Source organism: Mesorhizobium sp. M3A.F.Ca.ET.080.04.2.1, assembly GCF_003952525.1.
Taxonomy (GTDB): domain Bacteria; phylum Pseudomonadota; class Alphaproteobacteria; order Rhizobiales; family Rhizobiaceae; genus Mesorhizobium.
The window spans coordinates 3667223-3724893 of the sequence record NZ_CP034451.1 but is presented as its reverse complement, the minus strand read 5'-3'; the positions used below and the strand labels follow the sequence as shown (position 1 = coordinate 3724893).

Genomic DNA, 57671 nt, shown 5'->3' with positions numbered 1-57671 from the left:
AGCATCGGGTTGCCAACAGCCTGCAGATCATTGCCTCGATCCTGTTGCTGAAGGCACGCTCGGTGACGTCGGAAGAGACGCGCCAGCATCTCAAGGACGCCCATCAGCGCGTTCTGTCCGTGGCCGAGGTGCAACGCCATCTCCACACCTCCGCCGGCGTCGACGAGATCGATGTCGGCTCTTACCTACCGAAATTGTGCAGCAGCCTCGCCTCGTCGATGGTCGGCGAAGCCCAGCCGATCACGGTCACCGTAATGGCCGAAGGCGGCAGGATAGATTCGCAAAGGGCAGTCAGTCTGGGACTAATTGTCACCGAACTCGTGCTCAACGCCATCAAATATGCTTTCCCCAAGAAGAGAACCGGCGCTCGCATCCAGGTGAGCTACGAGACCGCGGGCAGTGACTGGAAACTGACGGTTTCGGACAATGGCGTCGGCAAGATCGCCAACGACGTACCGGCTACCGGACTTGGAACAGCCATCGTCGAAGCACTGGTGAAACAACTGGAGGCCAGGGTGGAGATTATCAGCGATATTGACGGCACCAGCGTGTCGGTCACCCGGGCGACGTTCACCTCGCGCGTGCCGCGAGCGGCGTAAAAACCGTTACTACGATGCTGCCTTCCGGACATCGCCTGATGTCCAGGGGATCTTCTGCCGCCACGGCCTTGTCCCCGGAGCGCAGGACTGCCAGTCGCATCGCATAAGCCGAAACCTCTCAGTCGGTTGAGGGCGCTTCCGATGGCCAAGATCCGCTTTTTTGGCGTTCAGCCGGTGGGACCAAGCTCTGAAGCTGACGCTGCGCAGGTCTTTGCGTGGATGACTCGGTGCGGTCGGTAAACTCGAAGTGGCGGTTGTGTGCGTCAAGTTCTGCAAAATGGGGCGGCCACGATGCTGGTCATGCGGCTTGGCGTAGAGCGAGCTTCTTGTGCTCGCGCAGGTCGTCAATGTTGATGTAGGGCCTCCATCCAGTTTTCGTTGGTTTCGACAGCCGGCGCCCTGACGAGGCGCAGGCAGCTTTCGGCGTTGGGGAAGATGCGCACGACATAGGTGCGCCGGCGGATTTCCTCATTGAGCCGTTCAAGCATGTTGGTGCTCTTGAGATGCTTGTGATGCTGGCGCGGCAGGCAAAAGAAGGTCAGCGTGCGCTCGATGGTCTCCTCCACCGTCGTCCATCTCGGCCTCGAGCACCTCCTGCATCACCGCACGGATCATTTCGTGAAGTCCGTCCGGGTCTGAAAGCAGAATGTCTTTGACGGCAGCGCTGGCGGTCTTACTTTCAATCTTGGTCATGGTGGCGTTCCTTCGCGGGAATCGGCGACATGAACAATCACCAGATCCCATGGCGACGGATGGATAGCGGCGCGTGCTCTGGCAGAGTGACGCTGCTAACAAACACCCCGCGGAGGAACACCATGCATGTAGTGGCCGACCGATCCGAAACTCTGACTGCTATCCGGACTGGTCTGGGCGCAATCTTCGTATCGCTGGAGCTCAGCCGTTCAACCTGGCTGATCTCGTCGTTGTCGCCAGGTGGCGGCGAGAAGTTGTCGAAACACAGTGTCCCCAGTGGTGATTTATCCGCCTTGTTCCGTCGCTTCGATAGCGTGCGAGAGAAGGCAAGAGCACGCATGGGGCCAGACTTCCCCGTCGTCGCTATCCAGGAAGCCGGGCTCGATGGCTCCTGGATCCATCGGGTTCTGAGCAAGGCGGGGATCGAGAGCTACGTCGTTGATCCCGCTTCTATCGCAGTGTCTCGTCGCAGTCGCCGAGCCAAAACCGATAAGATCGATGGTGAAACGCTCGTCTCTCCTTGCCTTCAAGCGAGGCGAACCGCGCATATGTGCAATGGTCAAAGAGCCAACACCGGAGCAGGAGGATCGCCGGCGTATCTGTCGTGAACGCAAGGTACTGACGACCGAACGGGTATATAAAACGCCGCTCACTCAGAATGGTCTCGTCGCCCGAGCCCAGCGGCCGTAGGCGGGATGTTGGTGCAGCCGTGAAGAGCAGCGACCGAATGTGAGGTTGATCTGCTCGGTTACGAGCAGAGTCCTGCAAGTCGGGTTCAACCTGGATCCCATAATCGATATGACAAGCTAATCCCACTTTGACCGGCGCTCAGCACACCTAATTTCGAGCCGCGCCGACCTACACACCCGCTATCGACATGATCCGAGTGGCGGCCTGAACTAGGCCGGCAAACTCATGTTCGTTGGCACTGTTTTTCGCTTGCATCCCGGTTAGGCGGGGACAGACGCCCTACTGCGACGCCTGCCCGGCTTGTCCGTGTCTCGCTCGCCTGACGTTTCGGGTTCGGTCTCAATGATCTCGCCCGCCACCACGGCGCGGGTCCGCTCCAGCATCGCGGGGATGTCCCGCGCGGGCAGCGGGCGGCTGAGCAGGAAGCCCTGCGCCTCGGTGCAGCCTTCTCTTCGGACCCGTTCCAGCTGCTCCACGGTCTCGACGCCCTCGGCGGTGGTCTGCATCCCGAGGCTGTTGCCGAGGCTCGTGACCGCTCGAATGATGGCGACGGAACTGTCGATATCTCCGGCGTCCGTGATGAAGGATTGATCGATCTTGATCTTGTCGAATGGGAACGAGCGCAGATAGCTCAAGCTCGAATATCCGGTTCCGAAGTCGTCCATCGCGATATGAACGCCGAGCATGTGGATATGTTGCAGCATCGAGAGAGTCGCCTGGCTGTTGGCCAGCAGCACTGTCTCGGTGATCTCAAGCTCAAGCCGGCTGGGGGGCAGTCCCGAGATATCCAATGCCTCGACGATGGTGGAGAGCAAGCGCGCGTTGCGAAATTGCGCCGGGCACAGATTGACGGCGACCTTGATGCTACCGGGCCAGCTTGCCGCGTCGAGACAGGCTTGCTTGATAACCCATTCACCGATCGGGACGATGAGGCCGATGTCCTCGGCCAGCGGGATGAATTCTCCCGGGGATACGATGCCGCGCGTCGGGTGATGCCAGCGCAGCAGCGCCTCGAAGCAGCTGACCTCGCCGCGGTCGAGATTGAGGAGCGGTTGGTAGTAGATTTCGAACTGCTGCCGCACCACCGCTTCGCGCAGGTCGAGTTCGAGAAACCGCCGCGCCTGCATGCGCGCATCCATTTCCGGTTCGAAGAACCTGTAGGTTCCGCGGCCTTCCGCCTTCGCCCGGTAGAGCGCCATGTCGCCGGTCTTGAGAAGTTGGTCGGCGTCAATGCCATCGTCCGGCGCGATCGAGATGCCGATGCTGGCGCTGATCATAACCCCGTGGCCATCGACGACATAAGGTGCGCTCAGCCCATCAATGACCCGTTGGGCAAGAGCTGTCGCCTCGACCGGCTGATCAACCGCGGTTTGAATGATCACGAACTCATCGCCGCCGAGCCTTGCCACGGTGTCGCCTTCACGGGCCACCTGTTTCAGTCTGGCGGCGACCTCCTTCAGCAAGGCGTCGCCAACCGGGTGCCCCAGCGTGTCGTTGACCATCTTGAAATGATCGAGATCGAGGCAGTGGAAAGCAATCTTGCTACCATCACGCCGCATCTCGACCAAAGCCTCCTCGGCGCGTTCGCGGAACAATATGCGATTTGGAAGCTCGGTAAGTCCGTCGTGGCGCGCCATGTATGAAATCTTGGCTTCGCTCCGCCGCAAGTCGGTCACGTCATGGTGAGTGGCAAGCCACCCGCCGCCCGGCAGTGGCTGATGGATGAGGTCGATGGTGCGTCCGTCCCTGAGTTCCACCAGGCTCACCGTCCGCTCTGCGCGATCGATGGTCTCCGTCAGCTGCTGCACATACTTTTCCGGGTCATGGCCGGCATAGAGGCCCGCCGCGATCCGGAACCGCATCAAATCGATCCACGGCGTGCCGGGACGAGTCAGGGGCTCCGGCACATGGTAGAGATCGGCGTAGCTTTGGTTGCACAGAACCAGCCGCCTCTCCGCATCGAACATGCAAAGCCCTACGGGCATATTGGCGGCGGCCGCGGCCAATTGCTGCCGCTCCAGCTCGGCTTCTCGGGCCAAGGCATCGCTGCGCTCCAGGCTGGCCCGGTAGCCGGCAAAGGCCGAGAACAGCACTCCAACCTCGTCCTGCCGATCCCTTTTCAGCGCAATGAGACTCGAACGGCGCTCGCCCTGCGCCAAGCAACGCATCGCCTCGGTCACGGCGAGGATCGGCTTGCTGACATTGTGGCGTATCCAGGCGACAAGCCCACCAAGACACCCGGCGGCAAAAAGAACTGCCAGCCAAGTCAATCTTTGCGCAACGGTGTAGGTCCTGTCCGCCATCACCGCCGCGGCCGTGCTGCGCTCGTTGGTGAGGGCCAGCAGGTCGTCCAATCGCTGCGTGGCGGCGGCAACGGTCGGGAGCGATACCGTCTCGAACTCCTTGACAGCCATTGTTCGCCCTCCTGTTTCGAGGAGCGGGAAAATCGATGTCAGGGAATCTTCGTAGGCCGTCCATAGGTTGACGAACTGGTCGAACAGCTGCTGCTCGGCCAGCGATCCGGCACTCCGGCGATAGGCGCGCCGACCTTGCAGTATTTCGTCGCTTTCCCTCGCCATCTCCTTCTCAATGCCGGCTATCTGCGCAGCCTCGGCAGTGCGCACGCGCAACGTCGCATAGAGCTGGTGTTCCGCGAGGTTGCGCTTCATCTCGCCGACGATCTGGACCTGGGGCAACCAAACGCTGGTGATCTCGCTCGTGACCTTGTTGAGTGATCGCAGTTGCGCGACCCCAAATACTCCCACGGCCACGACGCACAGCAGCGCCAGCCCAAAGCCCAACGAGAGCTTGGTCCCGACGCTAATGTCCTTTAGCCCTCTCATCTAGAAAACTGCAAACGCAAGACCAGTCCTCGTCAAATAGCATCGAGCTTTAGCGAATAGTAAAAGTATTCCTAGTGTCGCGTCTAAGGTATTAATGCTGGCTTAAGACTGCGTAATCCCCTAGAGGATCGACCAAACCACGTTGTAAAAGGCCGGCGGATGAAGCTCACCGATTTCCATATGATCCGATGACGGGCCTACAATGAGATCGAGGTGCTCGCACCTAGTCTTGGAAGCCGCTTGCAGCTTCTTTCACCGCACCGTGGGATCGGCCTTCGATCCCCTTCGAATGTAGCGAGGCCAGCCCATATTATGCACGACGATGGGGCTTTGAGGCTGGCAGTCGAATCTATGATCGGCAGTGTTCATCAGCCGAGGAAGGAGCGCCGCGGCGCGCGCCGAGGCGGTGCGCGAACTCGAGCGTGATCGCCGAGATCGAGGCGAAGGAGCCGCTCGAAGCGCTCGACACCTTCATGGCGCAGAACGCATCGATGATCCAGGCCCAGCATGCAGCCTCCAGCTTCGATGTCCATCGGGTCCTTCAGGCCATGGACCACGAGCCGAGACCGCCGCAAGGCGATGCCGGACTGATGCGGCTGCCGGTGGTCGACATGCAAGGCCGGCCGCTGGCCAGCGAAGCCGAGTTGCGCTATTCCATTTTCCACCGCTTGACCTCGGGCGCGGTGAAGGTGGTGGCGGTGCAGCTAAAGGGAACTCCGACTGGAGCCATGCTGACACGCACGTTCACCGTGGAGGGCGTGCCCTACCGCATGGACCTGTTCGGCGGCAGCAAACTGAAGCCGCCGCAAAAGAGCCTGAACCAGCTTGCCTCTCACCTGCCTTTCACGGCCGCAGAGGCCCCAAGCGGCAAGCTTTTGGCGATCCCCTATGCCGAGACGGCTCCGGGTACGGCCTTTGAGCAGCTGTCGCGGGCCTGGGCGCCGTTCAAGGAAGCCTATTACTATACCCAGCGCCGCGGATTTGCCGCGCCGCCGGGCATCCCCGACATTGGCCCCCATGATTATGCGCTGGAAGGGTGCTTCAAGCTGTCCCTTCTGCCCGACCATCCCGCAGGCGCAGTGCATCCCTTCCGGTTCGAGGGGCGAGACGGCGAGATCGCCTTGCGGCCGCATGACGGCTGCGGCTTCATTAGGGCCTCACTGGCCGAGCGCATGCCGTCCATTGCCCGGGCTCGCCACGACGCTCCCGAGCGGATGCCTGCCTATGCCGATAAAAGGCAATCGGCGGTACCGCCCTCGGCGCTGCAACATTATCCGCGTAGCGTCGAGGTAGCACAGGAGACCCGCGAGAAGGCTCAGGCTTGGCTCGAAACCCATCAAAGCCTCACCGCCGAGGAGCTGTTCCGGACGGTCACGGGCGGGCATATCGAGGGTTCGAGCGCTATCGCCGTGCCGTCCAGCGACGAATGCCTGCATGTGCCGACGGGCAAGAGCAAGACCTTGACCCGTGACGCTGGCGTGCTTGTCGGACGCTCCCCCTATGACAAGCCCAACCTGCGCCCGTTCGCCGCCGACCGGGTCAGGTCGGCGCGCGATGGCGACCGGACCGCGGCGTTCCTGGATCGGTGCGTGGCCTTCCAATATAGCTTCAACTTCGCGCACAGGTCGGGGGCTGGGCTTGCCGCCGACGATCCGACCTTCTTTGCCAAAGGCATCTTGATCGTTGTGCCCGACGAAATGTGGCCGGCGGACTTCGCCGAGCGCGGGGTCGTGATGTCTGCCGAGGACGTAAAGTGCCATTCGTACTGGCTGGAGGAAAAGGACCGGGTCAAGGCCGACACCGCGCTCGAGTGCGTCGGCATCCTGCAGGCGACGGAGGTGTTCGCGCCCGGCTCTTTGGTTGCGGTTCCAAGCGTCGAACAAAAAATGCTCGACGGCGATTTTGATGGCGACACCGTCGTCATCATTGGCGACCAGCCTCGCCTTTACGAGCATGTGCGCCAGTTCGACGCGCAGCTGCAGGCGCGCGGCATCGCCTCGATGAAGCCGCCGAAGTCGCACACGCCGGCCATTGAGAAAAGCGGCTACCAGTTCACCCGGTCCAAGCAGATCCTGTCGGCCACCGGGCTGGTGCTGGAGACCTACAGCTGCCTGCAGCGCAACGTGCTGGCGCAGCCGCTGGAGGCGCAACGCTGGTTTGCCGAGCGTGCCATCTTCGGCACCTACGAGGGCATTCATAATGAGCTCAAGGCCGACATCCGCGCACTGTTGCAGGAAGATCGGCCGGATGGCCAGGCCCTCCATGAGCTCATCGCCAGGGCGAGGGAAGACAGCAAGGCCGCCAGGCATCCGGTGGCCTGCGAACTGGCCGCGTTGTTAGTGGCCGAGCTCCAGGACTGGAACCTGCAGCTCAATAGCGAGCCGGCTCATGAGCAGTCGGAAGTCAAGCTGCATGAAAGCGCCATCAATCTGTTGAGCGTCGGCATCAAGGTCGGCACTGACGCCTACAAGTCCGATACCGGTGCGCGGGTGTTCATGCAAAAAACCACCGAATTGCAGCGGCTCTTGGAGCAGAGGCCGGGCTTCAAGTCGGCGCCATATGTCAAGGCGCAGGCGGCAAAGCTCCACCAGGGCCGGTTCGACGTCGATGGCAGCCTGGCGGATCTGAAGGACAACCCCACGCTGGCGGCATCGGTCATGGAGGCCTCGATCAGACTCGCCGTCGAAAAGCGCATTCTGCTCAGCGCCTTAGCAATCTCGGCCGAAGACGACCGCGCCAGCACGATAACGCTGAGCAGCGAACAGGCCCTTGAGCGGGCCAGGCTCGAAGCCGCCCCCGCCGAAGCGCAAGAAAGCGCGATTACCAAAAATTGTGCATGCGGTTGCCGAGCTTTTGCGGCAGGACGGCATCGAGGTGAAGGTGCCGCATCTTGACCAACGGTCGGGCGGGCAGGTCTGGATAGCCGACGAGTTGACCGGCCAGAGCGTGAGCACGGCGCCGGAGGCCCAACTGGTCACCAATGCCGTGCGCCATGTCTTCGAGATCCCGGACGAGGCTTTTACGCGCGCCTTCAGGAAGGCGGCACTGGCCTTCGAGGAGCGGGACTGCAGCGAGGTCGAGACCACCAACTGGGTCATCAGGATGGACAGGCCGCGGTTACGCGGCGTTCACACGGCGTTCAGAACCGCGCAGAACTATCGCTTCGAGGTCGAGTTCCCTACGCCGGCCAGTTATCGGGCCGAGCTCGCGCACCGCGCGCAGAGCTCACAGCTAGTCCCCATTCCCCGTGGTGCCTGGGAGATATTACACTGGGACTCGTCAGGAGAAAGCAGGTCGAGGGCGGCAGGGACCTCCAGGTCGCCCATCGTCGCAAGACAACAGATTGCGGTCGCTCGCTCGCCGCAAGCCGGCGAGATCCTCGCGGCCCTCGGTACGCGGCCGGTCGTGCTCGTCGGCATGCCGGCGAGCGGCAAGTCGACCATCGGCGCCCAGCTTGCCAAGGAGTTGGGGGTGGAGTTTGTCGACATCGATAAGCATATCGTCGCCGATCACGGCAATCTGATGGAGATGTTCGCCGACCCTGGCCGTGGCGAGGCGCACTTCAGGGACCTGGAGACCAAAGAGCTCGCCAAGCAGCTGGAGAGAGGCCCCATCGTCATCGCAACCGGCGGCGGCTGCTTTGGCAAGGAGTCCAATCAAGCCCTGATTCTTAATAAGGCGAGGTCGATCTGGCTCGACACCCGAGCTGAAAGAGCTCCGCAGGCGCCTCGAGAGGGACACCAGCCGGCCGCTGCTGCAAGGCGCCGACATCGAGCAGAAGGTTGACCAGCTGTACGAAGAGCGCAGTCCGTTCTACCAAAAGGCCGATATCAGGTTGCCCCTCGTCCCGCCCTTTCAAAAAGACAAGAAGGACGCCCGCATTTGCGTGAAGGAACTCTACGCTTTCCTGTGCAGCGACAGAGAAGCCGCTCTGCCCGCTGCCGAGATATCACATGTCTCCGGTGCTTCCGGCACCGCCATCAGCATGTCCCCAACAGCTCAGCGCATGCACGATGATCATCACAACGGCTACGATTGCGGGGGCGGCGTCGTGGAAACCATCCAGGCGCCGGCGGCACTATTGAGTGAAAGGGAACGGCCGCCGCTCCTCGACACCCTCACCGCCGACCCGCAGCCTTTGCTGGCCGGCAATAACGCACGAGCGAATTTAGCGTCTTCCACGAGAAGCAGGGAACGCTCAAGTCGAGGACGATAGCTTAGGCGTCGCAGGTTTGGTGCAGGGTGCGGGTTCGCACCGAATGCTAATAAAAGTGGGAAACGCATGCATAAGTCGTGAGAAGCCTGATGGCCGAGTTGATCCGGCCTGGATGACACAAACGTACAAAGACGAACCGCCGGTGCCGGGTCGCGCGCCAAATCCTGGTGATCGACCGGAAAGGATCAGCTCCGAGTCTAAACGGCATCGTCAACTTAATGAAGCGCGGATACTATGACAGAGTGACCCAATCCACCGCCGCGCCATTGCGTCGGTTTCGACAGATAAGATGGATTGGGCAGGCGAGCTCAAAAGAGCGATTGTAAATCGCAGTTGTAGCAGTGTAACAAACTGCGTAACAAAAAGCGCGAAAAGATTAGCATTTTCAGCAGGATAGGCGTGAAACCGAATCCCTCCCTCTCCGCCAAGTCGCAGCTCAGCGGGCTGCCGCAATCGGTCCCTTCCAGCAACTATCCAACGCGATCGCGATCAACTAGCCGAGCCGGCAGCTTCAGCATCAGGCGACGCGTGCCCCAGTTCGCCAGATGGAGATGAAGGTCGAACCAGCGTTCCATGAGTTCGCTTACCTTGGGCCACGTGCTTGATCCGCCTTTTCCTTGCTGATCTTATGTGCGTTCCGGCGAGCGATACCTTGCCGACTCATGACAAAGTCCAGCAAGCATGAAACCGGATCAGCGGGCAAGAAAGTGGATCGAAAAGAAGGCCAAGAAGGGGGAGGCGCCTACCCCACCGGCACTATCGCCTTCTGGCCCTGACAATGTCAGCGCCACGAAGCTGGCCGTCGGCATTGTCCGCGCTCCGCATTCCGAGCCGACCGAATTGCGCCGCTGGTTGATGGAAACCGGTGACATGCAAAAGAGCGGAACGATTTTCGCCGAGATCGCGGCGTTCCTGAAGGAGCGGGAGGTGCATTCCGTGGTCATGGCCGACAGAATCATTGGTTGCCCGCATGAGGAGGCGATCGACTACCTGGAAGGGGGCGTCTGCCCTCACTGTCCCTATTGGGCGGGCGGGGATCGCTGGACGGGGAAGTTGGAAGCGAGTTGAAGCCTCGCACGCGGCCCTCGCCGCGCGAGGCCGCGAAGTGCAGCCGCAAGAAGGGGAGATCAGATGGTCGATAGTTCCTCGAAACAGACGAAGGTGACTTCGAGCCACTGGGGTGCGTTCGAGGTGGATGTCGAGGGTGATCGCATCGTCGCCACCCGACCCTTCTCGCACGATCCCCATCCCACGCCGATTCCCGGCATTCTTCCTGCGGCCGTCCACCACCGCACGCGCGTGGCCCACCCGTCAATCCGGCGTGGCTGGCTGGAAAAGCGCAAGCGAGACGGGCGCGGCAGCGACGAATTCGTCGCGCTTCCGTGGGACGAAGCGCTCGACATCGCCGCGACGGAGATCGACCGGGTGCGCCGCGAGTATGGCAACAAGGCGATCTTCGGCGGCTCCTACGGCTGGAGCTCCGCCGGCCGGTTCCACCACGCGCAAAGCCAGGCGCACCGGTTTCTCAACTCGATCGGCGGCTATGTCGCTTCGTTCGGCAGCTACTCTACCGGCTGCGCTCAGTCGATCATGCCGCATGTCTTCGGCGTGAACTTCCTGCAGCTCCTTTACGAGCACCAGGACGGCTGGCAGACAATCCACGACCACACCCAGACGCTGGTGATGTTCGGAGGGATCAATCCCAAGAATTCCCAGGTCAGCATGGGTGGGGTCACGGAGCATGAGACGGCCGGCTGGTTCCACCGCTTTGCCGCGAAGGACATGCGCTGCATCAATATCGGGCCGCAACGCATCGACGCGCCGGAAGGCTGCGAATGGATTCCTGTTCGGCCCGCATCCGACACCGCGCTGATGCTGGCGCTTGCGCATGTTCTGGAAAGCGAGGGGCTCACCAACCGCGACTTCCTGGCCCGATGCACCGTGGGGTTCGAGCGTTTCCGTCCCTATCTGATGGGCGAAACCGACGGCCAGCCCAAGAGCCCAGAATGGGCCGCGCCGCTTTGCGGCGTCGATCCCGACACGACTCGGAACCTTGCGCGCCGGATGGCTTCGACCCGCACGCTGGTCACGGTCGCCTGGTCGCTGCAGCGCGGCGAACACGGCGAGCAGCCCTACTGGATGTCGGCCGTGCTCTCCGCGATGCTGGGCCAGATCGGCCTGCCCGGCGGTGGAGTGGGCTACGGCTACGGCGCCATCGGCGGCGTGGGAAAATCACTCATCGGCCTTGGCGGCATGACCTTCTCGCAGCTGACGAACCCGGTCGAAACGGTCATCCCGGTCGCGCGGATCGGCGACATGCTGCGAAACCCTGGCCAACCCTATGATTTCAACGGCCGGCGCGAGCCCTATCCCGACATCCGCCTCATCTATTGGGCCGGAGGCAACCCCTATCACCATCATCAAGACCTGAACGCGCTGCACGAGGCGTGGCAGAAGCCCGAGACCGTGATCGTGAACGAGCCCTGGTGGACCGCGACCGCCAAGCGCGCCGATATCGTCTTCCCGGCGACGACGCCCTACGAGCGCGAGGACATCGGGCGCTCGAACCTCGACGATTATCTTTTCCACATGCCGCGCCTGATCCCGCCGGTGGGCGAGGCGCGCGACGACTACGCAATCTTCGCCGGACTCGCCGAGCGCCTCGGCGTGGGCGCCGTGTTCACCGAAGGACGGAGCGCCGCGGACTGGCTTTCGCTACTGTACGAGGAATACCGCAGCCTTGCCGTCCCGAAGGGCGTCGAAGTGCCTGATCTGGAAGAGTTGAGAGCGCGGAACTGGATAAGGCTGCCGATCCGGGCAGAGGGCCCCAACCGCACGCTCTTCGCCCCCTTCCGGGAGAATCCCGAAGCCTCGCCGCTCGGCACGCCCTCGGGCAAGATCGAGATCTTCTCCGAAACCATCGACGCCTTCGGCTATGACGACTGCCCAGGGCATCCGGTTTGGCTGCCGCCCTCGGAATGGCTGGGCGCAGCAACAGTGGCCGCGCCGCTGCACCTCGTCTCGCCGCAGCCGGGGGACAAGCTCCACAGCCAGTTCGAAAGCGCCCTCGCCGACCGGGAGGGTGCGCGGCCCGAAACGCTGGTCATGCATCCCGGCGATGCGACCGTGCGAGGAATCCGAACCGGCGATCTCGTCCGGGTCTTCAACACGCGTGGCGCGTGCCGGGCGCGAGCATCGGTATCCGAGGACATTCATCCTGGCGTGGTGGCCTTGCCCACCGGCGCATGGTTCGGCGACCCCGGCGGGAACATCGACCCTGACGGAAACCCGAACGTGCTGACGAAGGACGTTGGCACCTCGCGACTGGGGCAGGGATGCAGCGCCCACACAGCGCTGGTCGATGTCGCAAGGCTGGAAGCTTAAGGCCGGCTCGATAACTTCGATGGTGGCCGAGCTCCTGCTGCACGAAGGCAACATGCCCCGCCCTGAGCCGCGACATCCGGAGGCGGAGCACTATCCTGCGGATTCCTGTGCAGCGATCGCGCTCAGGAAAATATGCCCGAACTCCCTGAGCTTGGCTTCGCCGACGCCGTTGACTTCAGCGAAGGCGTGGAGATCGCGAGGCCGGCGCTCGGCCATATCGATCAGCGTGCGATCGGAGAAGATCACATAGGCCGGCACCTGGCGCTCCTTGGCCAGACGCAGCCGCAGCGTCTTGAGCGCGCCCAGCAGGGCCGCATCAGCATCCTCCATGGCCGTCGCGGCTCTGCCTTCGGAACGCGTCTTGCCGCGCGAGTCTCGACCTCGCGTCTCGACCCGGTACTGGAACGCCATCTCGCCCCGCCCGAGCGCGCGGCCCTTTTCGGAAATGGCGAGGCCGCCATGGCCGCTCGGGTCCGGCATCAGGAACCCTCCCGCGACGAGCTGACGGATCAGCGACAGCCATAGATCTCTTTTGTGCGCCGCGCCCGTGCCGAAGCTGGCAAGCCTTTCATGGCGTCTCGCCAAAACCTTCTCGGTTTCGTGGCCGAGCAGGATGTCGACGATATGGGCGGCGCCGAAGCGCTCGCCGGTCTGCGCGACCGCCGCAAGGATGACACGCGCCTCGTTGCCGCCGTCGGCACGCGGCGCCTGGCTGAGGCAGTTGTCGCAATTGCCGCAGCCCGAAGCCTGTTCGCCGAAATAGCCAAGCAGGATCTGGCGCCGGCACCCGGCCGCCTCGCAATAGCCGATCAGCGTGTCCAGCCGGCGGTGCGCGCGCCTCTTGTGCTCCGGCGAAGCATCCTCATCGTCGATGAACATGCGGCGCGTGCGGATGTCGCCGAGACCGAACAGCATATGCGCTTCGGCCGGCCGGCCATCGCGGCCGGCACGGCCGATCTCCTGGTAATAGGCCTCGAGGCTGGCCGGCAGGTCGGTGTGGAAGACATAGGCGACATCAGGCTTGTCGATGCCCATGCCGAAGGCGATGGTCGCCACCATGACGACGCCCGACAGCGTCATGAAAGCGTTCTGGTTCGCTTCGCGCGCCTCCTTGCTCATGCCGGCATGATAGGCGAGCGCGGCAAGGCCGTTCTTTTCGAGGAAGGCTGCCATCTCCTCGGTCTTCCGGCGCGACAGGCAGTAGACGATGCCGCTGCGGCCCGGATGGCGGCGGACGAACTCCAGCAGCTGGCGCTTGGTATCCTGCTTGGCCTCCATGCCGAGCTTGATGTTCGGCCGGTCGAAGCCCAGCACCAGGGTCTCGACCCGCCCGGCAAACAGCTGTGCGCTGATATCGCCGCGCGTCGCCTCGTCGGCGGTCGCCGTCAGCGCGATGATCGGCACATTGGGAAAGACGTCGCGCAGCCGCGAAAGGTCTTCATATTCGCGGCGGAACGCCGGTCCCCATTGCGAAATGCAATGCGCCTCGTCGATGGCGATCAGGCGGATGTCGAGCCGGCCCAGCGCATCCAGCATGCGCTCGGTCATCAGCCGCTCCGGCGCCAGATAGAGCAGGCGCGTCTGGCCCGACGCGACGCGGCGCCATGCCGCGACATTGGCGTCGCGGTCGAGCGAGGAATTGATCGTGTCGGCCGCCACGCCGGCAAGACGCAGCGCCGCGACCTGGTCCTGCATCAGCGCCACCAGCGGCGAGACGACGATTGTCAGCCCACCCAGAACCAGCGCGGGCACCTGGTAGCAGAGCGATTTGCCGGCGCCCGTCGGCATCACCGCCATCACATGGTGGCCGCCGAGCAGCGCCTCCATCACCGCCGCCTGGCCGGGGCGGAAATCGCCGAAGCCGAAGACGTCCTTCAGGACGCGGCGCTTGGGATCTCCAGCCGTGCTCGTCGAAAGCTCAATCACCGAATTCTCATGCGTCGGGCTGCCTCGGCATGTCATACCCAAACTCGCGGCAGAAGGCTTCCACACGGGCAAGAAAGGCCGGCGGCAGGCCGTGAAGATAGGTTCTGAAGTCCTCGTTGCGTTCCCATTTCCGCAGCGACGTCGTTCGAATCTGGTTCCGGGGATCGGCGCTGAAGCGAATTCTCGGCGAGAGGCTGAACGCGCGTGCAATCGCCACCTGCGCGCTATCGGGGTCGCCGATCAGATCTTCATAGCGCAGGAAGACGATCGGCCGCAGGGGTTGAACCTGCCGCAAGCGCTGCAGCCCGTCATATTCCGCCTCCCAGCGCTCGGGCGTGACGTGGAAAGGCCGCAGGTGCTTCGTTTCGGGATGCGAGCTCGTCAGCACGTCGAAAGGGTGGCGCACGCAGTAGATCAGGCCCGCTTCGGCCGGCAGGTTGCAGAGCTGCCTGTGGCTCTCGGCGGTTCGCTTGACGACGACATTGGCTGTGCGCGGCCTGAGATCCATCAGCTCCGGGAACGGAGCTTCGCGGCCCAGCACATGAATATCCTCGAAGCAGGCCATCAGGCTGCGGGTCAGCGTGGTTCCGCTGCGCGCGCAACCGGCGATGAAAATCCTGTTCAGTTGCTTCGCGCTTTCCTTCCCAAGGATCCGGCCCAGCGAGCGAGCCAGCCGCCGCGCCTCGTCTTCGACCGTGGCGGCAATGCGCGACAGCCCGGCCGGCCCGGACGCTGCCGGAACGATTTCAGCCAACGCGATGCCACTCTCCCCGGCGACGGCATAGAGGAGCCACACCCGCCCATCTTCCTCGAAAATCGCGGGGTCGCGCAGCGCGCTCTCCCTCCCCGTCGCAGCCCCGGTGCGGCTGGGACGCAACGGCAGATCCGCGCCTTCGAAATCCGTGCCCGGCCTCAGCAGTTCGTCCGAGCCGCGCACCCTCCACCGTTTCCAGTCGCGCGAGAGGTCGATTGTGCCGTGAAATATCCGCTCCGGCGCGTCGCCCTTGCGGGTATGGAAGATCCGCAGCCAGCGACCGGACTTCTGCACCGCTAGATGTCGTGGCGGCAATCGCCCAAGCGACCCGGACAGCACGACCGGTCCCTGCTCGAAGCCGGATAGACCGTCGCTCGAACGGAATAGCTTGGTGGAGTCGGTGCCGAAGAGACCATACCACCAGTGGCCGTGCCGGAAGACTCGGGCATAAGACGGCCCAAGCGCCTTGGGATGTGGAGAAAAATGCAGGCCGTCGGCGGAAGTGGCGGCGAAAGTCATCTGTTCGCCGCCAACCGCGGCCGGGCCATGGAAATACATGACAATGCGCTGATTCTGCTCGTCGACATGCAGGTCGGGAGAGGCGATGTGCTCCTTCAGGAAAGGACATTCGGCAAGCGACAGGGCGCCACCGGGATGAATTCGCCACGGGCCTTGCAGTGCGTCGGCATAAGCAAGCCGGATGTAGCTGCCATTGTGGTGTGCGAAATAGAGATAATAGGCGCCGAGACGGCCGCGAACCCACTCGGGGACCTTCATCAGCGACGGACCGCAGATGTTGGCGCCATCGTCACCCGGCAGCATGTCGGGCGTTATCAGGGCGCCGTGCCGCCTTGCTGTGATACCGGCGGGACGCGCCTGCTGCTGGATATCGGTCAATCTTGTCTCCCCGGCGGCAAAGACGGCCAGATAAAGCGATTTGCGGATCGACGCCAATACCGCCGGTGCGATCGCACACGATGCTCCTGTGGCGATGCGATGCAGGCGTTAAGCCTATCTTCATCATGTTGCGGCACGGTCGTCGTCCTGCGGCGATGTGATGTTTTGAGTACCGCGGCGGCGCCACAAGCGCCCAGGCAACAAGCCCGCGCCTCACGGCGCGGGTTTTCCTTTTGGCAGATCGGTCTCTCGGGGAAGGACGTCGGCTCGCCCGGCAGGTTTCGGCCGTCCTTGCGACGGCGGTGAACAGATGGTACGCCGCCCGTGCTCGATCGCGCCGGACATCGACAATGCCGCTCCGCCGGAATTCTTCAGCCGTTTTGGTGCCATGACCGGTACCCGCCTTTCCGACCGCACGCTGCGCTCCTTGCCGGCAGGGTTTCGGTTCCGGCTTACGATCGCACCAGCGTCACGCCCGGTATCGTCCATCTCGGTGTCGGGGCCTTTCACCGCGCCCACCAGGCGGCCTATGTCGAGGCCTGCCTGGCAGGTGGCGAGACGGACTGGGGGATCGTCGGCGTCTCGCTGCGCAGCCCCGACACGCGCGACGCGCTCGCACCCCAGGACGGGCTCTACACGCTCGCCATGAGGGGCAGCGAGGAACAGCAGTTGCAGGTTGTCGGATCGCTCCTGTCGCTGCTGGTGGCGCCGGAGGACCCGGGCGCCGTGCTTACCGCGCTGACCGATCCGCGCATCCGCATCGTCACGCTGACCATCACCGAAAAGGCCTATCTGAGGGCGGCCGACGGCAGCCTGGACGACAGCCATCCGGACATCGCGCACGATCTCGCGAACCCGGGATCGCCGAAGACGGCGCACGGCTTCCTGGCCGAGGCGCTGGCGCGCCGCCGCGCTGCCGGCACACCGCCCTTTAGCGTGCTTTGCTGCGACAATCTTCCGGCTAACGGCGCCGCGCTGCACCGGCTGATGGTCGAATATGCGAGCTTGCGCGATCAACGGCTCGACCGCAGGGTCCATGCCGGCCCCGCCCGACAGGCCGACCTCGCGCGGTATGTTGCCGACGAAGTCGCCTTTCCGTCGAGCATGGTCGATCGCATCGTGCCGGCGACCACCGATGCCGACCGGGCGCGCATTGCGGTCGCGCTTGGTGCGGAGGACGCCTGGCCGGTGATGACCGAGCCGTTCCGCCAGTGGGTGATCGAGGATCGGTTTCCGGCCGGGCGCCCGGCCTGGGAAAAATTCGGCGTCACCATGGTCGAGGACGTGCGCCCGTTCGAGGACATGAAGCTGAGGCTGCTCAACGGCGCGCACTCGGCCATCGCCTATCTCGGCCTGCTGAGCGCCCACGCCACCGTCGACCGCGCCTTTGCCGATCCGGCGATCCGGGAGTTCGTCGACCGTCTATGGGCGGAGGCGATACCAACGCTGGCGCAGGATGCCGGGCTCGAGCCGCTCGCCTACACCGCCGAACTCGCCGCGCGTTTTTCCAACGCCGCCCTTGCCCACCGCACCGCGCAGATCGCCAATGACGGCAGCCAGAAGCTGCCGCAGCGCATCGTCGCCTCCGCCCTCGCCAGACTGGAAGCAGGATTGCTTCCCGAACACCTGTCCCTGGTTGTCGCCGCTTGGATCGCCGCGTGCGAGGCGCGCGGCAGGACTTCGCGCAAGGACCACTTCACCGATCCGCTGGATGCCGCGCTCGACGAGCTGTTCAGCCGCGACCTGCCGACGGCTGAAACGGCAACGGCGGTGTTCGACCTCGCCGGCTTTGCCAAAAATCATCCCGACCGGCAGTCATTGGTCGAGTTCGTGGCCGTCCATCTGGTGCATTTCAGGCAGGGTGATCAGGCGCTTGCCCTGGCAGCTCTCGGTATTGGCGGTGAGCGCGGAAGAGACGACTGACCGCTGAGGCGCTTGCCACATCTCGCGCTGCGTGCTGGGACATTGGCCATTCTTCCCGGAAGTCGCGGGCTGTCCAACAAACAAAAAAGCGGGGCAAGCCCCGCCTTGGGGCAAGCCCCGCCTTTCAATTCTTCGTCAGGAGCCTGCCTCAGGCCGGCAGCAACGCGCCTTCCAGCGTGGTCAGCTGGCTGAGGAACTGCTCTGCCTTGCTGCGCGCCTCGTCGTCCTTGGCGTCGGCAGCGTCTTCCTTGGCTTCCTGGATGCGGCGGGTGAGGTCGGCGCGGTCGATGTCGTTCACATGCGTTGCCGACTCTGCCAGCAGCGTGCAGCCGGACGGCAGGATGTCGGCAAAGCCGCCGAACACCACATAGCGCTCTTCCTTGCCGGCCGCCGTCTTCACCGTGACGACGCCGGGCTTGATCGTGGTCATGACCGGAGCGTGCTGCGCCATCACGGTCATCTCGCCTTCGGCGCCCGGGATGACGACCGATTCGACCTGCTCGGAAACGAGCAGCCGCTCCGGCGAGACCAGTTCGAACTTGAAAGCTTCAGCCATGATCAATCTAGCGAATGGTGAATGGTGAATGGTGAATGGCCAAAATGACCTTCACTTCAGTCCGATTTCCTATCCGCTACTCCCTATTCACCATTCACTATTGACCATTCACCAGCTTACGCCGCTTCAGCCGCCAGGCGCTGCGCCTTCTCGACCGCCTCGTCGATGCCGCCGACCATGTAGAAGGCGGCTTCCGGCAGGTGGTCGTAGTCGCCGGCGCAGAGGCCCTTGAAGCCCTTGATGGTGTCGGCGAGGTCGACCAGCTTGCCCGGCGAACCCGTGAACACTTCGGCGACGAAGAACGGCTGCGACAGGAAGCGCTCGATCTTGCGGGCGCGGGCGACGGTCTGCTTGTCTTCTTCCGACAGCTCGTCCATGCCCAGGATCGCGATGATGTCCTGCAGCGACTTGTAGCGCTGCAGGATCGACTGCACCTGGCGGGCGACCTGGTAGTGCTCCTCGCCGACGACCATCGGGTCGAGCATGCGCGAGGTCGAGTCCAGCGGATCGACGGCCGGGTAGATGCCCTTTTCCGAGATCGCGCGGTTGAGCACGGTGGTGGCGTCCAGATGGGCGAACGAGGTCGCCGGCGCCGGGTCGGTCAAGTCGTCGGCCGGCACGTAGATGGCCTGCACCGAGGTGATCGAGCCCTTGGTCGTCGTAGTGATGCGCTCCTGCAGGGCGCCCATGTCGGTGGCGAGCGTCGGCTGGTAGCCCACGGCCGAGGGAATGCGGCCGAGCAGCGCCGACACTTCCGAGCCCGCCTGGGTGAAGCGGAAGATGTTGTCGACGAAGAACAGCACGTCCTGGCCCTGGTCGCGGAAATATTCGGCGACGGTGAGGCCGGTGAGGCCGACGCGGGCGCGGGCACCCGGCGGCTCGTTCATCTGGCCGTAGACCAGCGCCGCCTTGGAACCCTGGCCGCCGCCCTTCTTGTTGACGCCCGACTCGATGAACTCGTGATAGAGGTCGTTGCCTTCGCGGGTCCGCTCGCCGACGCCGGCGAACACCGAGAAGCCGCCATGCGCCTTGGCGACGTTGTTGATCAGTTCCTGGATCAGCACGGTCTTGCCGACGCCGGCGCCGCCGAACAGGCCGATCTTGCCGCCGCGGGCGTAAGGCGCCAGCAGGTCGAGAACCTTGATGCCGGTGACCAGGATCTGCGCTTCGGTCGACTGGTCGATATAGGCCGGAGCCGGCTGGTGGATGGCGCGCAGCGCGACGCCGTCGACCGGACCGGCTTCGTCGACCGGCTCGCCGATGACGTTGATGATGCGGCCGAGCATGCCCGGGCCGACCGGCACCGAGATCGGGGCGCCGGTGTCATAGACCTGCTGGCCGCGCACCAGGCCTTCCGTGGAGTCCATGGCGATGCAGCGCACGGTGTTCTCGCCGAGATGCTGGGCGACCTCGAGCACCAGGCGGTTGCCGACATTTTCGGTCTCGAGCGCGTTGAGGATCGCCGGCAGATGATCTTCGAACTGCACGTCGACGACGGCGCCGATGACCTGGCGGACCTTGCCGGCAACGCCGGTCCTCTTGACCGCAGCGCTCGGCGCATTCGCCGCCACCGTCTTGGCCGGAGCGGGCGCCTTCTTCGCCGGAGCGGCTTTCGCGGCGGCTGCCGGAGCCTTTGCCGCGTCCTTCGGGGCCGGTGCCGCCTTGGCGGCGGTCTTCGGGGTAGCTGATTTCGCCATCGTCTTTGCCCTTTTCGTCTATCTGTTGTTCACGCTGCTGCGAGGGTTGCGATCCCGCGCGGGCGTGCCTAGAGCGCTTCGGCGCCCGAAATGATTTCGATCAGTTCCTTGGTGATCTGCGCCTGCCGCTGGCGGTTGTAGGTGATCGACAGCCTGTTGATCATGTCGCCGGCATTGCGCGTCGCATTGTCCATGGCGCTCATCTTGGCGCCCATCTCGCCGGCCGCGTTTTCCAGCAGCGCGCGGAAAATCTGCACGGCGATGTTGCGCGGGATGAGGTCGGAGAGGATCTCGCCCGGCTCGGGCTCGTATTCGTAGACGGCGGTGGCGCCGGTGCCGGCCTCGGCAGCCGGCGAAACCTGGGCCGCCGGAATGATCTGCTGCGCCGTCGGGATCTGGCTGATCACCGACTTGAACTGCGAATAGAACAGCGTGCAGACGTCGAAACCGCCCTCGTTGAAGAGGTGGATGACCTTCTTGGCGATCGCGTCCGCATTGACGAAGCCGAGCGTCTTGACCTCGCGCAGGTCAATGCGCTCGAGGATCAGCGAGCCGTAGTCGCGGCGCAGGATGTCGTAGCCCTTCTTGCCGACACAGATGATCTTGACCTGCTTGCCGTCGGCGAGCAGCCGGCGGATGTGGTCGCGGGCAAGGCGGGCGATCTGCGAGTTGAAGCCGCCGCACAGGCCGCGCTCGGCGGTGCAGACGATGAGCAGATGCACGTCGTCCCTGCCGGTCCCGGTCATCAGCGCCGGGGCATCGCCGCCGCCGCCGATCGCCTGGGTGATGTTGGCCAGCACGGCGCCCATCCGCTCGGAATAGGGACGCGCCGCTTCCGCCGCTTCCTGCGCGCGACGCAGTTTCGCCGCGGCGACCATCTGCATCGCCTTGGTGATCTTCTGCGTCGCCTTGACCGAGGCGATACGGTTACGAAGGTCTTTTAATGAAGGCATGCTTCAAACCTGATCCCGTGCGTCCGGCTTCTTCTTAAGCGAAGGTCTTGGCAAAGGCGTCGATCTCGGCCTTGAGCTTGGCGCGCAGATCGTCCGACAGCGCCTTCTCCTTGCGGATGCCGTCGAGCACCTCCTTGCCGGCCGAGCGCATGTGGCTGAGCAGGCCATGCTCGAACTTGCCGACCTGGTTGAGCGCCAGCTTGTCGAGATAGCCGTTGACGCCGGCGAAGATCACCGCGACCTGCTCTTCCGTCTTGAGCGGCGAGAACTGCGGCTGCTTGAGCAGCTCCGTCAGGCGCGAACCGCGGTTGAGCAGTCGCTGCGTGGCGGCGTCGAGGTCGGAACCGAACTGCGCGAAAGCCGCCATTTCGCGGTACTGCGCGAGTTCGCCCTTGATCGAGCCGGCGACCTGCTTCATCGCCTTCACCTGCGCCGAGGACCCGACGCGCGACACCGACAGGCCGACGTTGACCGCCGGGCGGATGCCCTGGAAGAACAGGTTGGTCTCGAGGAAGATCTGGCCGTCGGTGATCGAGATCACGTTGGTCGGGATGTAGGCCGACACGTCGTTGGCCTGCGTCTCGATGATCGGCAGCGCGGTCAGCGACCCGGCGCCGTTGTCGTCATTGAGCTTGGCGGCGCGCTCCAGAAGGCGCGAGTGCAGGTAGAAGACGTCGCCCGGATAGGCTTCGCGGCCCGGCGGGCGGCGCAGCAGCAGCGACATCTGGCGATAGGCGACGGCCTGCTTCGACAGGTCGTCATAGCTGATCAGCGCATGCATGCCGTTGTCGCGGAAATACTCGCCCATGGTGCAGCCGGCGAACGGCGCCAGGAACTGCATCGGCGCCGGATCGGAGGCGGTGGCGGCGATGATGATGGAGTAGTCGAGCGCGCCGCGCTCTTCCAGCACCTTCACGAACTGCGCAACGGTCGAGCGCTTCTGGCCGACGGCGACGTAGACGCAGTAGAGCTTCTCCTTCTCCGGGCCATTGTCGTGCACCGACTTCTGGTTCAGCATCGTGTCGAGGATGATGGCGGTCTTGCCGGTCTGCCGGTCGCCGATGACCAGCTCGCGCTGACCGCGGCCGACCGGGATGAGCGCGTCGATGGCCTTGAGGCCGGTCGACATCGGCTCGTGCACCGACTTGCGCGGAATGATGCCGGGCGCCTTGACGTCGACGCGGCGGCGCTCGGTGGCCTTGATCGGGCCCTTGCCGTCGATCGGGTTGCCGAGGGCGTCGACCACGCGGCCGAGCAGGCCGGGGCCGACCGGAACGTCGACGATGGCGCCGGTGCGCTTGACGGTGTCGCCTTCCTTGATGTCGCGGTCGTTGCCGAAGATGACGACGCCGACATTGTCGGCTTCGAGATTGAGCGCCATGCCGCGGATGCCGCCGGGGAATTCGACCATCTCGCCGGCCTGGACGTTGTCGAGGCCGTAGACGCGGGCGATGCCGTCACCGACGGACAGCACCTGGCCGACTTCGGAGACCACGGCCTCCTTGCCGAAATTCTTGATCTGGTCTTTCAGAATTGCGGAAATTTCCGCGGCGCGGATGTCCATCAGCCGACCTCTTTCAGTGCAAGCTTGAGCGAATTGAGTTTGGTTTTGAGCGACGTATCGATCTGGCGCGAGCCCATCTTGACGATCAGGCCGCCGAGCAGCGACGGATCGACGGTCATGGCGATGGCCACGTCCTTGCCGGCGATGCCCTTCAGCGTCGCCTTGAGCTCTGTCTGCTGCGCTTCCGTCAGCGCATGCGCCGAGGTGACCTCGGCCGACGCCTCGCCGCGGTGGTCGGCGGCGATCCGGCGGAACGCCTTGATCATGCCAGGCACGGCGAACAGCCGGCGGTTGCGGGCAACCACACGCAGGAAATTGCCGACGAGGCCGGTGATCTGCGCCTTGCCGATGATTGCGCCGATCGCCTTAGCCTGGTCCTCGCTGGAAAACACCGGGCTGTTGATCAGACGGGCAAGGTCGGCGCTGGCGTTGAGCATCGCCTCGAAACCATTGAGGTCGGCCTCGACCTTGGCGACGGAATTTTCCTGCAGCGCAAGCTCGAACAGCGAGCTTGCATAGCGTTCTGCGACAGCGGAGATAGGCGATGACGATTGGGCCACGGACCGTCTTTTCTCTTATCTGACAGGCCGCAGATTGTTGGCGCGAGCAAAAACTCTGGCTAAATCTTTGACCTTACTGCAAATTTTCCAAGCACGGAGGGATGGCTTCCGCTATCCCCGGCCGAAAGTCGAATGCCGTCTAGCACAGGCCTTTTAAGACCGCAATGCATCGTCCGGCATGGTTTTCAGGCACTTTTGTCGCATCCACCGGCGAAGTTCAACCACCGGCCGCGAGGAATTCCGCTTCCCGCCATTTCGATCGTGCGCCTGCTTGAAAATCTCTGTCTCGGAACTTCACCCAATTTCCTGCACTCATCAGTGGAAGAAGGCCGTGACCCCCTCCAAACCGCGACCGGTTTGCTTGCTGATCCCTGTGGTTGGCTCCCATGGCGGCAGCAACCGGAGTTTGATACGGAGCACTCATCTTCTGGGTGGGGCTTGCTGCGTTGCTGGCCATTGCAGCGCGGCCTTGGGAACATGCGGTGATGATTTGCAGCCGATAGACGCGGAGCGTGGATTTCGGCCGGAGATACAGGGGCTGCGCGGCCTGGCCGTCGCCCCGGTCGTCGTTTACCACCTGTGGCCGACGATGCTTCCCGGCGGATATGTCGGCGTCGACGTCTTTTTCGTCATCTCGGGCTATCTGATCACCGGCATGCTGGCTGAGATGTCGAGGCGCGACGGCCGCGTGTCCCCGATCGGCTTCTACTCAAGGCGCGTGCGGCGGCTTCTGCCGGCCGCAACGCTTGTCCTGCTCGCATCGCTGGCTGGCAGCTTGCTGTTCCTCTCCAAGGCGCGCTGGGAGGAAACCGCCAACCAGATCCTCGCCAGCGCGTTCTATGTCGAGAACTGGCGCCTCGCGGCGATCGCGGTCAGCTATCTCGACGCCGACAGCCTGCCGACCCCGGTGCAGCACTATTGGTCGCTGTCCATAGAAGAGCAGTTCTACATCGTCTGGCCACTGCTGGTGATCGGTGTGGCCTGGCTGTCGCGCCGCATGGGGCTCTCTGTCCAGCGTTCGCTGACCGCAGCGTTGTCGCTCGTCTTTGTCGCATCGCTGATCGTGTCGATCGTCATGACAAGGCTGGACGCCGCCCAGGCCTATTTCGTCACGCAGACGCGCATCTGGGAGTTGGCGCTGGGAGGCCTGCTGGTTCTCGCCCAGCACCGGCTTCGACCAGGCAGCCGTGCAAGCCGCTGGCTTGCCGTCGTGGGCCTGGCCGGAATTCTCGGATCGGCCGCTTTGTTTTCCGCGGCAACGCCGTTCCCCGGCGCGGCTGCCCTGCTGCCGACGCTCGCCACCGTTTGCGTCATCCTGGCCGGCAATCGCAAAGACATCCGGATTCGGGGACTTGATTCAGGCATCCTTCGCTTCGTCGGCGACCGCTCCTATTCCATCTATCTCTGGCACTGGCCGCTGCTGACCTTCTACCTGGCGCGGGGCAATTCACCGACATTGGCCGGCGGCATTGGTCTCGCGCTGTTGACCCTCGTGCTGTCCGACCTTTCCTATCGATATGTGGAGCAGCGCTATCGCCGCGCCCGGCCGGGCGCGTGGTGGAAACCGCTCGGCTACGGCACCGTCGCAGTGCTCGCCTGCGCCCTCGTCTCAGGCGGTCTGCTTCTTGCCCTCAGGGCAGAAACCATCGACACCGCCTTGATCGGAACGCCGTCCTATCCTGGACCCGCCGCCCTGCTCTGGAACGCACCGGCTCCGGCCGATGTCGAGCTTCTTCCGCCCTTGGCGAGGCTCACGCGGGACGTGCCGGTGGTCTATTCTTCGAAGTGCCATCAGGAAGGCGACAGCGCCGATCCGGTCGGATGTTCTCTGGGCGATCCCGCTGGTGCAAAGACCATCGTCCTCGTCGGCGATTCGCACGCCGCGCAATGGGTGCCGGCGCTCGACAGGATCGCCAAAGACCACGATTTCAGGCTGGTCAGCTTCACGAAATCGGCCTGCCCGTTCAGCCGTGTCACCATCGGAAAGGACAAGCCTTACCCTGCCTGCGCCGAATGGCGTGAAAAGGTGCTGGTCGAGATCGTCAAACTCAAGCCCTATCTGGTGTTCACCAGCCAGTCGAACTACGGCGCCGTTCCCCAAGGCGAGATGATCGAGGGCTTGCGCAGCCTGTGGGACAGGATCACCCGGACGGGTGCGCGTATCGTCGCCATCCGCAACACGCCCCATGTGAAGTTCGACCCTTCCGACTGCCTGAGCGTGACCCCGGCGAAATGCTCCACCAGGCGCAGCGAGGGGACGCCGAGCGATGTGCTGGTCGTGGCCGCGAAGGCTGAAAACAACAGCAGCGTTACCGCCGTGGACATGATCGATGCCATATGCGGGCCGGACCTATGTCCCGCAGTCGTCGGCAATGTCATCGTCTGGCGCGATCACCATCATCTGACGGCCACCTATTCGCTGGCGCTGGCTCCCTATCTGGCGCAGAAGGCCGGGCTCTGAACGAAACCGGTCAAGGCACGAAGCCGAAGGCGAAGGCGAGCGGCAGGGCCGCCAGCGCCAGTTCCACGACGATGGACGCCCAGTTGAACGGCGTGTTGGCACTGTCCGACATCATCGACAGCAGCCGGCCGAAAGCGGTGAACAGCCAGGAGAAGCCGAGCGCCATGTAGAGCAACGGCTGCGCCAGCAGAATGCAGCACAGGCTGACGCCGAGATAGAAGCCCGACATGCGGCCCCGTCCTTCGGCGATGGCTGCCGCCTTCTCCGGCTTGGCCTGCAGACGCAGGATGCGGAAAGCAAGGTTCGGCGCCAGGAACAGCATCAGGCCGATGAGCAGGGTCGCGACGGCGCTCGACCAGGCCAGCCACTCGCCCTGGCTTGCCGGCCATGGAAAAGCGAATTCCATTGTGTCCCCCTTCGATATCGGCCTGAATCACCGCCATTCTAGCGAAGGAAAACCACCGCGCCAGATGCCCGGCTAATTGCGGGCCGGCGCCCGGAAGGCGCCGGCGCCGAGAGCCGCCGCACGCTGGGCGGCACGCATTAGCCGAGCGCGAATTCGACCGCGGCCTCGGCATGGATGCGCGTTGTGTCGAAAACCGGGATGTCGAAATCATCCTGGGCGATCAGCATGGTGATCTCGGTGCAGCCCATGATGAGGCCGTCGATTTTGTCATCGCGCCGCATGCGGGCGACTTCCTCGACATAGGCCGCTTTCGAACCGCTGCTCACGACGCCTTGGCAAAGCTCGTCATAGATCACCCTGTGCACCAGGTCGCGGCCCGCCTGACCCGGCACCACCGGCTGCAGGCCATACCGGTCTGCCAGCCGTCCCTTATAAAAATCCTGCTCCATGGTGAAGCGTGTCGCGAGCAGCGCGGGGCGCTTCACACCCGCATCGACAACGGCCCGAGCCGTAGCGTCGGCGATATGGATCAGCGGGATCGTTACGGCCGCCTGCACCGTGTCGGCGAGCTTGTGCATGGTGTTGGTGCAGATCACCAAGCCCTGAGCCCCGGCCGCCTGCAGCCCGCGTGCGGCTTCCGTCAGAAGGGCGCCTGCGCCTTCCCAATCGCCCGCATGCTGCCGCTCTGCGATCTCGGCGAAATCGAACGACCACAACAAGAGCTTCGCCGAATGCAGCCCGCCGAGGCGCTCGCGCACGATTTCGTTCAGCAGGCGATAGTAGATTGCTGTCGATTCCCAGCTCATGCCGCCGAGCAGGCCGAGGGTTTTCATGGAAACGGTCTTCATCATGAGACACTCCGCGGCGCAATTGGTGTCACAGAAAACTTTGCGGGTCGATATCGACCTGCACCCTCACCGAGCCCCTCACCTTCGGCCCTTCCGCCAGCATGGCGCGTATGAAGCCCTGCATGTCCGCGCGCCGCTCGCCTTGAACGAGCAGACGGAAGCGGTGACGGCCGCCGATCAGCGACAGCGGCGCCTCGGCCGGCCCGAGCACGAAGAGATCGGAGGCTTGGGGCGCCGCGCGCCTCAGGCCACGCGCATGGGTTTCGGCTTCACCCCGAGTCGCCGCGCTGACGATGATGCCGGCCAGACGTCCGAACGGCGGCAATGCCGCCCGCTCGCGCTCGGCGATCTCGCGCTCGTAGAATGCTTCCGAATCGCCGGAGACGATGGCCCGCATCACCGGATGGTCCGGCTGGTAAGTCTGCAGCAGGCCGAGGCTCTTCTTGCCGGTGCGGCCGGCGCGCCCCGTCACCTGGCTGAGCAACTGGAAGGTGCGCTCGGCGGCGCGCGGGTCGCCGTTGGCGAGGCCGAGATCGGCGTCGACCACGCCGACCAGCGTCATGCCCGGAAAATTATGTCCCTTGGCGACGAGTTGGGTGCCGATGACGATGTCGGCCTCGCCATTGGCGACCGCCTCCAGCTCGAGCCGCAGCCGGCGCACGCCGCCCAGAAGGTCTGACGAAAGCACGATAGTTCGCGCCTCGGGAAAATGCGCCACAACTTCTTCGGCGATGCGCTCCACGCCCGGCCCGCAGGCGACCAGATGATCGAGCGTGCCGCATTCGGGGCAGGCTTCGGGCCGCCGCTCATTGTGGCCGCAGTGATGGCAGACGAGCTGGCCGCGAAAGCGGTGCTCGACCAGCCAGGCCGAGCAGACCGGGCAGCCGAAGCGATGGCCGCAGCCGCGGCAAAGCGTCAGCGGCGCATAGCCGCGCCGGTTGAGGAAGAGCAGCGACTGTTCTTGTCTCTCCAGCGTGCGCTGCATGTGTCCCAGCAGGATCGGCGACAGGAAGCCGCCGCGCGCCGGAGGCGCACGCCGCATGTCGATCGACTTCAGGTCGGGGAGCGCTGCCTCGGCGAAGCGCGCCGACAGCACCGCCCTGCTGTAGCGGCCCTGACTGGCATTGACGCGGCTCTCGACCGATGGCGTGGCAGAGGCAAGCACCACCGGAAAGCCGCTGATATGCCCGCGCACCACCGCCATGTCGCGGGCATTGTAGAAGACGCGGTCCTCCTGCTTGTAGGCCGGGTCGTGCTCCTCGTCGACGACGATCAGGCCGAGCTGCTTGAACGGCAGGAACAGCGCCGAGCGCGCTCCGGCGACGACGCGCACGCCGCCTTCCGCCACCTGCCGCCAGACGCGTTCGCGCATCCTCGGCGGCAGGTCGGAATGCCATTCCGCCGGCTTGGCGCCGAAGCGGTCCTGGAAGCGTTCGAGGAAGGCATGCGTCAGCGCGATTTCCGGCAAGAGGATCAGCACCTGCTTGTCCTTGCCGAGGGCTGCGGCCACCGCCTCGAAATAGACTTCCGTCTTGCCCGAGCCGGTGACGCCGTCGAGCAGGGTGACGTTGAAGGCATCGGCCGCGATCGCCGCGCGCAGCTTCTCGGCGGCGGCCTTCTGGTCCGGCATAAGCGCCGGCACGGCATGGCAGGGATCGGGCGCCGCCACCACCGGTCGCGGCGGGATCATCACTGTCTCGAACACGCCTTGCGCTCTCAAGCCGTCGATGACGGTCGAGGAGACGCCCGCCGCATGCGCCAGCCCCGAGCGCGTCCAGGCAAGTCCGCCTTCGGCCGTCTCCAGCACCCGCCGACGGGCGTCGGTCAGGCGGTCGGGTTGGGCCAAGGTGCGCTGCAGCCCTTCGATCCAGGGCTCCGGATCGAAGGCTTCAGGCGCCCTCAGCAGCATGCGCGCCACCATGCCGGGGGCCGACAGCGTGTATTGCGCGATCCAGTCGACGAAACGGCGCATGCCCTTGTCGATCGGCGGACAGTCGAAGACTTCCTCGATCGGCCGCAACTTCTTCGCATCGACGGTCTCGACGACGGCGTCCCAGACGATGCCCGCCACCTGCCTGGGCCCCAGCGGCACGCGCACGATCGAACCCGGCACCACGCGCATGCCGGCCGGCACGGCATAGGTGTAGGGCCGTTCGGCCGGCATCGGCACCAGCACGGGTGCGGCCGCTACAAAAGGCGAATCTTCCATCATCAGGCGTGACCTTGCCCCGACTTTGGTCTAGAGCAAAGGGTGACCCCCGAACGTGCCTGTTAGGCACCTGGAAATCTCCAAGGAGACCGCCATGAAGTTTTTTGTCGATACCGCTGACATCAAGGAAATCAAGGAGCTGCACGATCTGGGTCTGGTCGATGGCGTCACCACCAACCCTTCGCTGATCCTGAAATCGGGCGGCAAGATTTCCGAAGTCACCAAGCAGATCTGCGACATCGTCGAAGGCCCGGTCTCGGCCGAGGTCGTGGCGACCGAGTTCAAGGACATGATGGCCGAGGCCGAGGTGCTGGCCAAGATCGCGCCGAATGTCGCCATCAAGGTGCCGCTGACGCTGGACGGGCTGAAAGCCTGCAAGACCATCCGCACCGAGATGAACCGCATGGTCAATGTGACGCTATGCTTCTCGGCCAATCAGGCGCTGCTCGCCGCCAAGGCCGGCGCCTCCTTCATCTCGCCTTTCGTCGGCCGCATCGACGACACCGGTTCGGACGGCATGGAGCTGATCTCCGAGATCCGCACCATCTATGACAACTACGACTTCAAGACCGAGATCCTGACCGCTTCGGTGCGCACGGTGAACCACGTCAAGCAGGCGGCGCTCATCGGCGCCGATGTGATCACCGCGCCGCCGGCGACGCTGAGAGCGCTGGTCAGCCATCCCTTGACCGACAAGGGACTTGCCGCCTTCATCGCCGACTGGGCCAAGACCGGCCAGAAGATCGGCTGATCTCATCTTTCCCAGGTAAAAAAAAGGCCGGGCACCCGGCCTTTTTCTTGGCAGAGTGCCATCCCTTGGCGATCGACCGGAACCGCCATCGCGATCGTCATCCTTGGGCTGAGCGGGAAGCGAAGCGTACCGCGTAGACCCGAGGATCCATTCCGTTACAAAGGAGCTGCAGGGGTGCAGAAATTCTGCTCCGCTGCATTCTTCGATCAAGGTCACGGAATGGATCCCAGGGTCTCCGCGACGCCGCTTCGCGGCTGCTTCGCCCTGGGATGACGAGGTTGGAGAAGCTTCGGCCAATCCCGGGCGAAGAACTAGGCTTTCTTGCCGTGCCTGATCAGATCCTGGGCAATGGCCAGGCGCAAAAGATCGGCAAGTTCGCGCGCGGCGCGGTTCTCGGCGTCGATCTGCGCCCGGTAGGCCGCATACTCCTGGCGCGGCCTGTCGAAGGAAGACGGGATCGAACGTTTGCCGACCGAGATCACCGTATTGGTCGCCGTGTCCCTCAGCACATAGTTGGCGGTCAGCGTCACTGTGCCGGCCGTCGGCTCGTCCTCGTCGGTCTGAACCTGCACCAATGCGGCCGACTCGACCAGTTCGCTGACGCCGAGATCGAGCGTGTAGACCGGGTTCGACGGCTCGTTGGCGTTCTGGCCGAAGGCGAAGATCAGGTAGTTGCGCACCTGCTGGGCATAGCGCGTGCTGACCGGCTTGATCGCGATCGACGACAGCGCCGAGGCCGTGCCGGCGTCCGAACCCGCGACCAGGGGCGCGTTGGAGTAGAGCGGCCGCACCGTGCAGGCCGAGACCAGGGCGGTCGAGGCGACCAGACCGCAAAGCGCCATGCGGCTCAGCCAACGCGTCACTTCCGTCTTAGGCAACGACATTGACGATCCTTTGCGGGACGATGATCACTTTGCGCGGTGCCTTGCCTTCCAGCGCCTTCTGCACGAAGTCGAGGGCCAGCACCGCCTTTTCGACGGCACCTTGGTCTGCGTCGCGGGCAATTGTCAAATCCCCGCGCTTCTTGCCGTTGACCTGCACGGGCAGCACGATTTCGTTGTCGACGACGAGCGCCGGATCGAAGGTCGGCCACGGCCGTTCGGCGACGAGTTCTGTGCCGCCGAGCGTCTCCCAGCACTCCTCCGCAAGATGCGGCATGACCGGTGCGATCACGTGCACCAGGATCTCGACCGCCTCGCGGCAGGCAGCCTTCAGCGTCGCATCGGCTTTGCCCTCGGCGACGTCGTTGAGCGGGGTGGTCAGCGCGTTGGCGAGCTCGTAGGTGCGGGCGATGGCACGGTTGAAGCCGAGCTTCTCGATGTCCTCGCCGATCGCCTTCAGGATCTTGTGAGCGGCCTTGGAGACGGCGCCGGCCTCGCCTTCCTTTGCCGCGGCCGGCTTCGCGTCGGCCAGTGAATCGGCCGCGATCGACACCAGCCGCCAGACGCGCTGCACGAAGCGATGCGCGCCGGCGGCGCCCTCGTCCGTCCATTCGACGTCGCGCTCCGGCGGCGAATCCGACAGCATGAACCAGCGTGCGGTGTCGGCGCCGTAGCCGTCGGTGATCTCTTCCGGGCTCACCGTGTTCTTCTTCGACTTCGACATCTTCTCGAGCGCGCCGATGGTGACCTCGTCTCCGGTGGCGATCTCGATAGCGCGGCGCTTGCCGTCGGCATCCTCGATCCGGACCTCGCCAGGCGACAGCCAGCGGCCGTTCGACGAACTGCCGACACGGTAGGTCTCGTGCACCACCATGCCTTGCGTGAACAGGCCCTTGAACGGCTCGGCGAGATTGAGATGACCGGTCTCGCGCATGGCGCGGGTGAAGAAGCGCGAATAGAGCAGATGCAGGATCGCGTGCTCGATGCCGCCGATATACTGGTCGACCGCCAGCCACTCGTCGGCCGCCTTGGGCTCGGTCGGCTCGTTCGCCCAGGGCGCCGTGAAGCGGGCGAAATACCAGGACGAATCGACGAAGGTATCCATCGTGTCGGTCTCGCGCCGCGCATCCTTGCCGCATTGCGGGCATTTCACATGCCGCCAGGTCGGGTGGCGGTCGAGCGGGTTGCCCGGGCGATCGAACTCGATGTCGTCGGGCAGCTTGACCGGCAGATCGGCCTTCGGCACCGGCACCACACCGCAATCCTCGCAATGGATCATCGGGATCGGGCAACCCCAGTAGCGCTGCCGCGAAATGCCCCAGTCGCGCAGGCGGAAATTCACCTTGCGCTCCGCCATCGGCCGGTTGCCGATCGTCTTCTGTTCCAGCAGCTTGGCGATCTCGTCGAACGCCCGCTGCGGCTTCATGCCGTCGAGGAAGCGCGAATTGATCATCACGCCGTCGTCGACATAGGCCTCGTCGATGATCTGGAAGGTTTTCGGATCACCATCTTCCGGCATCACCACCGGGATCACCGGCAGGCCGTATTTGTTGGCGAAGTCGAGGTCGCGCTGGTCGCCCGACGGGCAGCCGAAAATGGCGCCGGTGCCGTACTCCATCAGCACGAAATTGGCGACGTAGACCGGCAGCGTCCAGTTCTCGTCGAACGGATGGACGACGCGGATGCCGGTGTCGAAGCCCTTCTTCTCGGCCGTCTCCAGCGCCGCTACCGAGGTGCCCATATGGCGCACCTCGTCGATGAACTTTGCCAGCTCGACATTGTTCTCGGCGGCTTTCCTGGCCAGCGGATGATCGGCAGCGATCGCCATGAAGGAGGCGCCGAAGATGGTGTCCGGCCTGGTCGTGTAGACTTCCAGCTCATGTTCGCCGGCGACCGAGGCCGCCAGCGGCCAGCGGATCAGCAGCCCTTCCGAGCGGCCGATCCAGTTGTGCTGCATCAGCTTGACCTTCTCCGGCCATTCGTTGAGGCCTTCGAGCGAATCCAGCAGGTCCTGCGCATAGTCGGTGATCTTGAAGAACCACTGCGTCAGTTCGCGCTGCTCGACCAGCGCGCCCGAGCGCCAGCCGCGGCCGTCGATGACCTGCTCGTTGGCGAGCACGGTCATGTCCTCCGGGTCCCAGTTGACCTTGGAGGATTTGCGCGTGACCAGTCCCTTCTCGACGAAATCGAGGAACAGCATCTGCTGGCGGTGGTAGTAGTCGACGTCGCAGGTGGCGAACTCGCGCGCCCAGTCGAGCGACAGCCCCATGACCTTGAGCTGCTCGCGCATGACCGCGATGTTCTCATAGGTCCAGTCCTTGGGATGGACCTTGTTCTGCATCGCCGCGTTCTCGGCCGGCATGCCGAAGGCGTCCCAACCCATCGGATGCAGCACGTTGAAGCCCTTGGCCCGCTTGTAGCGCGCCACCACATCGCCCATCGTGTAATTGCGGGTGTGGCCGATATGGATCTTGCCCGACGGATAGGGGAACATCTCGAGCACGTAGTATTTCGGCTTCGGATCGTCGTTCCTGGCCTCGAACAGCTTCTTTTCGGCCCAGGCCTTCTGCCATTTGGGCTCTGACGTGCGCGGATTATATCGTTCGGTTGCCATCGGATGTTTTTCACTTAAAAGCAGCTACGCGGCGCCGGACAAGGCCGGCAGCCCGAGAAAATGTCGTCGCGGTGTTCACCATGGATTGCCGGACCCGTCAACTGCGGCGAGCCGGCGTGGACGCTAAAACTATGGGCAGGATATGGGCATGACGAGCGTCGTCGAACAGCTTCTCGCGGTCAAGGCAAGGATCGCAAATGCCGAGCGCGAGGCAAAACGCGAGCCCGGCGCCGTGACGCTCGTCGCGGTGTCCAAGACCTTCGCGGCCGAAGACATTCGCCCAGTGATCGACGCCGGCCAGCGCGTCTTCGGCGAGAACCGCGTGCAGGAGGCGCAGGCCAAATGGCCGGCTCTTAGGGACGCTTTTCCCGACATCGAGCTGCATCTCATTGGCCCGCTGCAGTCCAACAAGGCCAGGGAAGCGGTCGCCCTCTTCGACGTCATCGAGACGGTCGATCGCGAGAAGATCGCCGCCGAACTCGCCAAGGAGATCGCCAGGCAGGACCGGGCGCCAAGACTCTACGTTCAGGTCAACACCGGCTCGGAGCCGCAAAAGGCAGGGATCGAGCCGCGCGAGGCGGTTCGTTTCGTCGAGCGCTGCCGCGACGTCCATGGGCTTGCCGTGGAAGGGCTGATGTGCATTCCGCCGGCCGAAGAGAACCCGGGACCGCATTTCGCGCTGCTGGAAAGGCTCGCCCGCGAGGCCGGCGTGGAAAAACTGTCGATGGGCATGTCCGGCGATTACGAGATTGCGATCGCCTTCGGCGCGACCAGCGTCAGGGTCGGCTCGGCGATCTTCGGCAGCCGGTGAGGCCAGCGGGGACCGGCTGCGCCAGTTGGCCGCTCTCATCGCCGGCATCGACCGCCCACGTGTTCTGGCGTGTTGGAAGCCGGTGGTCCTTGCGCAACTGGGTTTTGCTTGCAGCAGTTCCGGAAGTGCATGGCGGTCTTCTGCCGTGGCTGCAAAAAGCAAGAATTAGAGGCGCACAGTTTCTGCGAGGAAGTCCAGAAAGGCCCGGACACGCGCCGGCAGATGCTTACCCTGGCCGACATAGACGGCATGCGTCGGCTCCTCGTCGCCAGGATTGAATTCTTCCAGCAGCGGCGTAAGCCGTCCGGCGGCGATATCTGGCTCGACATGCCAACGCGCCAGCCGCGCTATGCCCGCTCCCGCCAACGCGGTCAGCCGCATCGCTTCGCCGTCGCTCACCGCCGTGTTGCCGACGATCGGGACCACGGTCGATGCGCCATCCCGGTCGACGAAAGGCATGCCATCGATATGTCGGGCGAAGCCGAAGGCGAGCAGATTGTGACGGCTGAGATCGGCTGGGTTGCGCGGCGTGCCGTGCGCCTCGAGATAGGCGGGCGCCGCGACCACCACCATCCGGCTCTGGCCGAGCTTGCGCGCCACCAGCCGTGATTCTTTGAGCGGCCCGGCGCGGATGGCGACATCGGCGCGCTCTTCCATGAGGTCGATGACGCTGTCGGTCAGCATCGCCTCGACCGAAATCTCGGGATAGCATTCGAGGAAACGAGGCAGCAGCGGCATCAGCCGGTGCTGCCCGAAAGGCACATAGGCGTTGACCCTCAGCCTGCCGCGCGGCGCCGCGCCCGCAGCCGCCTCGCGCTCGGCGGCATCGAGATCGGCGAGGATGCGCAAGGCGCGGTCGTGGAAAGCGGCCCCTTCCGGCGTCAGTTGCAGCCGGCGCGTCGAACGGCTGACCAGCCGCGCGCCGAGCCGTGCCTCCAGCCGCGCTATCAGCTTGCTCACCGCCGACGGTGTCATGCGCAGCGCCCGCGCCGCCGCCGAGAAACTGTCCGTCTCGACGACGCGGACGAACACTTCGATCTCGCCGGAACGGTTGATTTCTGGCCTCGCCATTCGTGAATCTATTTCACAGAAAATATGCCGGATGCAAGGCTGGTTCACAGCTTGGCGGATCACGATCTTCGCGGTCGGGGCGCGGGACTGGAGCGGCCCCTCCCGACCGAACGGACAGCGCCATGTCACTTGCTTTCGATGCACTCACCCCCGGCGCCTTCGCCATCGGCGTCACCGAATTCGCCGATCTCGCCGCCGCGCGGCGAACCGGCCAATCCAGTGCTGAACACTTCAATCCGCTTTCGACATCACAAGGAGCAGAACCATGGAATATCGACGTCTCGGCGCCTCGGGCCTGAAAGTGCCGGCGCTTTCCTTTGGCGCCGGCACCTTCGGCGGCTCCGGCCCGCTGTTCGGCGCCTGGGGCAACACCGACGCCACGGAGGCGCGCAGGCTGGTCGACATCTGCCTCGACGCGGGCGTCAACCTCTTCGACACGGCCGACGTCTATTCGAATGGCGCTTCGGAGACAGTGCTGGGCGAGGCGATCATGGGACGCCGCGACGCAGTTCTGATCTCGACCAAGACCGCGCTGCCGATGGGCGACGGAGCGGCCGATTACGGCTCGTCACGCTCACGATTGATCAGGTCGGTGGAGGATGCGCTGAAGCGCCTCGGCACCGACTATATCGATCTTCTCCAGTTGCATGCCTTCGATGCGATGACACCGATCGAGGAAGTGCTGTCGACGCTTGACGACCTCGTTCGCGCGGGCAAGCTGCGCTATGTCGGCATCTCCAACTTCTCCGGCTGGCAGGTGATGAAATCGCTCGGCCTGGCCGACAGGCACGGCTATCCGCGCTATGTCGCGCATCAGGTCTACTACTCGTTGGTCGGGCGCGACTACGAATGGGAGCTGATGCCGCTCGGCATCGATCAGGGTGTCGGCGCGCTTGTCTGGAGTCCGCTTGGTTGGGGTCGGCTGACCGGTAAGATCCGCCGCGGCCAGCCGCTGCCGGAACAGAGCCGTCTGCATGACACCGCGAGCTTCGGCCCGCCAGTCGAGGACGAGCAGCTGTTCGACGTGGTCGAGGCGCTGGAGACCGTCGCCGCCGAGACCGGCAAGACCGTGCCGCAGGTCGCCATCAACTGGCTTTTACAACGGCCCACCGTATCGTCGGTGATCATCGGCGCCCGCAACGAGGAGCAGTTGCGGCAAAACCTCGGCGCCGTCGGCTGGACCTTGACCGCCGAACAGATGGAGGCGCTCGATGAAGCGAGCGCGATAACTGCGCCCTATCCTTATTTTGCGTATCGCCGTCAGGAGGGGTTCGCCCGGCTCAACCCGCCGGCGGTGTGATTGAGTCGCGAACGTCCTATCAAGGCGATCGTGAACATGCAGGATTAGCCGCAGCCTCCGAACTTCGTCATCCACCGGCGGAGCAGCCGCGAAGCGGCGTCGCGAAGACCCGGGGATCCATTCCGTTACCTCGATCGTAGAGCGTGGCAGAGCAGAATTCTGGATCGCCGCAACGCTTCGAAGTCACGGAATGGATCCTCGGGTCTGCGCCGCGTCGCTTCGCTCCTTGCTCCGCCGTGGATGACGAAGTGATGGGCGTCTCCTCCAAACTTTCGACGTCCAGAGAATCTCTGCGGCGTCTCAGTGCAGCAAGAATTCCCCGTCCACCTTCCGCCACTCGTTCGGCGCGATCAGCTGGTGGTGCGTGTAGGTGACCGAGTGCAGCGGCCCATCGAGTTTCGTCTTCCAGAATTCGATGAAACGGATCAGCACCGGAAAGGTCGGTGCGATGTCGTAGTCCTGCCAGATATAGCTCTGCAGCAGATGTGGGTGATCGGGGAAGTGATAGAGAATCTTGGCCGTCGTCAGCCCGTAACCCCTGAGCATCAAGTCCAGTTCGGAATGGTCTCGCATTGCAGCCCCTAAAAGGTCGATCTCCTTTCCTCCCAACGCGCGATTGTGCGCTCAGTTGCTTAAATGTCCATTGATTTCTAATTAACCGAGTCTGGTTTTTCCTACGAAAACATAAAGTTAGCAGCGACGCGCCGAGAGTGCTGACAGCGGTCGGACCTGCCCCTGCGTCATCCCGCCGCGCGAATCCAACGTCTAATATTGCCGTCACGGCGGAACTGTTAATAATGCGCGCGAAATTCGCGGGCGCGTCGCCGCGATGCCGCCGGCAATCCAAGCCGGTGGATTGGTTCGGGAGGAATGCGAAGAAAATGTCCGAGGTCTATGTCCACCGCGTCCAGCCGGCGTGGAAGAAGAACGCGCTGATCGATAACGACACTTATCTGAAGTGGTATGCCGAAAGCGTGAAGAATCCGGACAAGTTCTGGGGCAAGCACGGCAAGCGCATCGACTGGTTCAAGCCCTTCACGAAGGTGAAGAACACCTCCTTCGACGGCAAGGTCTCGATCCGTTGGTTCGAGGACGGCCTGACCAACGTCTCCTACAACTGCATCGACCGGCATCTGAAGAAGCGCGGCAACCAGACTGCGATCATCTGGGAAGGTGACAATCCCTACGACGACAAGAAGATCACCTACAACGAGCTCCACGCCCATGTCTGCCGCTTCGCCAACGTGCTGAAGAAGCATGGCGTCAAGAAGGGCGACCGCGTCACCATCTACATGCCGATGATTCCCGAGGCGGCTTACGCCATGCTCGCCTGCACACGCATCGGCGCCATCCATTCCGTCGTCTTCGGCGGTTTCTCGCCCGATGCTCTGGCCGGGCGCATCGATGACTGCAAATCGACCATCGTCATCACCGCCGACGAGGGCCTGCGCGGCGGCAAGCCGATCCCGCTGAAGGACAACACCGACAAGGCGATCGACATCGCCGCGAAAGCCGGCACTCAGGTCGAGACGGTGGTGGTCGTGCGCCGCACCGGCGGCAAGACCGGCTGGATGCCGGACCGCGACGTCTGGTACCACGAGGAGGTCGCGACCGTTAAGGCCGACTGCAAGCCGGAGAAGATGAAGGCCGAGGATCCGCTGTTCATCCTCTACACCTCCGGCTCCACCGGCAAGCCGAAGGGCGTGCTGCACACCACCGGCGGCTATCTCGTCTATGCCTCGATGACGCACCAATATGTTTTCGATTACCACGACGGCGACATCTACTGGTGCACCGCCGATGTCGGCTGGGTCACGGGCCACAGCTATATCGTCTACGGCCCTTTGGCCAACGGCGCCACCACACTGATGTTCGAGGGCGTGCCCAACTACCCGTCGCAGTCGCGCTTCTGGGACGTCATCGACAAGCATCAGGTCAACATCTTCTACACCGCGCCGACGGCGTTGCGCGCGCTGATGGGCGCCGGCGACAGCCATGTGAAGAAGACCTCGCGCAAGTCGTTGCGCGTGCTGGGCTCGGTTGGCGAGCCGATCAATCCGGAAGCCTGGGAGTGGTATTTCAACGTCGTCGGCAACGGCAAGGTGCCGATCGTCGATACCTGGTGGCAGACCGAGACCGGCGGCATCCTGATCACGCCGCTGCCGGGCGCCACCGATCTCAAGGCGGGCTCGGCGACGCGCCCCTTCTTCGGCGTCCAGCCGCAACTGGTCGACAGCGAAGGCAAGATTCTGGAGGGTGCAGCCGACGGCAATCTCTGCATCGCCGATTCCTGGCCTGGCCAGATGCGCACCGTCTATGGCGACCACGACCGCTTCGTGCAGACCTATTTCTCGACCTACAAGGGCAAGTACTTCACCGGTGACGGCTGCCGCCGCGACGCCGACGGCTACTACTGGATCACCGGCCGCGTCGACGACGTCATCAATGTGTCCGGCCACCGCATGGGTACGGCGGAAGTGGAATCGGCGCTCGTCAGCCACGACAAGGTCTCGGAAGCCGCGGTCGTCGGCTATCCGCACGACATCAAGGGCCAGGGCATCTACTGCTACGTCACGCTGATGGCGGGCTCCACATCGAGCGAGGACCTGCGCAAGGAACTCGTCTCGCATGTCCGCAAGGAGATCGGCGCCATCGCGACCCCGGACAAGATCCAGTTTGCGCCTGGCCTGCCCAAGACCCGCTCGGGCAAGATCATGCGCCGCATCCTGCGCAAGATCGCCGAGGACGATTACGCCGCGCTGGGCGACACCTCGACGCTGGCCGATCCCGCCGTCGTGGACGACCTCGTCGCCAACAGGCAGAACCGGAAGGGCGTATGACGAGTCAGGCGGCGCTCGGCGCGGTAAGCCAGCTCTGGCGCTATCCGGCGAGTTCGCTCGCCGGCGAGCCGCTGGACGCCGTCTCGGTCGGCACGGCAACCGTCGATGGCGACCGGCTGTTCGGCCTGGTCGATGCTTCCGGCGAGATCGCCAGGCCGGATCGCGAGGCCAGATGGCACCAGGCGCCGCGGATCCGCTCGCGACTGACCGCCGGCCGCAGGCTGGAAGTGGCAGTGCCTGGCGGCGACTGGCTGCCTGCTCCCGCCGCCGAAAGCGATCGCGCTGTCTCCGAATTCCTGGGTTTCGAGGCCTCGATCCGGCCTTACTTCCGCGAGCACGCACCCGACTATTCCGGCCCGCTGACGCAGGAGCGTTACACCCGGGCGCCGCTGCATCTCCTCACCACCGCCTCGCTGGCGCGGCTGAAGGCGCTGCATCCGCAGGGCACGCCCGACCCGCGCCGATTCCGGCCCAACATCGTCGTCGATATGGACGCGGTCGAAGGCTCCTTCCCTGAGACTGAATGGATTGGCCGCAAGCTGGCCGTCGGCGACCTGCTGCTCACGGTCTCCGAACCCTGCAGGCGCTGCGGATTCACCATCATCGCCCAGGACGGCTTCGACACCGATCCCGGCATCCTGCGCAACCTGGTGCGTCACAACACCCACAATTTGGGTGTCTATTGCACCGTCGACCGGCCGGCACGCGTCGAGATCGGCGCGCCGATGCGCTTCGTCTGATGCATCTGAAAACAAAGGCTTAAAAGCTGGTCGCGCGACGCGCTTGGCCAAACCGACGGCGCGCTCTCTCGGCCGCCCCTTGTCTTTTGCTGCGACGCACCCCATCATCTGGGTGTGTTCAACAAACCGAAAGGAGGGGATCCGATGTCGAGTGATTTCGTTTTCCAGAACGTGAGCTCAGCGGATCGCACTTCCGGGAAGCAGTCTTCCCGTTAAGGCGCGAGAAGCGCGGCAGGTGACCCGGAGGGGTCGCCGCCATGTGCCGCGTCATGGACGGAAACACGGAAGGCCGCCTGCTTCGTTGGAAGCGGCGGCCTTTTCCTTTGGACAGCTTTATTTCTCGACCATCATCGCGTCAGCGCCAGGCGATCGACGTTGCGGGCGATGCTCTGGAAGGCGGCGTCGAGTTCGGCGCCTGTGTCGGCCTGGTAGAAATGCTGGATCGAGCCGGTATCCGGGCTGGCGCAGGCCTGCAGCGTCGCCTTGGCGTTCTTCTCGTCGAGATCGAAGCCGATGGTGAAGACCTCGATGCCCTGGTCGCGCATGGCGGCACAAAGCTTCGTCGCCGCCGTGCGGGTCTGCTCCTTGCCGGCATTGTCGTAGACCTGCCCGACGCTGCCGGCGTCGAAATAGGACAGGTTGAATTCGCCGTCGGTCATCAGGATAGCGACCTTGGCGACCTTCTTCGGATTGATCTTGGCCGGCCGCTGCGAGGCCTTCATCACGGCGCCCCAATTCTCCGACAGCATGTACCAGGCCCACTGCACGCCGATATGGCCGGCCGTCCCGCCGGACGCGACAAAGCCCTTGATGACCGTCTTCAACGACGCCGCATCCGCCGTCAGCGGCATCAGCGCCGCCGCCGGGCAGGCGGCAGTTCCGGTCTGCTGGGCGAAGGGCGACAGGAAATAGTCGCGGTTGACCATGCTGACATCGGGACCGGCGTCCGAATACTGATAGGGGCCCTTGCGCTCGGTAGCGCAATTGTCCGGCCGCGCCGCTGCGGATGCCAGTTGCGGATCCCCATTGCCCGGCGCCTGCTTGCGCTGGCTGGTCTTGGTTTCGGCAAAGACGGTGCCGGCGGCAAGCGAACCGACATTGACCGAGTTGGCGTAAGGCACGATAGCGACGCGCACCCTTGGATTGTTTACATCCTGGCCATTGAGGAAAGCATCGACCGCGTTGCTCGCGGCGGACTTCAGATCCTTGATCTTCTGCCCGGCCATCGAGCCGGTGACGTCGAGCATCATCGCCACCTCGATCGTCTTGTCCGAATAGACGGCCGAGGTGGAAGCCGCCACCCGCTGCATCCCGCCGACGCTGAACAGCGGGAAATACAGCGAGACATCGGCGTGGACATCCGCCTGCACGGTCTTCTCGATCTTGTCGATGGTCAGCTTGTCCAGCACGATCTGGTTGGCCTGCAGGATGCCCGCGGTGCTGTTTGCCTCCAGGAACGCCTGCACCGAGCCGTTGGCATCCGCCTCCTTGATGACGCCGGTGGTGAGGTCCCGCGCCGTCGAGGTCACCGCCGCGTCGACGACGCCCTGCAGGCTCGACCGCACATTGTAGAGCTGGGAAACATTGACGGCGAAGCCGACGCCGAGCGCCAGCACCGAGGCCACCGCCCCGAACAGGATGGCAAAGTTGCCGCCGCGATCCCTGACAAAGCCTTTCACCCCGACTGCAAGCCCTTCGAACCGCCGCACCCTTCCGCCTCCATCAACCATGGCACCGAACCGATTGGCGGATGCATTGCAGGATTTCGGCCGGATCGCGCTGACGCACCTCAAGGCGGCGCAGAAGCTTGGTCAAGCCGTTGTTTTTGCTTGACGTTGGACAAAAGCAGGGTGAACGGCCGGTAAACGAAAATGCGTTTGCCCGCCTTCGTTCACGAAGCGCTTACCATGTTGGCTGCCGATGGCCGGGACGAACAGAGACCCTTCCCGATTAGGCACAGCAGAGCTGTGCCGATCCGGTTCAGAAATCAAGCCTCCAGAAGCGTGCAGGGGCTCCTGGGACAACGCCATCAAATCAAGAAGGCGCCTCGCTTGGATCCATCTCGGCGCGACCCGCCTTAGGCCAGCATCTGGGCGCTCGCCGTCCGGTCGATGCCGTGATGCGGCGGATTGAACAGATTGCCTTCCTGCTCGTAGGTCCACACCTTGAACAGGCTGAGCCGGTGCGGACCGAAGCTGTGCAGCAGCGGCACGTCGGTGGCGTCGCGGCCGCGTGCGATGACGACGCGGCCGATCCGCGGCCGGTTGTGACGCGGGTCGAACGCGTACCATTTGCCGTCGAGAAACACCTCCATCCAGGCCGAGAAATCCATCGGCGCCGGATCGAGCGGCACGCCGATATCGCCGAGATAGCCGTTCACGTAACGGGCCGGAATGTTCATGCAGCGGCAGAGCGTGATCGCCAGATGCGCGAAGTCGCGGCAGACACCGACCCGCTCTTCATGCGCCTGCGCCGCGGTGCGGGTGGCGCGGGCATAGCCATACCCGAAGGAAAGCCGGCTGTGGACGTAGTCGACGATCGCCTGCACCCGCGCCCAGCCAGGCGGCAGATGGCCGAAGAGCTGCCAGGCGAGATTGCTGAGGTGGTCGGTCTCGCAATATCGGCTCCCGAGCAGATAGACGAGCACGTCGTCCGGCAGTTCTGCCACCGGCATTTCGCGCGCCAGCGTGTTGACCTCATCTAGCTCGCCGCTGTCCTCGACCGCAGCGTCGTAGAGGATACGGAAGCCGCCGGCCGGTGCTGTGAAGCGGCGGCAGATGTTGCCGTGGCGGTCGTGATAGGTCCGTGTCGGGACCGAGGGCGAGGTCAGCACGCGCGTCTGTCGCTTGATGTCGGACTGGCGGTCGGGGTGGATGTCGAGAAGCGAGATGATCGGCGTGGCCTGAACACACTCGATGGCGATTTCATAGCCGAGCCGGATCAGCATCGCTTCCCTTCTTTCGTTGATGTCGAAGATCGGGTGAGGAACGCGGCAACGCAGGGGTTGTTCCTGCGCCGGATGGAAATGGCCGCCGAAGCCTTTCCAGCCGGCACCCTCAGGGCTAAGATGGCGCCCGCGTTTCGCTCTTCCTGAAAAGCAATCTCCCCTCCAGACGAAGCTCCAAGGTATCCGATGTTCGCAGGCAGAAAGTTCGCCGCCTTCCTCTTCGACATGGACGGCACGGTCCTCAATTCGATCGCGGCGGCCGAACGTGTGTGGTCCCAATGGGCACAGCGCCACGGCCTCGACGTGGCGAGCTTCCTGCCGACGATCCATGGCAGGCGTGCGAGGGAGACGATCGCGGCGCTGGGGCTCCCCGGCCTCGATCCGGTCCTGGAGGCCGATGCGCTGCTCGCGGCCGAGACAGCCGACCTCGACGGCATCGTGCCAATTCCGGGCGCCGTGGCTTTTCTCCAGTCGTTGCCGCCGGAGCGCTGGGCCATCGTCACCTCGGCGCCTCGAGAACTGGCGTTGCTGCGCATGCAGGCAGCCGGCATTCCGGTTCCCGCCATGATGGTCTCGGGGGAGGACGTCATTATCGGCAAGCCGGCGCCCGACTGCTTCCTTTTGGCGGCAGAGCGGCTCGGCGTCGAGGCGCATGACTGCCTGGTCTTCGAGGACGCTCCGGCGGGGATTGCGGCAGGTGAAGCTTCCGGCGCCTCGGTGATGGTGATCAGCGCCGCGCATGTCCATCCGATGCAGACGCAGCACCCCAGCATCGCTTCCTACGACGCGCTCGGCCTCGCGATTGCGGATGATGGCTGGATTGCGCTCGAGCCGCAGCGCGACGCTGCATAGTTTCTCGTCAAAAATCGCTGGTCAGGCCCTTTACCTCCCAGTCGCCGTAGCGACCGGGCTCATTGCCGCCGCGGCCGCCGATCTCCTTTGGCAGACGGGCTTCGGCCGCGCGGTATTGCTGGCGTCTCGCCTCGGCCTCGGCCAACGCGCGCCGCGCCTGCGGGGTCAGCGCACTATGCGGCTTGTCGCCGTCACCGGAGAGTTCGGCTTTGTTGGATTCGTCGGTCATTCGATATGTCCTGCCGATTGAAACGAAGGCCGGCCTTTCCCATCATATAGCCATGACGACGAAAGGATCGACCCCAATTCGCCGCGACGGCAAACGGATGAGACGATGAACACGCTTCGCACCGCCATGCTCCTTGCCGCCATGACCGCGCTGTTCATGGGCGTCGGCTTTCTCGTCGGCGGCACCGGCGGCATGATGATCGCTCTGCTGCTCGCAGCCGGCATGAACCTGTTCAGCTATTGGAATGCCGACAAGATGGTGCTGTCGATGAACCACGCCATCGAGGTCGACGAGAGGAATGCGCCCGAATACTACGCCATCGTTCAGGCGCTGGCCAAGCAGGCCGGCCTGCCGATGCCGAAGACCTATCTGATCGACAGCCCGCAGCCCAACGCCTTCGCCACCGGCCGCAACCCGGAGAATGCAGCAGTCGCGGCCTCGACCGGCTTGCTGGAGCGGCTCTCGCATGAGGAGGTCGCGGCGGTGATGGCGCATGAGCTTGCCCATGTGCAGCATCGCGACACGCTGACCATGACGATCGTCGCGACGCTTGCCGGCGCCATCTCGATGCTCGGCAATTTCGCCTTCTTCTTCGGCGGCAACCGCGACAACAACAATCCCTTCGGCTTCGTCGGCGTGCTTGTGGCGATGATCGTGGCTCCCTTTGCCGCCATGGTCGTTCAGATGGCGGTGAGCCGCACGCGCGAATATGAAGCCGACCGGCGTGGTGCCGAGATCTGTGGAAATCCGCTGTGGCTGGCCTCGGCGCTTGACAAGATCGCGCGCGGCGCCGAACGCATCCCCAACCCCGATGCCGAACGCAATCCGGCAATGGCGCATCTCTTCATCATCAACCCGCTGCACGGCGAGCGCATGGACAATCTGTTCTCGACCCATCCGAACACCGAGAACCGCATCGCCGCCCTGCAGCAGATGGCGCGCGAAATGGGCAGTGCCCCCCGGGCCGCGCGGCAGGAATCGGCCGCGCCGACCGAATTCGATGAACCGCCGGCGGGACCCTGGGGCCGGCCCACTGAGCCCGCAGCACCGGCCGAACCGGTGCGGCCGAGACCCAATCCGTGGGGCCGCAACCCGACCGGACCGCGCAGCAGCGGACCCAAGGGTCCGTGGTCGTGAAGCCGCCGCGACCCAGACCTCGAGGCAATCCGCAACAAAGGGCCGGTGACGAGACCGTCGCCGGCCTTGCCGCGCGCAAGGCGGCCGCGCGCCTGCTCGCCGCCGTCGTCGACGCACGCACGCCGCTCGACGGCCTGACCGACAACGAGCACGGCCATCCGCAATACAAGGCGCTCGACAGCCGCGACCGCGCGCTGGTGCGCGCCATCCTGGTCACGGCCTTGCGCCATCGCATGACCATTGCCGCGCTCTTGGCCAAGCGGCTGGAGAAGCCGCTGCCGCCAAACGCTACCGCGCTCGCGCATATTCTGCATGTGGCCGCGGCCCAGATTCTTTTCCTCGACGTTCCCGACAGCGCAGCCGTCGACCTTGCCGTCACCCACGCCAAGTCCGACCCACGCACGCTGCGTTTCGCCGCGCTCGTCAATGGCGTGCTGCGCTCGCTCGCCCGCGCCAAGGAGACAGAGCTCGCGCCGACGCTTGCCGCAACCAGCGAGGCGCCGCAATGGTTCGTGCGACGGCTTGCGGCCGCCTATGGCGCCGGGAAGGGGCAGGCGATCCTCGAGGCTCATCGCCATGAGGCGCCGGTCGATTTCACCGTCAAGGCCGACCCACAGCTCTGGGCCGAGAGGCTGGGCGGCATCGTGCTGCCGACCGGCACGGTGCGGGTGGAAAGGCCGAAAGCCGCCGTCACCGACCTTCCGGGTTTCGCCGAGGGCGCATGGTGGGTGCAGGACGCGGCCGCAAGCCTTCCCGCGCGCCTGTTCGGCGACGTCACAGGCCAGCGCGTCGCCGATCTCTGCGCAGCCCCCGGCGGCAAGACGGCGCAGCTCATCCTCGCCGGCGCCCACGTCACCGCCGTCGACACGTCGAAGAACCGGCTGGCGCGGCTGGCTCAGAATCTCGAGCGCCTCGGCCTGTCGGCCGAATTCGTCCAGACCGACCTGCTCGACTACCGGCCGGCGGAGCTGTTCGACGCCGTGCTTCTCGATGCGCCCTGCTCATCGACAGGCACCATTCGCCGTCATCCCGATGTGCCGTGGACCAAGACCGTGGCCGATGTCGAGAAGCTGGCCGCGCTGCAGCGCAGGCTGCTCGCTCGCGCCGTCACGCTCGTCAAACCCGGCGGGCGGATCGTCTTTTCCAACTGCTCGCTTGATCCGATCGAAGGCGAGGAGCTCTGCCGCGCTTTTCTCTCCGAAAGCGCCGAAGTGATCGCTGACCCGATCCGTCCCGGCGAATTCATCGGCCTCGATGCGTTCCTCACATCCGAGGGCACGCTGCGCACGACGCCTGCCGATCTGGCGCTCGAATCGCCCGGAATTTCGGGCCTGGATGGCTTTTTTGCAGCGCGGATGCAAAGAGCCGTTTAGGTCGTCATTCAATCAAACTTGCCGACTTTTTTAGTGGATTTTCCGGCCCCCGCCGCGTGAAGCGGTTCACTTCGGCGAAATCCGCCTTCGCATAAGTTCTTGAATCATATAATCTTGTGCTTTGGGGCTGAGCACCATTCAGGAGGGGTTTTGGCACTTGCTGCCGGAAGCACGACGCGTCTGTGGACGCTTGTCGCGAGGGAGTTCTGGCGCAAGACGCGCCGGCGCCTTCGTGCCGGTCCTATCTATCGTTGGCGTTATTCCGGCCGCACGCCCGAGCGCGTCCTTATCGCGCCGCCCGATCTGAGACTGGCGGATCCGCAGATTGCGCTGGAAATCTACTATGGTCGCTATCCGCTGTCGGGCCATATGGTCGAAACCGGCGGCAAGTCCCCCTTCCAGATCGATGTGCCCAATCGCGGCTGGCAGAAGTCGCTGCACGGCTTTCGCTGGCTACGCCATATGCGCGCCGCCGGTACCGACCTCGCTGCTGCCAACGCGCGGGCGCTGGTTTCCGACTGGATCGCCATGCATTCCAACCAGATAGCCGGCGTTGCCTGGGAGCCGGGCACGACCGCCAAGCGTGTGATCGCCTGGCTGCAGCATTCCTCCGTCGTGCTGCAGGGCGCCGAATTCCCGTTCTACCGCGCCTTCCTCAAATCGCTCGCCATGCAAATCCGCTATCTGCGATCCATGGCGCGCGAGATGCCTGACGGCAAGGACAGGCTGCGCGCCCGCATCGCGCTCGCCTTCGCCGCTCTCTCCTTGCCGGCGGCGCCCTCGACGCTGCGTTCCGCGACGCGCAACCTTGCCGAGGAGCTCGACCATCAGATCCTGCCCGACGGCGGGCACATCTCGCGCAATCCGATCTCGGTGCTGGAGCTGCTGGCGGACCTTCTGCCGCTGCGCCAGACCTATGCCAACCAGGCCGAGACGCCGCCGCCGGCCTTGATCAACGCCATCGACCGGATGCTGCCGGCGCTGCGCTTCTTCCGCCATCAGGACGGCAGCCTTGCCCGTTTCAACGGCATGGGCGCCACCATTCACGACCGCATCGCCACCATCCTGCGCCATGACGACACGGTGGGCTCGCCGCTGCTGCACGCCCCGCATTCCGGCTATGAGCGGCTGTCCATGGGCGGCGTGACGGTGATCGCCGACACCGGCCCGCCGCCTCCCGTCGACGTCTCCAATGCCGCGCATGCCGGGTGCCTCGCTTTCGAGCTTTCTTCCGGCCGCCAGCATTTCATCGTCAACGCCGGCATAGACACCTACGGCGACGCCGAGTTCCGGCCGCTCGCCCGCGCCACCGCCGCGCACTCTACCGCCACCATCAACGACACGTCGTCGGCGCGCTTCAGCCATTCGCTGCGGGTCAGCGACCTGCTCGGCTCGCCGCTGATCGGCGGCCCGCAGCACGTGCCCTGCACGCGCATCGACCAGAAAGGCGTGCATGGCTTCGTCGCCCGCCACGACGGCTATGCCGCGCGCTTCGGCCTCCTGCATGAGCGCGAGCTGACGCTGACGGACAACGGCAACCTGCTGGCCGGCCGCGACCGTTTCCAGCGGCCCGGCGGCGGCGCGCTTCGCGACAATGGCCGCGATTTCGTCACCGTGCGTTTTCACATCCATCCCGACATCAGCTTGCTGCAGGACGAGCATGACAGGCTGACGCTGGCAGCCGCCCAGGGCGATAGCTGGACGTTCACCTGCGCCGAGGTTCTCCCGCAGATCGAGGAATCGATCTATTTCGCCGGCCTCGGCGGGCCGCGTCGCAGCCGGCAGATCGTGCTTGCCTTCAAGGCTTCGGAGATCGCCGAGGTCCACTGGCAGCTGACGCGCACGGACATCGCCGGCCGACTGGAAAACAACTGATCGCCCAATCCATGTCGCTCAGAAGTGTGCAGCGGTTCGGACACAGCGGCAGGCATCCAAACGAAACTTACAGCGCGTCGCCTGCATCCCTCTCAGAACGACGCGCTTTATGTCCGTGCGGTTTGATTTCCAGGCCTCATATGCTAGGGCCCGCGAACACTCCAATCAGCTGTGAAAGGCCGCCAGCCCATGGCAGTCCCCGCCAAGAACATTCCCGCGCCCGATCTCGTTCCGGTCCGCCGTGCGCTGCTTTCCGTCTTCGACAAGACCGGCCTGGTCGATTTCGCCAGGGCGCTCGCCGCGGCCGGCGTCGAGCTGGTCTCCACCGGCGGCACGGCGAAAGCGATCGCCGAGGCGGGCTTGGCGGTTCGCGATGTTTCGGAACTGACCGGCTTCCCGGAAATCATGGACGGCCGCGTCAAGACCTTGCATCCGTCGGTGCACGGCGCGCTCCTCGGCGTGCGCGACGACCCCGACCATGCCAAGGCGATGCACGATCACCGCATCGAACCGATCGACCTTGTCGTCTCCAACCTTTACCCTTTCCAGGAGGTCCGCCGCTCCGGCGCCGGCTACGCGTCGATCGTCGAGAACATCGACATCGGCGGCCCGGCAATGATCCGCGCCTCGGCCAAGAACCATGCCTATGTCGCGATCGTCACCGATCCTGCCGACTACGCATCGGTGGTCAATGCGCTGGAGATGAACTTCGGCTCGCTGTCGCTCGATTTCCGCAAGAAGCTGGCGGCCAAGGCCTTTGCCCGCACCGCGACCTATGACGCGGCGATCTCCGGCTGGTTTGCCGAGGCGCTGGAGATCGAGCATCCGACATGGCGCGCTTTCGGCGGTCATCTCGACCAGGTCATGCGCTATGGCGAGAACCCGCACCAGGACGCCGGCTTCTATCTTTCGGGCGACAAGCGCCCGGGCGTGGCCACCGCCAGGCAGTTGCAGGGCAAGCAGCTTTCCTACAACAACATCAACGACACCGATGCCGCCTTCGAGCTGGTCGGCGAGTTCGATCCCGCCCGCGCGGCGGCGATCGCCATCATCAAGCACGCCAATCCCTGTGGCGTGGCCGAGGGTGAAACGCTCAAAGCCGCCTACGCCAAAGCATTGGCCTGCGATCCGGTCTCGGCCTTCGGCGGCATCGTCGCAATGAACCGCACGCTCGATGCCGAAGCGGCGGAAGAGATCGTGAAGACCTTCACCGAGGTCATCATCGCGCCTGGCGCGACCGATGAAGCCGCCGCGATCGTCGCGGCGAAGAAAAACCTGCGCCTTCTCGTCACCGGCGGCCTACCGGATCCGCGCGCCGCCGGCACGGTGGTGAAGTCCGTCGCCGGCGGCTTGCTGGTGCAGGGCCGCGACAACGCGGTGGTCGATGATCTCGAGCTCAAGGTGGTGACGAAGCGCGCGCCGACGCCGGCCGAGATGACCGATCTCAAATTCGCCTTCCGCGTCGCCAAGCACGTCAAGTCGAATGCCATCGTCTATGTCAAGGACGGCGCCACCGTCGGCATCGGCGCCGGCCAGATGAGCCGCGTCGATTCCTCTCGCATCGCCGCCCGCAAGGCGCTCGACGCGGCCGAAGCAGCGGGCGTTGCCGAACCGCTGACCAAGGGCTCGGTCGTCGCCTCCGACGCATTCTTCCCCTTTGCCGATGGCCTGCTGTCGGCGATCGAGGCCGGCGCCACGGCGGTGATCCAGCCCGGCGGCTCGATGCGCGACGAGGACGTGATCGCCGCCGCCGACGAGCACGGCATCGCCATGGTCTTCACCGGAGTCCGCCACTTCAGGCATTGAGTGCTGCTGGGCGCAGAGATGTTCGAGAATTCGCTCCGCTGAGTCGACTGATGTGGTTTTCGAGAACCGGAGCGGAGCGGAGGTTGAGTCCGTGAGCACCGGAAGCGCAGAAAACCGCGGCAGGCGGCCAGCGGAGTAGAATTATCGAAGCGTCTCTACTCCACCGGCCGATCCGCCGGGTACGGCGTCCTGACCAGGATCGCCAAGCCGACGCCGAGGAACAGGATGATCGCCGCCATGCCGAGCCGTGCCGAATCGCTCACGGCGGTGATGGTCGCCACCATGAAGGGCGCGAGGAAACTCGTCGCCCGGCCGGCCAGCGCATAGATGCCGAAGTAGCGGCCGGACTCGGCCGCCGTGACGCTGCGCGCCATGTAGGAGCGGGATGAGGCCTGCACCGGCCCGAACGCCAGGCCGATCAGCAGGCCATAAAGGATATAGGCCTTCTCGGCCGCGGTGCCGAACAGCCCGCCGGAATCGGCGCTCGGGAGCTGGATCAGGCCCAGCAGCGTGAAGCCCGGACCAGTCGAGACGACACCGACCGTTGCGACCGACAGCATGACCAGCGCAATCATCACCACTGCCTTGGAGCCGAGCGCGGTATCGATCCGTGCCGCGATCCAGCAGCCGAAGATGGCCACGACGTTGAGGATGATGCCGAACATGCCGATCTCGGTAATCGACCAGTTGAACATGCCGGCGGCGAAGGTGCCGCCGAGCGCCAGCAGCGCGTTGACGCCGTCCTGGTAGATCATGCGGGCGACGAGGAAGCGGAAGATGCCGGCGCGCCGGCGCACCTCGAAGAGCGTGGATTTGAGTTCCGACAGACCCTCGCGCACCGCCGGCCCCATCGCGATGCCCCTGCTGGCGTCGGGCGTGAACAAGAACATCGGCAGGATGAACAGGAAGTACCAGCCTGCCGACAGCGGTCCGGTGGCGCGCGCATCTTCGCCGAGCTTCGGGTCGAGCCCGAACAGCGGGTCGAGGCCGATAAGCGTCTTGCCGGTGTCCGGATTGCCGGCCAGGAACAGCACGACAAAGATCAGCGCGATCATGCCGCCGAGATAGCCAAGCCCCCAGGCGACATTGGAAATCCTGCCGATCTCCTCCTTCGGCACCAGGCGCGGCATCATCGAATCGTTAAAGACGGTGGAGAATTCCGCCGCCACCGAGGCGAGCGAGAATAGCAGCACGACCAGGAACAGGTTCGAACCCGGTGCCGCGAACCATAGCAGCGCAAGGCTTGTGATCTTGATCGCCGCGAAGAAGGCGATCCAGGGTTTGCGCGGACCCGTCTGGTCGGCGATCGAGCCGAGCACCGGCGAAAGCACGGCGATGACCAGTCCGGCTGCGGCGATGCCGTAGCCCCAGGACGCCTGCCCGGTGGTCGGATCGCTTGCCATGCGCGACACGAAATAGGGCCCGAAGATGAAGGTGGTGACGACCGTGAAGAAAGGCTGTGCCGCCCAGTCGAAGAACATCCAGCCCCAGATGCCGCGCCCTGTCGCCCGCTGCACTGCTACTTCGGCCATGTCCCCTCCGCTGCCATCGATTGTGGGAGGCGCCATGTCTGCATGTTTTCGAGCAGCGATGCAAATGCTCGCAGCTTGCAAAGCGGCCACAGGTCAAATTTGACCATGTGGACAAAACTCGGGCGTCGTTCCATAGTCCTGGCGTCTGACATTTGAACGGCCGGCTCGACACGGCCGTCGAACAGAGGGGCACTTCCATGAAACACGATGATAGCAAAATGCAGCGCGCCGGCCTGTCGCGGCGCAACGTGCTGGAGATCGGTGCGCTTGGCTTGGCAGCGGCCATGATGCCGGCTGCTGCCTTCGCCAAGGACAAGAAGCTGAAGGTGGCGGCGATCTTCGCCACGCCGATCGAGGAGCCGTGGGACAACCAGATCCACGTCGCCCTGCAGAAGGCCGAGAAGGAGCTGGGCATCGAATACAAATGGTCGGAAAAGGTGCAGACAGCCGACTTCAGCCGCGTCATGCGCGAATATGCGCAGGGCGGCTATCAGCTGGTGCTGGGCGATGCCTTCGCGGCCGAACGCGAATCGCGCCGCACCGCCAAGCAGTTCCCGAAGACGGCCTGGCTGTTCGGTTCCGGCGCCGGTCCGGCCGAACCCAATTTCGGCGTCTTCGACAACTGGATCCACGAGCCGGCCTATCTGTCCGGTCTGATCGCCGGCAAGATGTCGAAGTCGGGCACCGTCGGCGCCGTGGCGGCGATGGGCATTCCGGAAGTGAACCGGCTGGTCAATGCCTTCTTCGCCGGCGCCAAGGAGGTCAACCCGAACGTCAAGAGAAAGGTCGCCTTCATCGGCTCCTTCTTCGATCCGCCGAAGGCCAAGGAAGCGGCCGTGGCGCAGATCGATGCCGGTGTCGACGTCATCTATGCCGAGCGCTTCGGCGTCATCGAGGCGGCGGTGGAGAAGAAGATTCTTGCCATCTCCAACATGTCAGACCAGTCGAGCCTCGGCCCCGACACGGTGATCACCGGTCCGGTCTGGGACATGTATCCGACCGTCTCGCAGGCCATCAAGCTGGTCAAGGCCGGCGTCTTCACCGCGCAGGACTACGGCGACTTCTCGCGCATGAGCAAGGGCGGCTCGTATCTGGCGCCCTACCACAAGTTCGACAAGACGCTGCCGGCCGAGGTCAAGGAACTGGTCGAGAAGAAGAAGGCCGAGATCCTCGAAGGCAATTTCCGCGTCGATGTCGACGAGAACACGCCGGTTTCGGATTGAGCGCTTCGTTTCGGGGTTGGCGCCTAGCCACCCCCTCTGTCCTGCCGGACATCTCCCCCTCAAGGGGGGAGATTGGCAGCTTCGCCGATGGTGTCATCATTCACCGCGAAAGTTAGCGAAGGCCGGTGTGACATTTGATCTCCCCCCTTGAGGGGGAGATGGCCGGCAGGCCAGAGGGGGGCGAAGGGCACGCCCTAACAAGTTCGGGAGCACCCTTGTCCGCCCCTTTGATCGAAATGCGCGGCATCACCAAGAGCTTCGGCGCCGTCAAGGCGAACGAGGCCATCGATCTCAGCGTCGCGCCCGGCGAGATCCTCGGCCTGCTCGGCGAGAACGGTGCCGGCAAGACGACGCTGATGAACGTGCTGTTCGGCGCCTATGCCCCGGATGCCGGCGAGATCCTGGTCGGGGGCAGGCCGGTCGCCATTCACAATTCGGCGGATGCGCTCGCCGCCGGCATCGGCATGGTGCACCAGCATTTTCATCTGGCGCCACGCCTGACGGTGCTGGAGAATCTGCTGATCGGCATCCCCGGCAAGTCGGGCCGGATAGATCGCGCCGGCGGGCTGGCGCGGCTGAAGGAGATCGGCCATCGGCATGGGCTGAGCCTCGATCCAAACCTGCCGGTCTCGGCGCTGTCGGTCGGCGAGCAGCAGCGGTTGGAAATCATCAAGGCGCTGTTTCGCGGCGCCAGGCTCTTGATCCTCGACGAGCCGACGGCGGTGCTGGCGCCGAACGAGGTCGATGGCCTGTTCGCCGCCCTGCGCTCGATGGCGGCTCAAGGCCTCGGCATCATCTTCATCTCGCACAAGCTCAACGAGGTGCGGGCGCTGACCCATCGCTGCGTGGTGCTCCGCCACGGCAAGGTGGCCGGCCGTGTCGACCATCCGGCAAGCACCACTTCGGCCGAAATGGCGAAACTGATGTGCGGCCACGAGATCGTGCCGCCGACCAAACAGGCGGCGACGCCCGGCGCCTCGGTGTTGACGCTGGACGGCATTTCGACGTCGGCTCATCCAGGCACGCCGCTGCGTGGCGTCTCGCTCTTTGTGCGCGCGGGCGAAATCCTCGGCATCGCCGGCGTTTCCGGCAATGGCCAGCGCGCGCTCGCCGATGTGATCTCCGGCATGTTGGTGCCCAACGCCGGCACGATGGCGATCGCCGGCAAAACAGTCACCCGATACGCGCCGCGCGAGCTGCAGGCGCTGGGTCTCGGCCGCATTCCCGAGGACCGGATGACGACCGGCCTGGTGACCAACCTGCCGCTCGCCGATTCGATGGTGTTGCCGCGCGTCGCCACCGATGCCTTCAGCCGCAAAGGCCTGCTCAATCCCGCCGCGATTCGCGCCTTCGCCGAAGCGCAGATCAAGGCCTATGACATACGCTGCCCCGGGCCGATGGTGCGCGCCGGCGCGCTCTCGGGCGGCAATCTGCAGAAAGCGCTGCTGGCGCGCGAGTTGGCCTTCGATCCCAAGGTGCTGATCGTCTCGCAGCCGACGCGCGGCCTCGACATCGGCGCTGCCCGCTTCATCCACGACAGGTTTCTTGCCATGCGGGCCAAGGGCTGCGGCATTGTCGTCATCAGCGAGGATCTCGAGGAACTGCTGATGCTCTCGGATCGCGTCGCGGTCATGTATGAGGGCCGCATCGCCGGCACGTTGGCCAGCGCGGACGCCACCGTGGCAAGGCTCGGCCTGATGATGACCGGCGCGGAGGGCCACGCCTGATGTTTCGCCTCGAAGCCCGCAGCGCGACGCCCGCATGGTTCAACCTTGCATTGCCGCTGCTTGCGATCGTCGCAGCCCTGGTTTTGTGCAGCGGCCTGATCGCGATCGCCGGCGCCGGTGTGATCGAGGCCTATGGCGTGATGCTGTCGGCATCGCTCGGCGACAGCTATGCCATCACCGAGACGCTGGTGCGCGCTGCGCCGATGATCTTCACGGGACTTGCCGTGGCGATCGCCTTCCGCGCCAAATTCTGGAACATCGGCGCAGAGGGCCAGCTGCTGGCCGGCGCGGTTGCGAGCTGCGCCGTCGGCGCGATCCCGATGCCCGGTTACCTCGCCATGCTTTTGATGGTTCTGATAGGCGCGGCGGCCGGCGCCGCCGTGGCGCTGGTGCCGGCGACGCTGCGGGTCAAATTCAAGGTCGACGATGTGGTGAGCTCGCTGCTGCTCAACTCGGTGATCTACTATGCGCTGATGGCGCTGATCGAGGGGCCGTGGAAGGATAGTTTCAGCGGCTATCCCATCTCGCCGCCGATCGAGGATGCGGCCAATTTCCCGGTATTGATCGAGGGTACGCGGCTGCATCTCGGCGTGATCGCGGCGCTGATCGCCGCACCGCTTTGCTGGTTCCTGATCGCGCGCACGACGCTCGGCTTCCGGATCCGCGTCACCGGCGAGAACCCGGAAGCGGCGCGTTATGGCGGCATCAACGTGCAGCGCGTGCTGCTCTCCACCGCGCTGCTCTCCGGTGCGCTGGCCGGGCTTGCCGGCGTCGGCGAGGTCGGCGGCGTACACTTCCAGGTGATGAGCGACATCTCGCCGGGGTATGGCTACTCCGGCATCGTCGTCGCCATGCTGGCCAGGCTCAACCCGCTCGGGGTGGTGCCGGCGGCGATTTTCCTGGCTGCGGTCATGACCGGCGCCGAGGCGATGTCGCGCGCCACCGGCGTGCCGGCCTTCCTCAGCGAGGTCATCCAAGGAACGGCGCTGCTTGCCATGCTGGTGGCGCTGCTCTTCACCGCCTACCGCATCCGCCGCGTCGGAGCATCCTCATGAGCGCGGTTTTCGAGCAGATCTTTCAGGTCGGCTTCCTCGCGGCCATCATCCGCATCGCCACGCCGCTTGCCTTTGCCACGCTGGGCGAAATGTTTTCCGAGCGCGCCGGCGTGCTCAATCTCGGCATCGAAGGCATCATGCTGCTGTCGGCGATGGCCGGCTTCACCGCCGCCAGCCTCAGCGGCAGTCTGTGGCTGGGCGTGCTGGTGGCTGTCCTCGTCGGCGCGCTGATGGGCGCGCTGCATGCGCTGTTCACGGTGGCGCTGGGCCTCAGCCAACATGTCTGCGGCATCGGCGTGACGCTGTTCTGCTCCGGCCTGGCGTATTTTCTCTACCGGCTGATCTTCGGCCAGCAATCGGTGCCGCCGAGCATCAAGGGCTTCCAGACGGCGCCGATCCCGCTGCTTGCGGACGTTCCGGTCCTGGGTCCGGCGCTGTTCAATCAGTTCACGCTGGTCTACCTGGCCATCCTCGCCATCCCGCTCGCCGCCTTCGTGCTTTATCGCACCCCCTGGGGCTTGTCGGTGCGCATGGTCGGCGAGAACCCGCGTGCCGCCGATTCCGCCGGCGTCAGCGTCATCGCGACGCGTTTCCAGGCGGTGATCCTCGGCGGCGCGCTGATGGGGCTCGCCGGCGCGTTTCTGACGATGGCACAGTTCAACGCCTTCACCTTCGGCGTGGTCTCGGGCCGCGGCTGGGTGGCGATCGCGCTGGTCGTGTTCGGCCGCTGGGATCCGTGGCGCTCGGCTGGTGCGGCGCTGCTTTTCGCCTTCGTCGACGCCCTGCAGCTGCGCATGCAGGCAAGCGGGCTCGGCCATATCCCTTACGAAGCGTTCCTGATGCTGCCCTTCATCTTCACCATCGTCGCCATGGCGTTCATGTCGCGCAATGCGGTAGCGCCATCGGCGCTGCTGAAGCCGTACCGCAGGGAGGAGCGGTAGGGCAGGATTCTTTCCTCTCCCCCCTCCGGTGGGAGAGGAAGGGCGTCAAGCTTGGGACGCCTCAGATCGCCGTGAACGCGTTGTCGACAAACAGATGCGCGCCGTTGACGAAGCTGGATTCGTCGCTGGCCAGGAACAGCGCGGCCTTGGCCACCTCCTCCGGCTCGCCGATGCGCCCCTGCTGCGCGGCCATGGCGGCGTCGGAAACGTCGACGCCGAGCTTGCCGAGGTCGGCGACCTCGCGCAGACCATGCGGCGTGCGGATGAAACCGGGGCAGACGGCATTGCAGCGGATGTTGCGGTCGCGGAATTCCACCGCGATGGCGCGGGCGAACATGTGGCAGGCGCCTTTCGTCGTGTCGTAGAGCACTTCGTTCGGCGTCGCCGCCACCGCCGAGATCGACGAGGTGCAGACGATCGAGCCGCCGCCGGCGGCAGTCATGCCGGGCAGCACGGCACGCGTCATCAGGAACATCGAGCGCACATTGACGGCGTGCAGCCAGTCCCACTCCTTCAGGGTCGTCTCCAGGAAAGGCTTTATCACGATGGTGCCGGCGTGATTGAACAGCACCGTGACCGGGCCGAGCCTGTCGGCCGCCGCCTTCACCGCCGCTTCCACCTGCGCCTCGTCGGAAACATCGGCCACGAAATGCTCCGCCACATGGCCGCGCGCGCGGATCGCCGCGGCGGTCGCGGCTGCCGCCTCACCGTTGCGGTCGACGATCGCAACCTTGGCGCCTTCGGCGGCAAACAGCTCGGATGCCGCCCCGCCCATGCCCGTCGCGCC

The 57671-nt window shown here is 64.6% G+C and carries 44 protein-coding genes and 4 pseudogenes (2 of these 48 running past the window's edge); 25 read left to right on the top strand and 23 right to left on the bottom strand.

The window, feature by feature from the left end:
- Nucleotides 1–599: pseudogene (locus EJ074_RS17840) on the top strand (sensor histidine kinase) (its annotated part extends 184 nt beyond the left edge of the window); the annotation flags it as partial.
- A 298-nt stretch (nt 600–897) separates the two neighbouring features.
- Here the strand turns inward: EJ074_RS17840 and EJ074_RS17835 are convergent.
- A pseudogene (locus tag EJ074_RS17835) lies at nt 898–1180 on the bottom strand (transposase); the annotation flags it as partial.
- Nucleotides 1080–1292, bottom strand: a complete 213-nt coding sequence (locus EJ074_RS17830; protein WP_126057615.1) for a hypothetical protein — start codon at nt 1290–1292, stop codon at nt 1080–1082. The pseudogene EJ074_RS17835 and the gene EJ074_RS17830, both read right to left, overlap by 101 nt.
- A gap of 122 nt (nt 1293–1414) precedes the next feature.
- Here EJ074_RS17830 and EJ074_RS29735 point away from each other — a divergent pair.
- Nucleotides 1415–1928, top strand: a pseudogene (locus EJ074_RS29735) (transposase); the annotation flags it as partial.
- A 314-nt stretch (nt 1929–2242) separates the two neighbouring features.
- On the opposite strand, the gene EJ074_RS17820 reads toward EJ074_RS29735, so the two are convergent.
- Nucleotides 2243–4825, bottom strand: a complete 2583-nt coding sequence (locus EJ074_RS17820; protein ID WP_126057614.1) for an EAL domain-containing protein — start codon at nt 4823–4825, stop codon at nt 2243–2245.
- Between the two features lie 368 nt (nt 4826–5193).
- The gene (locus EJ074_RS30255; protein ID WP_245454711.1) at nt 5194–5358 is read right to left on the bottom strand and encodes a hypothetical protein; all 165 of its coding nucleotides are present in this window, start codon (nt 5356–5358) and stop codon (nt 5194–5196) included.
- A gap of 57 nt (nt 5359–5415) precedes the next feature.
- On the opposite strand from EJ074_RS30255, the gene EJ074_RS30250 reads away from it, so the two are divergent.
- The 5 genes from EJ074_RS30250 (at nt 5416) to EJ074_RS17805 (ending at nt 12425) form a co-directional block, all read left to right on the top strand.
- Nucleotides 5416–7719 (top strand): hypothetical protein, encoded by a 2304-nt coding sequence (locus EJ074_RS30250; RefSeq protein ID WP_245454710.1) that lies wholly within the window; start codon nt 5416–5418, stop codon nt 7717–7719.
- Complete coding sequence (locus tag EJ074_RS30245) at nt 7700–8611, top strand: shikimate kinase (protein WP_245454709.1); 912 nt, start codon at nt 7700–7702, stop codon at nt 8609–8611. The genes EJ074_RS30250 and EJ074_RS30245 overlap by 20 nt, the downstream gene beginning before the upstream one ends.
- Nucleotides 8499–9041, top strand: a complete 543-nt coding sequence (locus tag EJ074_RS30240; RefSeq protein ID WP_306462658.1) for a shikimate kinase — start codon at nt 8499–8501, stop codon at nt 9039–9041. Before EJ074_RS30245 ends, EJ074_RS30240 begins: the two co-directional genes overlap by 113 nt.
- Nucleotides 9042–9722: 681 nt before the next feature.
- Nucleotides 9723–10109, top strand: coding sequence for a hypothetical protein (locus EJ074_RS17810; protein WP_095804756.1), 387 nt, complete (start codon nt 9723–9725; stop codon nt 10107–10109).
- Nucleotides 10110–10172: 63 nt separating this feature from the next.
- On the top strand, nt 10173–12425 hold the full coding sequence (locus EJ074_RS17805; protein WP_129553644.1) for a molybdopterin-dependent oxidoreductase: 2253 nt from the start codon (nt 10173–10175) through the stop codon (nt 12423–12425).
- A 90-nt stretch (nt 12426–12515) separates the two neighbouring features.
- Here EJ074_RS17805 and recQ read toward each other — a convergent pair whose 3' ends face one another.
- Both recQ and EJ074_RS17795 read right to left on the bottom strand, forming a co-directional pair.
- Nucleotides 12516–14387, bottom strand: coding sequence for a DNA helicase RecQ (gene recQ / locus EJ074_RS17800; protein WP_095804758.1), 1872 nt, complete (start codon nt 14385–14387; stop codon nt 12516–12518).
- Complete coding sequence (locus EJ074_RS17795) at nt 14359–15624, bottom strand: sulfotransferase (protein ID WP_129553643.1); 1266 nt, start codon at nt 15622–15624, stop codon at nt 14359–14361. The genes recQ and EJ074_RS17795 overlap by 29 nt, the downstream gene beginning before the upstream one ends.
- Here EJ074_RS17795 and EJ074_RS17790 point away from each other — a divergent pair.
- Both EJ074_RS17790 and EJ074_RS17785 read left to right on the top strand, forming a co-directional pair.
- Nucleotides 15589–16308, top strand: a complete 720-nt coding sequence (locus EJ074_RS17790) for a hypothetical protein (RefSeq protein ID WP_129553642.1) — start codon at nt 15589–15591, stop codon at nt 16306–16308. The genes EJ074_RS17795 and EJ074_RS17790 overlap by 36 nt on opposite strands.
- 82 nt (nt 16309–16390) lie before the next feature.
- Nucleotides 16391–17925, top strand: a pseudogene (locus EJ074_RS17785) (mannitol dehydrogenase family protein).
- A gap of 148 nt (nt 17926–18073) precedes the next feature.
- Here the strand turns inward: EJ074_RS17785 and EJ074_RS17780 are convergent.
- From EJ074_RS17780 to EJ074_RS17755, 5 genes are all read right to left on the bottom strand, one after another.
- Nucleotides 18074–18481, bottom strand: coding sequence for a F0F1 ATP synthase subunit epsilon (locus tag EJ074_RS17780; protein WP_095804760.1), 408 nt, complete (start codon nt 18479–18481; stop codon nt 18074–18076).
- 116 nt (nt 18482–18597) lie between these two features.
- On the bottom strand, nt 18598–20178 hold the full coding sequence (gene atpD / locus EJ074_RS17775) for a F0F1 ATP synthase subunit beta (protein WP_165349960.1): 1581 nt from the start codon (nt 20176–20178) through the stop codon (nt 18598–18600).
- A gap of 68 nt (nt 20179–20246) precedes the next feature.
- Nucleotides 20247–21131, bottom strand: coding sequence for a F0F1 ATP synthase subunit gamma (locus EJ074_RS17765; protein WP_095804761.1), 885 nt, complete (start codon nt 21129–21131; stop codon nt 20247–20249).
- A gap of 34 nt (nt 21132–21165) precedes the next feature.
- Nucleotides 21166–22695 (bottom strand): F0F1 ATP synthase subunit alpha, encoded by a 1530-nt coding sequence (gene atpA / locus EJ074_RS17760; protein ID WP_095804762.1) that lies wholly within the window; start codon nt 22693–22695, stop codon nt 21166–21168.
- Nucleotides 22695–23255 (bottom strand): F0F1 ATP synthase subunit delta, encoded by a 561-nt coding sequence (locus EJ074_RS17755; RefSeq protein ID WP_095804763.1) that lies wholly within the window; start codon nt 23253–23255, stop codon nt 22695–22697. The genes atpA and EJ074_RS17755 overlap by 1 nt, the downstream gene beginning before the upstream one ends.
- A 490-nt stretch (nt 23256–23745) precedes the next feature.
- Here EJ074_RS17755 and EJ074_RS17750 point away from each other — a divergent pair, with 490 nt between their 5' ends.
- The gene (locus EJ074_RS17750; RefSeq protein ID WP_165349959.1) at nt 23746–25716 is read left to right on the top strand and encodes an acyltransferase family protein; all 1971 of its coding nucleotides are present in this window, start codon (nt 23746–23748) and stop codon (nt 25714–25716) included.
- Nucleotides 25717–25726: 10 nt separating this feature from the next.
- Here the strand turns inward: EJ074_RS17750 and EJ074_RS17745 are convergent, their stop codons facing one another.
- The 3 genes from EJ074_RS17745 to EJ074_RS17735 all read right to left on the bottom strand — a co-directional run bounded on the left by EJ074_RS17745 (nt 25727) and on the right by EJ074_RS17735 (nt 29182).
- Complete coding sequence (locus EJ074_RS17745; protein WP_129553639.1) at nt 25727–26122, bottom strand: DUF4345 family protein; 396 nt, start codon at nt 26120–26122, stop codon at nt 25727–25729.
- A 137-nt stretch (nt 26123–26259) separates the two neighbouring features.
- Nucleotides 26260–26955: an aspartate/glutamate racemase family protein gene (locus EJ074_RS17740; protein WP_095804959.1), complete on the bottom strand. Its 696-nt coding sequence runs from the start codon at nt 26953–26955 to the stop codon at nt 26260–26262.
- A 43-nt stretch (nt 26956–26998) separates the two neighbouring features.
- Nucleotides 26999–29182, bottom strand: a complete 2184-nt coding sequence (locus EJ074_RS17735; RefSeq protein WP_095804766.1) for a primosomal protein N' — start codon at nt 29180–29182, stop codon at nt 26999–27001.
- 91 nt (nt 29183–29273) lie between these two features.
- On the opposite strand from EJ074_RS17735, the gene fsa reads away from it, so the two are divergent.
- On the top strand, nt 29274–29930 hold the full coding sequence (fsa, locus tag EJ074_RS17730) for a fructose-6-phosphate aldolase (RefSeq protein ID WP_095804767.1): 657 nt from the start codon (nt 29274–29276) through the stop codon (nt 29928–29930).
- A 311-nt stretch (nt 29931–30241) separates the two neighbouring features.
- Here fsa and lptE read toward each other — a convergent pair whose 3' ends face one another.
- Nucleotides 30242–30814 carry an LPS assembly lipoprotein LptE gene (gene lptE / locus EJ074_RS17725; protein WP_129553638.1) on the bottom strand — a complete coding sequence of 191 codons (573 nt, stop codon included), beginning with the start codon at nt 30812–30814 and terminating at the stop codon, nt 30242–30244.
- On the bottom strand, nt 30801–33425 hold the full coding sequence (leuS, locus tag EJ074_RS17720; RefSeq protein ID WP_095804769.1) for a leucine--tRNA ligase: 2625 nt from the start codon (nt 33423–33425) through the stop codon (nt 30801–30803). Before leuS ends, lptE begins: the two co-directional genes overlap by 14 nt.
- Before the next feature lie 148 nt (nt 33426–33573).
- On the opposite strand from leuS, the gene EJ074_RS17715 reads away from it, so the two are divergent.
- Nucleotides 33574–34236: a YggS family pyridoxal phosphate-dependent enzyme gene (locus EJ074_RS17715; RefSeq protein ID WP_095804960.1), complete on the top strand. Its 663-nt coding sequence runs from the start codon at nt 33574–33576 to the stop codon at nt 34234–34236.
- Between the two features lie 165 nt (nt 34237–34401).
- Here the strand turns inward: EJ074_RS17715 and EJ074_RS17710 are convergent, their stop codons facing one another.
- Nucleotides 34402–35307 carry a LysR family transcriptional regulator gene (locus EJ074_RS17710; protein ID WP_095804770.1) on the bottom strand — a complete coding sequence of 302 codons (906 nt, stop codon included), beginning with the start codon at nt 35305–35307 and terminating at the stop codon, nt 34402–34404.
- A gap of 122 nt (nt 35308–35429) precedes the next feature.
- Between EJ074_RS17710 and EJ074_RS29730 the strand changes: the two genes are divergently transcribed.
- Both EJ074_RS29730 and EJ074_RS17705 read left to right on the top strand, forming a co-directional pair.
- Nucleotides 35430–35606 (top strand): hypothetical protein, encoded by a 177-nt coding sequence (locus tag EJ074_RS29730; RefSeq protein ID WP_165349958.1) that lies wholly within the window; start codon nt 35430–35432, stop codon nt 35604–35606.
- On the top strand, nt 35573–36607 hold the full coding sequence (locus tag EJ074_RS17705) for an aldo/keto reductase (protein WP_095804771.1): 1035 nt from the start codon (nt 35573–35575) through the stop codon (nt 36605–36607). Before EJ074_RS29730 ends, EJ074_RS17705 begins: the two co-directional genes overlap by 34 nt.
- A 300-nt stretch (nt 36608–36907) precedes the next feature.
- On the opposite strand, the gene EJ074_RS17700 is transcribed toward EJ074_RS17705, so the two are convergent.
- Nucleotides 36908–37180 carry an usg protein gene (locus EJ074_RS17700; RefSeq protein WP_095804772.1) on the bottom strand — a complete coding sequence of 91 codons (273 nt, stop codon included), beginning with the start codon at nt 37178–37180 and terminating at the stop codon, nt 36908–36910.
- Nucleotides 37181–37488: 308 nt separating this feature from the next.
- On the opposite strand from EJ074_RS17700, the gene acs reads away from it, so the two are divergent.
- Nucleotides 37489–39447 carry an acetate--CoA ligase gene (acs, locus tag EJ074_RS17695; protein WP_095804961.1) on the top strand — a complete coding sequence of 653 codons (1959 nt, stop codon included), beginning with the start codon at nt 37489–37491 and terminating at the stop codon, nt 39445–39447.
- Entirely contained in the window at nt 39444–40187 is a 744-nt protein-coding gene (locus tag EJ074_RS17690) for an MOSC domain-containing protein (protein WP_095804773.1), read from the top strand. The genes acs and EJ074_RS17690 overlap by 4 nt, the downstream gene beginning before the upstream one ends.
- Before the next feature lie 347 nt (nt 40188–40534).
- Here EJ074_RS17690 and EJ074_RS17685 read toward each other — a convergent pair whose 3' ends face one another.
- Together EJ074_RS17685 and EJ074_RS17680 are read right to left on the bottom strand one after the other, a co-directional pair.
- Complete coding sequence (locus EJ074_RS17685) at nt 40535–41896, bottom strand: pilus assembly protein (RefSeq protein WP_165349957.1); 1362 nt, start codon at nt 41894–41896, stop codon at nt 40535–40537.
- A gap of 368 nt (nt 41897–42264) precedes the next feature.
- Nucleotides 42265–43134, bottom strand: a complete 870-nt coding sequence (locus EJ074_RS17680; protein WP_095804774.1) for a transglutaminase family protein — start codon at nt 43132–43134, stop codon at nt 42265–42267.
- A gap of 186 nt (nt 43135–43320) precedes the next feature.
- Between EJ074_RS17680 and EJ074_RS17675 the strand changes: the two genes are divergently transcribed.
- Entirely contained in the window at nt 43321–43986 is a 666-nt protein-coding gene (locus tag EJ074_RS17675) for an HAD-IA family hydrolase (protein WP_095804775.1), read from the top strand.
- 7 nt (nt 43987–43993) lie between these two features.
- Here EJ074_RS17675 and EJ074_RS17670 read toward each other — a convergent pair whose 3' ends face one another.
- Nucleotides 43994–44215 (bottom strand): DUF1674 domain-containing protein, encoded by a 222-nt coding sequence (locus EJ074_RS17670; RefSeq protein WP_095804776.1) that lies wholly within the window; start codon nt 44213–44215, stop codon nt 43994–43996.
- Nucleotides 44216–44320: 105 nt separating this feature from the next.
- Between EJ074_RS17670 and htpX the strand changes: the two genes are divergently transcribed.
- The 4 genes from htpX to purH all read left to right on the top strand — a co-directional run bounded on the left by htpX (nt 44321) and on the right by purH (nt 50406).
- Nucleotides 44321–45352: a zinc metalloprotease HtpX gene (gene htpX / locus EJ074_RS17665; protein ID WP_095804777.1), complete on the top strand. Its 1032-nt coding sequence runs from the start codon at nt 44321–44323 to the stop codon at nt 45350–45352.
- A complete protein-coding gene (locus EJ074_RS17660; RefSeq protein WP_245420290.1) occupies nt 45349–46725 on the top strand; it encodes an RsmB/NOP family class I SAM-dependent RNA methyltransferase in 1377 nt (458 codons plus the stop codon). The genes htpX and EJ074_RS17660 overlap by 4 nt, the downstream gene beginning before the upstream one ends.
- A gap of 150 nt (nt 46726–46875) precedes the next feature.
- The gene (locus tag EJ074_RS17655; RefSeq protein WP_095804779.1) at nt 46876–48600 is read left to right on the top strand and encodes a heparinase II/III family protein; all 1725 of its coding nucleotides are present in this window, start codon (nt 46876–46878) and stop codon (nt 48598–48600) included.
- A gap of 189 nt (nt 48601–48789) precedes the next feature.
- Complete coding sequence (purH, locus tag EJ074_RS17650) at nt 48790–50406, top strand: bifunctional phosphoribosylaminoimidazolecarboxamide formyltransferase/IMP cyclohydrolase (protein ID WP_095804780.1); 1617 nt, start codon at nt 48790–48792, stop codon at nt 50404–50406.
- A gap of 155 nt (nt 50407–50561) precedes the next feature.
- On the opposite strand, the gene EJ074_RS17645 is transcribed toward purH, so the two are convergent.
- Nucleotides 50562–51938, bottom strand: coding sequence for an MFS transporter (locus EJ074_RS17645; protein ID WP_095804962.1), 1377 nt, complete (start codon nt 51936–51938; stop codon nt 50562–50564).
- Nucleotides 51939–52135: 197 nt separating this feature from the next.
- On the opposite strand from EJ074_RS17645, the gene EJ074_RS17640 reads away from it, so the two are divergent.
- The 4 genes from EJ074_RS17640 (at nt 52136) to EJ074_RS17620 (ending at nt 56884) form a co-directional block, all read left to right on the top strand.
- The gene (locus tag EJ074_RS17640) at nt 52136–53161 is read left to right on the top strand and encodes a BMP family protein (protein WP_095804963.1); all 1026 of its coding nucleotides are present in this window, start codon (nt 52136–52138) and stop codon (nt 53159–53161) included.
- 215 nt (nt 53162–53376) lie between these two features.
- Entirely contained in the window at nt 53377–54888 is a 1512-nt protein-coding gene (locus tag EJ074_RS17630) for an ABC transporter ATP-binding protein (RefSeq protein WP_129553636.1), read from the top strand.
- Nucleotides 54888–55943 (top strand): ABC transporter permease, encoded by a 1056-nt coding sequence (locus EJ074_RS17625; protein ID WP_095804782.1) that lies wholly within the window; start codon nt 54888–54890, stop codon nt 55941–55943. The genes EJ074_RS17630 and EJ074_RS17625 overlap by 1 nt, the downstream gene beginning before the upstream one ends.
- Nucleotides 55940–56884, top strand: a complete 945-nt coding sequence (locus EJ074_RS17620; RefSeq protein ID WP_095804783.1) for an ABC transporter permease — start codon at nt 55940–55942, stop codon at nt 56882–56884. Before EJ074_RS17625 ends, EJ074_RS17620 begins: the two co-directional genes overlap by 4 nt.
- Nucleotides 56885–56945: 61 nt before the next feature.
- On the opposite strand, the gene EJ074_RS17615 is transcribed toward EJ074_RS17620, so the two are convergent.
- Nucleotides 56946–57671, bottom strand: the 3' portion of a protein-coding gene (locus EJ074_RS17615) for an SDR family oxidoreductase (RefSeq protein ID WP_095804784.1). Its footprint extends 42 nt past the window's final position; the window shows 726 of its 768 coding nt (coding positions 43–768); its start codon lies beyond the right edge, outside the window — the gene reads right to left on this strand; the stop codon is at nt 56946–56948.

Excerpts from the sequence above, each read along its gene's own strand:
- EJ074_RS17830 (WP_126057615.1), bottom strand. The coding sequence starts at position 1,292 with ATGACCAAGATTGAAAGTAAGACCGCCAGCGCTGCCGTCAAAGACATT.
- EJ074_RS17820 (WP_126057614.1), bottom strand. The coding sequence starts at position 4,825 with ATGAGAGGGCTAAAGGACATTAGCGTCGGGACCAAGCTCTCGTTGGGC.
- EJ074_RS30255 (WP_245454711.1), bottom strand. The coding sequence starts at position 5,358 with ATGGACATCGAAGCTGGAGGCTGCATGCTGGGCCTGGATCATCGATGC.
- EJ074_RS30250 (WP_245454710.1), top strand. The coding sequence starts at position 5,416 with ATGCGGCTGCCGGTGGTCGACATGCAAGGCCGGCCGCTGGCCAGCGAA.
- EJ074_RS17810 (WP_095804756.1), top strand. The coding sequence starts at position 9,723 with ATGAAACCGGATCAGCGGGCAAGAAAGTGGATCGAAAAGAAGGCCAAG.
- EJ074_RS17805 (WP_129553644.1), top strand. The coding sequence starts at position 10,173 with ATGGTCGATAGTTCCTCGAAACAGACGAAGGTGACTTCGAGCCACTGG.
- recQ (WP_095804758.1), bottom strand. The coding sequence starts at position 14,387 with ATGACATGCCGAGGCAGCCCGACGCATGAGAATTCGGTGATTGAGCTT.
- EJ074_RS17790 (WP_129553642.1), top strand. The coding sequence starts at position 15,589 with ATGCAGGCCGTCGGCGGAAGTGGCGGCGAAAGTCATCTGTTCGCCGCC.
- EJ074_RS17795 (WP_129553643.1), bottom strand. The coding sequence starts at position 15,624 with ATGACTTTCGCCGCCACTTCCGCCGACGGCCTGCATTTTTCTCCACAT.
- EJ074_RS17780 (WP_095804760.1), bottom strand. The coding sequence starts at position 18,481 with ATGGCTGAAGCTTTCAAGTTCGAACTGGTCTCGCCGGAGCGGCTGCTC.
- atpD (WP_165349960.1), bottom strand. The coding sequence starts at position 20,178 with ATGGCGAAATCAGCTACCCCGAAGACCGCCGCCAAGGCGGCACCGGCC.
- EJ074_RS17765 (WP_095804761.1), bottom strand. The coding sequence starts at position 21,131 with ATGCCTTCATTAAAAGACCTTCGTAACCGTATCGCCTCGGTCAAGGCG.
- atpA (WP_095804762.1), bottom strand. The coding sequence starts at position 22,695 with ATGGACATCCGCGCCGCGGAAATTTCCGCAATTCTGAAAGACCAGATC.
- EJ074_RS17745 (WP_129553639.1), bottom strand. The coding sequence starts at position 26,122 with ATGGAATTCGCTTTTCCATGGCCGGCAAGCCAGGGCGAGTGGCTGGCC.
- EJ074_RS17740 (WP_095804959.1), bottom strand. The coding sequence starts at position 26,955 with ATGAAAACCCTCGGCCTGCTCGGCGGCATGAGCTGGGAATCGACAGCA.
- EJ074_RS17735 (WP_095804766.1), bottom strand. The coding sequence starts at position 29,182 with ATGATGGAAGATTCGCCTTTTGTAGCGGCCGCACCCGTGCTGGTGCCG.
- fsa (WP_095804767.1), top strand. The coding sequence starts at position 29,274 with ATGAAGTTTTTTGTCGATACCGCTGACATCAAGGAAATCAAGGAGCTG.
- lptE (WP_129553638.1), bottom strand. The coding sequence starts at position 30,814 with ATGTCGTTGCCTAAGACGGAAGTGACGCGTTGGCTGAGCCGCATGGCG.
- leuS (WP_095804769.1), bottom strand. The coding sequence starts at position 33,425 with ATGGCAACCGAACGATATAATCCGCGCACGTCAGAGCCCAAATGGCAG.
- EJ074_RS17715 (WP_095804960.1), top strand. The coding sequence starts at position 33,574 with ATGACGAGCGTCGTCGAACAGCTTCTCGCGGTCAAGGCAAGGATCGCA.
- EJ074_RS17710 (WP_095804770.1), bottom strand. The coding sequence starts at position 35,307 with ATGGCGAGGCCAGAAATCAACCGTTCCGGCGAGATCGAAGTGTTCGTC.
- EJ074_RS29730 (WP_165349958.1), top strand. The coding sequence starts at position 35,430 with ATGTCACTTGCTTTCGATGCACTCACCCCCGGCGCCTTCGCCATCGGC.
- EJ074_RS17705 (WP_095804771.1), top strand. The coding sequence starts at position 35,573 with ATGGAATATCGACGTCTCGGCGCCTCGGGCCTGAAAGTGCCGGCGCTT.
- EJ074_RS17700 (WP_095804772.1), bottom strand. The coding sequence starts at position 37,180 with ATGCGAGACCATTCCGAACTGGACTTGATGCTCAGGGGTTACGGGCTG.
- acs (WP_095804961.1), top strand. The coding sequence starts at position 37,489 with ATGTCCGAGGTCTATGTCCACCGCGTCCAGCCGGCGTGGAAGAAGAAC.
- EJ074_RS17690 (WP_095804773.1), top strand. The coding sequence starts at position 39,444 with ATGACGAGTCAGGCGGCGCTCGGCGCGGTAAGCCAGCTCTGGCGCTAT.
- EJ074_RS17680 (WP_095804774.1), bottom strand. The coding sequence starts at position 43,134 with ATGCTGATCCGGCTCGGCTATGAAATCGCCATCGAGTGTGTTCAGGCC.
- EJ074_RS17675 (WP_095804775.1), top strand. The coding sequence starts at position 43,321 with ATGTTCGCAGGCAGAAAGTTCGCCGCCTTCCTCTTCGACATGGACGGC.
- EJ074_RS17670 (WP_095804776.1), bottom strand. The coding sequence starts at position 44,215 with ATGACCGACGAATCCAACAAAGCCGAACTCTCCGGTGACGGCGACAAG.
- htpX (WP_095804777.1), top strand. The coding sequence starts at position 44,321 with ATGAACACGCTTCGCACCGCCATGCTCCTTGCCGCCATGACCGCGCTG.
- purH (WP_095804780.1), top strand. The coding sequence starts at position 48,790 with ATGGCAGTCCCCGCCAAGAACATTCCCGCGCCCGATCTCGTTCCGGTC.
- EJ074_RS17645 (WP_095804962.1), bottom strand. The coding sequence starts at position 51,938 with ATGGCCGAAGTAGCAGTGCAGCGGGCGACAGGGCGCGGCATCTGGGGC.
- EJ074_RS17640 (WP_095804963.1), top strand. The coding sequence starts at position 52,136 with ATGAAACACGATGATAGCAAAATGCAGCGCGCCGGCCTGTCGCGGCGC.
- EJ074_RS17625 (WP_095804782.1), top strand. The coding sequence starts at position 54,888 with ATGTTTCGCCTCGAAGCCCGCAGCGCGACGCCCGCATGGTTCAACCTT.
- EJ074_RS17620 (WP_095804783.1), top strand. The coding sequence starts at position 55,940 with ATGAGCGCGGTTTTCGAGCAGATCTTTCAGGTCGGCTTCCTCGCGGCC.